Here is a 57,671-nt window from a genome sequence, read left to right on the forward strand (position 1 = left end):
GAGCCGATCGTGCAGCCGCCCGCACCGGCGGAACTCGATGTCGAGGGCATCATCAAGGGCATCTACCTGCTGGCGCCGGCCAAGATTGACGGCCCGCGCACGCAGATCCTTGCCTCGGGTGTGTCGGTTCCCTGGGCCCTCGAAGCCCAACGGGTCCTCGCCGAGGACTGGGGCGTCTCCGCCGATGTCTGGTCCGTGACCTCCTGGACCGAACTGCGCCGCGACGCCATGGCCGCCGAGGAAGACTCCTTCCTCAACCCCGGCCAGCCCGCCCGCGTCCCGTTCGTGGCCCAGCAGCTCGCCGGCGCCACCGGCCCCATCGTGGCGGTCACTGACTACATGAAGGCCGTGCCGGACCAGATCCGGCAGTTCCTGCCGCACCAGTTCGCCTCGCTCGGCGCGGACGGTTTCGGCTTCTCCGACACCCGCGCCGCGGCCCGCCGCTTCTTCAAGAACGACATCCACTCGATTGTAGTGAAGACCCTCCAGCTGCTGGCCTCGCGCGGAGAGGTCGACAGCGGGGTGCCCGCCTACGCGATCGACCGCTACAAGCTCCTGGACGTCACCGCCGGGACCACCGGAGGAGCGGGTGGCGACGCCTGAGAAGCGAGTTATGGTGGGCAGATGAGCGACAGCAGAGCGCACGGCACCGGATCCGGCGGCACGACGGCGGTGCTGCTGGCCGCCGGAGCCGGGACCCGGCTGGGGCTCGGGCCCAAGGCGTTGCTCCCCTTCCATGGCCGCACGCTGGTCGAAGTGGTCGCCGACGTGCTGCTCGCGGGCGGCTGCCGGGAAGTGGTGACGGTGCTCGGCGCGGACGCGGCAAAGGTCCGCGCCGCCACCGACCTCAGCCGGCACCGGGTCATCGAGAACCCGGATTGGGGCACCGGGATGGGCAGTTCGTTCCGGGCCGGTGTTGCCGCGGCGGCCCTGGAGGACCACGTGCTCATCGCGTTGGTGGACCAGCCCGGGCTGAGCGCGGAGAACGTGGCCCGGCTGCTGGCAGCCCACCGGCCCGGCCGGGTGACGGCGGCCGGCTACCGCGACGCGGAGGGGACGCTGCAGCGCGGACACCCGCTGCTGCTCGATGCCGGACTTCGCGCGGAAGCCGCGCAAACAGCAACGGGCGACGCCGGAGCGCGCGTCTTCCTGCGGGCGCACCCGGACCTGATTGATCTGGTGGACTGCAGCGACCTCTCCGGCGGCGAGGACCTCGACTCCCCCGAACAGCTGCACCTCCTCGACTAAAGACAACGCGGGGTCAGATACGGCCCATTAAGACCCCATCGATGGGCCGTATCTGACCCCGCACTGGTTTTAGCGCGAGTGAGCCAAAAACTCCTGCAGGCCACGCTTGAAACCGGACCGGCCGCCGTGGGCCGGGTGCCTGATTTTCGGCGCGTCCAGGCCGCTGCGCTGCAGGCTGCGGTGCGCCACATTGCCCACGGCCACCACAGTTTCGATGGAAAACGCCTCGATCAGCGCCTGCCAGAACGGAGTTCCAAGGTCAGCCTCGGACGCCCTCGGCGTGCGGTTGGACAGCGGCCGCCCGGGCACGTGGGTGTGCCACGGGCAGGCGCTCCACAGCAGGGGCAGGAACTCCAGCTCGGCCAGGACCTGCCACATCACCGTGGCCGTCGGCTCGGCGGCTATGCCTTCGGCGTCTGCCGGAAGCACGTACCCCTTCCCGGGCCCAAACAGCCCAAACCCGTTGGCAGGGCCTTCGAACATGGACCGGTTCGTGAAGGGAATCCCGGTGATCCTCATGCCCCTGTACCCGGGGGCTTCGCCCAGCAGCAGGACCTTTGGGGCGCGGTCCTGCATCTCCCGCAGATAGAGCTCCAGGTTCCGCCGGCGCTGCGCATTTCCAGCCACGGTGTGATCAAAGAAGTTGTTGCACCCCGGCCCCGTTTCGACGGCCGCGAGCCGGCCAACAAAGCCGTCGATGGAGGAAACAGTCATTCGTCGGCCCTTGGGGACACCCGGCAGAATCAAGCGCCCTACCAGCGGGGGTGGATGGTTTCACGGAAGTAGCGGTCATAGATTTCGCGGACGCCGACGTCGAACGTTGCGTCAATGCCGCTGACACCCGCCGCGGCGGCATTGGAGCGCGCCTGGTCCACGTTCCGCGCGCCCGGGATCACCGTGCTGACGCCGTCCTGCGCCGCGATCCAGGCGATGGCCGCCTGGGCGGTGCTGACGCCGTCGGGCACCAGTTCCTCGAACTCGGCCACCGCTTTGAGGCCCTGGCCGAAGTCCACGCCGGAGAAGGTTTCTCCGACGTCGAACGCTGAGCCGGTGCGGTTGTAGTTGCGGTGGTCGTCCTCCGCGAACGACGTCTCCGCGGTGTATTTGCCGGAGAGCAGCCCGGAGGCGAGTGGGACGCGGGCGATGATGCCCACCCCGGCGGCCTCGGCGGCGGGCAACACTTCATCCAGCGGCTTGAGCCGGAAGGCGTTGAGGATGATCTGCACGGTGGCGGTGCCGTCGTGGCGCATTGCTTCGAGGGCTTCCTCGGTCCGCTCCACGCTGACGCCGTAGTTGCGGATGGCCCCCTCGGCCACGAGCATGTCCAGAGCATCGTAGACCTCGTTGTTGCTGTACACCGCGGTGGGCGGGCAGTGCAGCTGGACCAGATCCAGCTGCTCGACGCCCAGGTTGCGCCGCGACCGGTCCGTCCATTCGCGGAAGTTGGCGAGGTTGTAGCTCTCCGGCCGCTGCTCCACCCGCCGGCCCATCTTGGTGGCCACCGTGATGTCCAGGCCGGGGTTGTCTGCCAGGAACGCGCCGATGGCCTGCTCACTGCGGCCGTCGCCATAGACGTCCGCGGTGTCGAAGAACGTGACGCCCGCTTCGACGGAGGCCGCCAGGATGGCCTGCGCCTGCGCGGGGTCCACGTTGCCCCAGTCCGCGCCAAGCTGCCAGGTCCCCAACCCGACCGTGGAGACGTTTCGTCCGGTTTTGCCCAAGATTCGTTGTTCCATCGTCCGACTATAGGCCGTCAGCGGCCTCAAAGCGGAGGAACCAGCCCTGCCTCCTTCAGGCCCAGGTAGATCTTGTCCCGGGAGGTGGGCAGCTGGGAAAACCTCACGCCGGTGGCGTTCCGGATGGCGTTCGCGAGCGCCGGCGCCACCGGATTGAACGGGCTCTCGCTCATCGACTTCGCGCCCAGCGGGCCCAGCTTGTCGCTGGTGTCGGCGAAGTACACCTCGCTGCGCGGCACGTCGGCGAAGGAGGGGACGTGGTACTGCCGCAGGACGTCGGTGGTGACGCGGCCGGCGTCGTCCACTGTGACCTCCTCGTAGAGCGCAGAGCCGAGGGCCTGCGCGATCCCGCCTTCGATCTGGCCGCGGCACTGGCGCGGGTTGACCACCACGCCGGCATCGGCCGCCTGCACGCTCTGCAGGATCCGCAGCTCCCCCGTCCCGGTATTCACCGCCACCCGGAAGCCCTGGACATTGAACGCCACCGAGCGCGGCGTCCCGCCCCAACGCCCCTCGGCGGCGAGCTCGACGCCGGCCTGCTCCGCGGCGTCGTAAATGTCCGTCAGGGGCACCCGGGTTCCCTCGCAGACCACAGCGTCCCCGTCCAGGACGCAGCCGGAGCGCGGCACGCGGCGGAGGCCGGCGGCGAAGGCGCGGATGCGGAGGGCAAGGTCCTCAGCGGCGGCCAGCGTCGCCTTGCCGGCCACCACGGTGCCGGCAGATCCGAACGCGCCGGAATCGTGGTCCACCAGGTCGGTGTCGGACTGCCGGAGGGTGATGCGGGCGGCGGAGGTGGACAGCGCGGTGGCCGCGAGCTGCGCGTGGACGGTGGTGGTGCCGTTGCCGAATTCTGCCGTCCCGACGTCGGCGGCGTACGTCCCGTCGGGCAGGAGCCGGAGCCTGGAGTGGGCGAAGTGGCCGCGTGGCGGGACGGTGTCGATCATGGACAGGGCAGTCCCCTCCCCGACCACCCAATCCGGGCCCAGGCTGTCGAGGCCAGCCGCGCGGCAGCGTTCCCGCCCACGGGCCAGCGCGTCCTCGACCAGCTTCGTGCACTGGTCCAGGCCGTAGCTGCCGTAGCGGACGTCCTCCTGGGGCTCGTCGCGGATGGACAGCATGTCGTCGCCTTCCCGGACCATGTTCCGGCGGCGGAACTCCAGGGGGTCCATGCCGATCCCTGCCGCGAGCTCGTCGATGCCGGATTCGATCGCGAAGATCATCTGGCTGAGCCCGTAGCCTCGGAAGGCACCGGACGGCACCGTGTTGGTGTACACGGCGTGGGCGTCCACTTTCTTGTTGGCGCATTTGTACACCGCCAACGACTCACCGCAGCCGTGGAACATGACCCCGGTCGCGTGGTTGCCATAGGCGCCCGTGTTGGTGAGCACCTCCAGCTTCAGTGCGGTCAGCCGCCCGTCGCGGCTGGCGCCGGCCTTGAGATGGATGGTGAAGGGATGCTCGGTGGTGGCGGCGGTGAACTGTTCGGTCCGGGTGAATTCAAGCTGCACGGGGCGGTTGAGCTTCAGGGCGGCCAGCGCCACGACGTCCTCGGTGAGCACCTCTTGTTTGCCGCCGAAACCGCCGCCCACCCGTCCGGCCACCACCCGGATCTGCTCTTCCGGCAGGCCGAACACCCGGCCCAGGGTGCGCCGCACCAGGAACGGGACCTGGCTGGAGGTGCGGATCAGCAGCCGCCCGTCACCGCCGATCGAGGCGATGGAGGCATGGGTTTCGAGCGCCATGTGCTGCACCCGTTGAGTCCGGTACGTGTGTTCGTGGATGAAGTCCGCCGCGGCGAACCCGGCCGCCATGTCGCCGAGCTCGGAATGCAGTTCCGCGACGACGTTCCGCTCCGGCCGGCTGATGCGGGCCGTGGTTGCGTCCTTGTCCCCGTGGAGGGCGGGGGCGCCGGCGAGCATGGCGTGCTCCGGGGTAAAGACCGCGTCCAGCACCTCGTAGACGACCTTCAGGGCCCGCACGCCAGCCTCCGCCGCCGCCACCGTCCCGGCGACGACGGCGGCGACGCGCTGGCCGGTGAACCGCACGACGTCGTCAAACACGCGGGTGTCGTCCGGGTCGTCGGTGTAGAGCTCGTGCTGCGCGGTCGAAAACAGCTGCGCCGGGGAGTCCTCGTGGGTGAAGACGGCCGCGACGCCAGGAATCGCCAGCGCGGCTGCTGCGTCGATGGAGCGGATCCGGGCGTGGGCATGCGGGGAGCGCAGCAGTTTCGCGTGCAGCAGCCCGGGCAGTTCATCGGCCGGGACGTCCAGGGTGTAGCGGGCCTGCCCCGTGACGATGGCGAGGCCGGCGGGGGCGGGAGCGTCGTCGCCCAGTTGTCCGGGGCGCGGCTCCGGCCGGCCGGGCCCCTCAGAAGGGGTGACCGGGCGGCTCCCCCTCCCGCAGACGGCGTCCTCGATGGCCGTGTACCCGGTGCACCGGCACAGGTTGCCCTTCAGGTTCCGCGGCAGGTCCGCCCTCTGCTCCTCATCGAACGTCGCTGCCGTCATCACCATGCCGGCCGTGCAAAAGCCGCATTGGAAGCCCTGCCGGTCCAGGAACTGCTGCTGCATCGGATGAAGCGCGGTGCTGTTGGGGTCACCGGGTCCGCCGGAGGCGCTGGCGGCGGCCAGTCCTTCCACCGTGGTGACCGCCCGGCCTTCCGCGCGGACCGCGGGATAAATGCAGCTGTGCACCGGGACCCCGTCCACGTGCACCGTGCAGGCGCCGCAGTCGCCGGCGTCGCAGCCCTTCTTGACGCCCAGGTTCCCCCGTTCGCGAAGGAACGTCCGCAGGCACTGGCCGGGACGGGGTTCGGCCTGCGCCGGGACACCGTTGATCTCGATTCTCATGCTCAGGCACCTTCCGTCCGGGGTCCACCGTTCAGGGTCCCGCCCCGCGGCGGCCAGAAGTCACCGGATATGCGTAACGGGTCGCGGCCTGCCGGGGCGGTGAGTTCGGCCTGGATTTCATGGGCCAGCCGGTACGTCATGTCCTTGCGCCAGGCGGGCAGGCCGTGGACGTCGTCGTGGTACAGCTCATCGGGGATGGCGGCATCCAAGGCCTCGGAGAGAGCATCAGTGAGGGCGCCGGCGAGCGCCGCCGCGGAGGACTCCAGGCGCAGCTGCACGGGGCGCTTGGTGGCTGCGGTGACGGTCAGGACCAGGGTGCCGCCGGCGTCGAGCCTTCCAATCAGCAGCACCGCTGACCTGCCCAGGTTGCTCAGCGACAGCCGGCGGAAGGCCACCCGGGAGGACAGTGCCGCCGCCGGCAGGCTCACGCTGCGCAGGAGCTCGCCGGGAGCGAGGCAGTTCGTCCCGTCGCCCGTAACGAAGTCCAGCACCGGGAGCGTGCGGCGGGCGCCGCCGGGGCCCAGAATGGTGGCCGTGGCGTCGAGCGCCGCGCAAAGCGAGATCATGGGCCCGGCCGGCAGGGAAGTGCACAGGTTGCCGCCCACCGTGGACATGTACCAGACCTTGAAGGAGGCCACAAAAGACTCGCAGCAGGGGCGGACGAGTTCCACGCCGGGCCAGTTCCCGGCCAGCCCCCGGCCGGCGGCCGAGCCGGCATCCGCATCCGCATCCGCATCCGCATCCGGGAATGCATACAGTTGCGCGATGGTGCAGGTCGCCGCCAGCTCGATGCCGGCCGCCGACACCGCTATGGGTGTCCAGTCCGTGGAGCCGAGGTCCAGGAGGCGCCGGAGCGGTTCCTGTCCGGCGGCGGGGCTCCCAGAGGAGAAAAGCACGGTACCCCCCGCGAGCCAGGCGTCCCCTTCGCGCCACTGCGCCGGATCCGCGGTGCGGACCACGGCCTCGATGGTGTTCATGTCCACTGGGCCTCCTCAGGTTCCGGCATGCCGGCGCTGCTGTCGTGATGGTTGCGGCCGTGATGACTGCTGTCCTGATGATTTCGGGAGTAGTGGTGAATGGGGCCGCTGGCATCCTTCAGGGACACGCTGCCCTGGGCCAGCCCGGCGGCCTTGCTCCGGTTGGCCACGAGTTCTGCCGTGATGGAGACCGCGACCTCTTCCGGCGTGACGGCCCCGAGGTCCAGGCCGATGGGTGAGTGCAGCCGGGCCAGGTCGCCGTCGGCCACGCCGGCCTGCCGCAGAGCATCGATCCGCCCGCGGTGGCTTCGTCTGGACCCCATGGCGCCGACATAGTCCACGTCCAGGCCGAGCGCGGCCTGCAGGAGCGGAACATCGAATTTCGGATCGTGTGTGAGCACGCAGATGGCCGTCCGGGCGTCGGTGCGGCCGGCCAGCACTTGGTCCGCCAAGTACCGGTGCGGCCAGGCCGTGGCCACCTCGTCCGCGGCGCCGAACCTGTCCTGCTGTGCGAACGCCGGGCGCGCATCGCACACCGTGACATGGAAGCCCAGGAGTTTCGCGGCCGGCACGAGTGCCGCACCGAAGTCATTGGCGCCGAAGATCAGCAGGCGCGGTGCCGGTAGCCGGCTCTCCACCAGCAGGCTCACGGGTTCCTGCTGGCGCTCCCCCGCGGACGCGATCCGGACCAGCCCTGTACGGCCTCCCCGCAGCAGCGGTTCCAACTGGGCTGCTGCCGCCCGCATCGCGAGCCCGGCACCACCGGAACCGCCCGCACCGAGCATCGCGGCGAGTTCGGCCGACTGCAGTACCTGGAAGGCCGCCGGGTCTGGAACCACGACGGCGCCGCGTCCGCCGGCGTCCATCCTGCGGATCAGCGCGGCCCCGGCCGGATGCCTCCCGGCCAGGGCCTGCAGGCTGTCCAGCCGCAGCCGGCCGGGCCCTGCGCCCAGGGGTTCGATGTGGATTTCCAGCCTGCCGCCGCAGGTCAGCCCGGCGGCAAACGCGTCCTCGGCGCTGTAGCCGAAGAACTCCCGGCGCGTCCCGCCGTCGCGCATTGCCTCCAGGGCCGCTTCCACAACGGCCCCTTCAACGCATCCACCGGACAGGCTGCCCAGCACCTCGCCGGTCTCCGAGACCAGCATGGAGGTGCCCACGGGCCTCGGCACTGATCCGGCAGTGCCCACGACGGTGGCCACCGCGCAGAGCTGCCCGGACGCGGCCGGCCGCCATGTGCCCAGGTGCGGGAGCAGATCCAACATGGCCGCAGTCCCCGGCGCTAGTAGTCGGTCCGGGACTCAAGCGAGTTCCAGGCCTTGAAGGGATCCAATGCCGCGGGCGCTTGCGGGTCTGTCAGTTGCAGCCTGCCCACCGGCATGAGCGCGTCGCGCTGATCGTTTTCGAAGTATTCGTAGAAGACGGCGTCATCGAACCCCGCGGACGCGGCATCGTGCCGGTCCGCGGCGAACACCACGCGTGACACCCGCGCCCACAGTGCGGACGCCAGGCACATGGGGCACGGCTCGCAGCTGCAGTAGAGCGTGGCACCGCTGAGATCGAAGGTGCCCAGTTCGCTACAGGCCCGCCGGATGGCCGTCACCTCGGCGTGCGCCGTGGGATCGTTGGTGGCGGTGACGCGGTTGACGCCTTCGAACGCAAGCCCGTCCGCAGTGACCACCACTGCGCCGAACGGGCCGCCGCTGTTCAGGACGTTGGCCTTGGCCAACTCGATGGATCTCGCCAGGAACTTCTGAGCCGTACCGGTTGTAGTCATGCCGCCACTCCCTACCTGCGGAAGCCTGTACACCGTGACGGGTACGCAAGGGCCGTATGCGACGGTGACCAGTCTTCAGCATGTGCCTTGAAGGTTGCGCCTGGTAGATAGCTTCCCGCGTCCCGGGCTGCCCGCCGTTGGCAAGATCGACAGTAGCACCGGGATGTCCGCGCGGCGCGCCCAATTTGGTGGAAGCCTGTTTTCGTTATGTGAAATCTCTATTTCCGGGTCTTCACGCCAAGGCCCTGCCGCCGCCCAACCGCCCTACCGCCCAAAAAAACGCCTACCGGCCAAAGAGCGGCAGCGCACGGAGCCATCGGGAAAAGCCGCGGTCCCTCCGTTCGCAGTCGGCCGGAATGTAGAAGTCCGGGTCTGTGGCAACGAAGTCCGCGGCGCTGAACGGCAGGTACAGCTCCTGGCCGGGCGCCGGAAATTCAACGGCACTGCCCTTCTCCTGCGAGTTCATGGATTCCTCCTCATGCATTGTGTGGCTGCTTCCTCGCACCGAACCGAATTATGCGGCAGAATTCCACATTTTGGAAATAATTTATTGCTATATGGAAAAGACTAGGGCGACGGAAGCCGGCGGTCAAGAGCCCTGACCGCCGCGGTCACAAACCGTTTTTTCGGAAAGTGATGTACACCACGCCCGGACCGGGCTACGCTTAATCCCAATTCGTGGCGCAGGTCACGTAACCTGGGAGCAGCAGGCAGGGTCGTAATGAGCTGGCATCAACTGATGTCGGCTCTTTTTTGTGGGCCGACGGAATAAGAAACGCGCGGGAAACAAGCGCTTAATTTCTATGTGGGACTTTGGTGCCACATACCTGAAGTTGGGAATCAGACCATGAGCAACAAGATCGTCCTGGGCCACAACCAGTACGGAAAAGCCGAAGTCCGGGTCGTCAAGATCACCCGGGACACCGATCGCCATGAAATCGAAGACCTGAACGTCACCTCCCAGCTGCGGGGTGACTTCGCGGCTGCCCACCTCGAAGGCGACAACAGCCATGTGGTGGCCACGGACACTCAGAAGAACACCATCTATGCCTTCGCCCGGGACGGCATCGGCTCCCCGGAAGCGTTCCTGCTGCGGCTGGGCAAGCACTTCACCTCGAACTTCGACTGGGTCACCGGCGGCCGTTGGGCGGCCGAGTCCTTCAGGTGGGACCGGATCCAGGCCCACGGGGCCGGGCACGACCACTCCTTCGTCCGCAGCGGCCAGGAAGTCCGCACCGCTGTCCTTGTCCGCGACGGCGGTACCGATCACCTCATCGCCGGGCTCAAGGATCTCACCGTGCTGAAGTCCACCCAGTCTGGATTCAGCGGCTTCCCGCGGGACAAGTACACCACCCTCCCGGAAACGTCCGACCGCATCCTCGCCACGGACGTATCGGCCCGCTGGCGCTTCAGGACCGGCACCGACTTCGGCACCTTCGACTTCAACAAGAGCTACGAGGACGTCAAGAGCCTGCTGCTGGAGGGCTTCAGCGAAAAGTACTCGCACGCCCTGCAGCAGACCCTCTTTGACATGGGCGCCAAGGTCCTCGAAGCTCACACCGAGATCGACGAGATCAAGTTCTCCATGCCCAACAAGCACCACTTCCTCGTTGACCTCTCGCCCTTTGGCCTCGACAACCCCAACGAGGTCTTCTTCGCCGCCGACCGCCCCTACGGCCTGATCGAGGCCACCGTCCAGCGTGAAGACGCCAGCCCCGCGGAAATCGCCTGGTCCGGGATCGCCGGCTTCTGCTAGGACTCCCGAGCGGGCCGGCCCGGAGCTCCGGCGCCGGCATTCCAGCACCCGTTAGCCAGACATTGTTAGCCGGACGAAGAAGTCCGCCATGAACCAAGAAGGTCTGCCATGAACGCACGCAAGAAATTAACCGCCCGGCTGCCACGCACCGGCGGCTCCGGCGGCACTCCCCGCCCCGAGGACCAACGGCTCTCCATCGGAAGCAGTTTCGCCTACGGCTTCCAGCACGTCCTGACCATGTACGGCGGCATCATCGCCGTCCCCCTGATCGTCGGCCAGGCCGCCGGCCTGGCTCCGGCCGACGTCGGGGTTCTGATCGCCGCGGCCCTCTTCATGGGCGGCCTGGCCACGCTGCTCCAGACCCTGGGCTTGCCGTTCTTCGGCTCCCAGCTCCCCCTGGTTCAGGGCGTCTCGTTCGCCAGCGTGGCGACGATGGTCGCCATCGTCACCGGCGGAGGCGGCCTCCCTGCCGTCTTCGGCGCTGTCATTGCCTCTGCAGCCATCGGGCTGCTGATCGCCCCGGTGTTCTCCAAGATTGTCCGGTTCTTCCCGCCGGTGGTCACCGGCACAGTCATCACCATCATCGGCCTCACACTGATGCCCGTGGCGGCCAACTGGGCCATGGGCGGAAACAGGAAGGCCGAGGACTACGGGAGCGTGGCCAACATCGGGCTGGCGGCTATTACCCTGGCCCTCGTGCTCCTGCTGAGCAAGGTCGGCAGCGCCACTATTTCCCGCCTGTCCATCCTGCTGGCCATGCTGGCCGGAACGGGGGTCGCCGTCGTCACCGGCATGGCGGACTTCTCGAACGTCGGCGACGGCCCGATCGTTGCCTTCCCCGCACCGTTCCACCTCGGCGCACCCACCTTCGAGGCTGCCGCCATCATCTCCATGCTGATCGTGGTCCTGGTCATCCTGACCGAGACCATGGCCGACATCCTGGCCGTCGGCGAAATCGTGGGCACCCGGGTTGATTCGAAGCGGATCGCAGCGGGCCTGCGGGCAGATATGGTTTCCAGCCTCGTGGCGCCGTTCTTCGGCTCCTTCACGCAAAGCGCGTTCGCCCAGAACGTTGGCCTGGTCGCCGTCACCAAGATCAAGAGCCGCTATGTGGTGGCGGCCGGCGGCGTCATCCTGGTGCTGCTGGGCCTGCTGCCGGTGCTCGGCCGGGTGGTCGCGGCGGTCCCGACGGCGGTCTTGGGAGGTGCCGGGATTGTGCTCTTCGGCACGGTGGCCGCGAGCGGCATCCGCACGCTGGCCAAGGTGGAGTACCGGAACAACATGAACCTGATCATCGTCGCCGCCTCCATCGGCTTCGGGATGATCCCGATCGCCGCCCCCACGTTCTACGACAAGTTCCCCAGCTGGTTCGCAACGATTTTCCATTCCGGCATCAGCTCCGCAGCGGTCATGGCCATCGCGCTGAACCTGCTCTTCAACCACCTGAAGAAGGGCAACTCGGAGAACCAGTCGGTCTTCGTGGCCGGAACGGGCCGCGTCATCCGCGAGGAAGACCTTCAATGCCTGGCCGAGGGCGACCGTTACGAGAACGGCAAACTGATCGACTGCGACGGCAAGGAAGTCCCGGTGGAGTCCGCCGCGACATCCGAACACTAGCCCCCCTAAGACACCACCGGCATGAGCGTTGCGGCCCCTCCCTGTGAAGGTAAAGGGGCCGCAACGTGGCCTGGCAGACGGCGGCACAGCCGCTGGAGGTCAGCTCTTGTTGAGGTCCTGGGAGATCGCCAGGGCTGCCTCGCGCAGCAATGGCACAGCCCGGTCCGCGAAAGTCTCGTCCACCCGGGAAACAGGCCCGGAGACGGAAATCGCCGCGGGGGTCGGAGCATTGGGGATGGCAATCGCGAAGCAGCGGACGCCGATCTCCTGCTCTTCCTCATCGATCGAATAGCCGCGGCCGCGGATCAGCTTCAAGTCGGCGAACAGGGACTCGACGTCGCCGATGCTCTTCGGAGTGGGGGTGGGCATGCCCTTCCGGGTCACGATGCCACGCACCATCTCATCGTCCAGCTGGGCCAGGATCGCTTTGCCCATGCCGGTGGCATGCATGTAACCGCGGCGGCCCACTTCGGTGATCATCCGCATGGAATGCAGGGACGGGACCTGGGCCACGTACATCACCATGTCAGAGTCCAGCACGGCCATGTTGGCGGTTTCCCCGAGCCGTTCCACGAGGGACTGGAGCTGCGGCCGGGCAAGCGCGCCGAGCTGCTTGTTCGCCGCCTCGCCCAGACGGATCAGGCGCGGGCCCAGGGCATAGCGCCGGTTCGGCAGCTGCCGGATGTAGCCCAGGGTGACGAGGGTGCGCAGCAGCCGGTGGATGGTGGGAAGCGGCAGGTCGGTGGAGGACGAGAGTTCGCTGAGTGTGACGTCGCCGCCGGCGTCAGTGATCAGTTCCAGAAGTTCGAAAACGCGTTCAACGGACTGCACGCCTCCGGGGGCTTTTTCCGCCATAACTTTGCTCTCCTGAGAGGTTGCTTCCGACAAATTTTATCCACATCGTGAAAAAAGTGCTTAGTAGACCCAAGATACAGTACCGCCGGCCCGCCGTCGACGGACCCTCGGGGCTTGTAATTCCACAAAGTAGATAATAATATCCATCATACGAAATAAGTAAGTGCAGCAAGAGCCCGTCCGCGGGCCGACTAGGAGGAAATTCAATGGCGAATCCGAGCCCCGGAAATTCGATCACCCTGCGTGTGGAGGCGCCGTCCAGCTTCAGTGCCACCAGCGAACTGGCCGCCGCCGTCGGTGCGGCCGGCGCCGCGATCACGGCCCTGGACGTCACCGAGTCCCACCACGAGACCCTGGTAGTCGACGTCACCTGCAACACCACGGACGACGACCACGCCGCACGCGTCAAGGACGCGCTCAACGCGCTCGACGGCGTCACGGTCCGGAACGTCTCGGACCGAACCTTCCTGATGCACCTCGGCGGCAAGCTGGAGGTTGTGCCGAAGGTCGCCCTGCGCAACCGGGACGACCTCTCCCGCGCCTACACCCCCGGCGTCGCCCGCGTCTGCCTGGCGATCGCGGAAAACCCTGAGGCCGCCCGGAACCTGACCATCAAACGCAACACCATCGCCGTCGTGACCGACGGCTCCGCCGTCCTGGGCCTCGGCAACATCGGCCCGGCCGCCGCACTGCCGGTCATGGAAGGCAAGGCCGCGCTCTTCAAGCAGTTCGCCAACGTCGACGCCTGGCCGGTCTGCCTGGACACCCAGGACACGGAGGAAATCATCCGGATCGTCAAGGCGCTCGCCCCGGTCTATGGCGGGGTCAACCTTGAGGACATCGCCGCTCCGCGCTGCTTCGAGATCGAAACCCGGCTCCGCGAGGAACTCGACATCCCGGTCTTCCACGACGACCAGCACGGAACCGCAATCGTCACGCTGGCAGCCCTGACCAACGCCCTGCGCGTCGTGGACAAGAAACTCTCCGAGGTCCGGATTGTCGTTTCGGGCGTCGGCGCCGCCGGCTCCGCCATCATCGCGCTGCTCAAGGCACAGGGGGCCCGCAACATCATCGCCGCCGGCCGCTCGGGAGCGATCCACTTCGGCGAACAGTACAACGACGAGCACCGCACGTGGATTGCCGAGAACACCAATGAACGGGGCTTCTCGGGCACGCTGCACGAAGCGCTCAAGGGAGCCGACGTCTTCATCGGCGTCAGCGCGCCGCACGTGATCGGCGAAGAACAGGTGGCATCCATGGCCAACGACGCTATTGTGTTCGCCATGGCCAACCCCACGCCGGAAATCGACCCGGTGGTCGCATCACGGCACGCCGCTGTGGTGGCGACCGGCCGCAGCGACTTCCCCAACCAGATCAACAACGTCCTGGCCTTCCCAGGGTTCTTCCGCGGGCTGCTGGACGCGGGGGCGGCGGACATCACCCCCGAGATGCTGGTGGCCGCCGCCGCGGCGATCGCCAACCGGGTCGCCGACGACGAGCTCAATGCCAGCTACATCATTCCCAGCGTCTTCGACCCCCACGTTGCCGCCGACGTCGCCGCGGCGGTTGTCGCGGCTGCCCACGCGACGGTCCCGGCCGCCGCGCTGACCCACGCCTGATTCGCCGCCTGCTTCACCGACCAGGAAGGACCACAATGGCCCTCACCATTTCAGCCCGCCGTCCCGTTGACCGCGCGGAGGAGATCCTCACACCCGAGGCGCTGGCCTTCATTGAGCAATTGCACCAGCGTTTCGCCGCCACCCGCGCGGATTTGCTCAAGGCCCGCGCGGTCAAACGCGACGAGGTGGCCCGCACCGGCCGGCTCGATTTCCTGCCGGAAACCCGTGATATCCGTGAAGGCGACTGGACGGTGGCCCCGGCCCCGACAGCCCTGCAGGACCGCCGGGTGGAAATGACGGGTCCGGCCGCACCGGCCAAGATGGCCATTAATGCCCTGAACTCCGGGGCCAAGGTCTGGCTCGCGGACCTCGAGGACGCCAGCACTCCCACCTGGTCCAACGTGGTCGAATCAATCCTGAACCTCCGCGACGCCGCGGCGGGAACCCTGGCCTACACGTCCCCCGAGGGCAAGGAATATACGCTCCGGACCGATGCCCCGCTGGCCGTCGTTGTCGCCCGCCCGCGCGGCTGGCACATGGCAGAGCGCCACCTGCTGATCGACGGCGAACACACCGTGGGCGCCCTGGTGGACTTCGGCCTGCACTTCTTCCACACCGCCAGGCAGCTGCTGAAGAATGGCCATGGCCCGTATTACTACCTGCCCAAGATGGAAAGCCACCTCGAGGCCCGGCTGTGGAACGAGGTTTTCGTCTTCGCCCAGGACTACCTCGGCATTCCGCAAGGCACCATCCGCGCGACCGTCCTGATCGAGACCATCCCCGCAGCATTCGAAATGGACGAGATCCTCTACGAACTCCGCGACCACGCCTCCGGCCTGAACGCCGGCCGCTGGGACTACCTGTTCAGCATCATCAAGTACTTCCGTGACGCCGGCTCGCGCTTTGTGCTGCCGGACCGCGCCACCGTGGCTATGACTGCGCCGTTTATGCGCGCCTACACCGAACTGCTGGTCAAGACCTGCCACCACCGCGGCGCCTTCGCCATGGGCGGCATGGCGGCCGTCATTCCCAACCGCCGCGAACCCGAGGTGACAGCCCAGGCGTTCGAGAAAGTGCGCGCGGACAAGACCCGTGAGGCGAACGACGGCTTTGACGGTTCCTGGGTGGCCCACCCGGACCTGGTGCCGGTCTGCCGGGACGTCTTCGACGCCGTCCTGGGCGGGCGGCCGAACCAGCTGGACAGGCAGCGCCCGGAAGTCTCGGTCACCGCGGACCAGCTCCTGGACGTCGCCTCCGCCCGTGGCACGGTCACCGAGGCAGGCATGCGCCTGAACCTCTACGTTGCCGTCGCCTACACAGCGGTGTGGATTTCGGGCAACGGCGCGGTCGCCATCCACAACCTGATGGAGGACGCGGCGACGGCGGAAATCTCGCGGTCCCAGGTCTGGCAGCAGATCCGCAACCACTCTGTGCTCGCCGACACTGGCCGGACCGTCACCCGCGAGCTGGTATCCGGGATCCTGGCCGAGGAAACCGAGAAGCTCCGGGGCGAGGTGGGCGAGGACGCTTTCGTGAAGCACTACCTGCCCGCCAGCAAGCTCATCGGCGACATCTGCCTGTCCGAGGACTACACGGACTTCCTCACCACGCCGGCGTACGAGCTGGTGGGCTGAGGCATGGCAGCCACCTCCGCCAGCGCCAGGCCGCAACCACGCAGCCATTTGCAGCGTCAGGGTCCGGTGACGCCGGCCCTCTCCGGGGCCGACCTCGCCCGGATCGATGCGCAGCTCGCCGACACCGACCGGCTGCTGGAGCGCAGCTACCCGGGCGACGACGGCTCCCGCCAGCCGGTGCACACCGTCTACGTTCCGGCCGACCGCTTCAGCCCGGAGTTCGCCGCGGACTGGGGCGCCCAGGCCCTCGCCGCGGTGGACGCCCGCGGCGGCGTCGAAAGCCTGTGCGCGCTGCAGGGCCAGGAAACCGAACTGGCCGCCGCCGTCGCGCCGCGGGTCCGGGCCAAGCTCTCACGCGAGCCGATCGAGGACCTCCGTCTGGACTTTGAGGACGGGTTCGGGGACCGGGGCGACGACGCCGAGGACGCCGCCGCTGTCGCCGCGGCATCTGCCGTGGCCGCCGCCGTCGCCGCCGGTACCGCGCCGCCGTTCATCGGGATCCGCTTCAAGTGCTTCGAGGCTGGCACCCGCGCCCGGGGTCTGCGGACCCTGGATCTCTTCGTCTCGCAGCTGGCCACCGCCGGCGAACTGCCGGACGGGCTCGTCCTCACCCTGCCCAAGGTCACCACGGTGGCGCAGGTGGAGGCCATGGCCTTCGCCGTGTCCCGGCTCGAGGAAGTCCACTCGCTCCCCGCGGGCCGGCTCCGCTTTGAGGTTCAGGTGGAAACGCCGCAGCTCATCCTGGGCCCGGACGGAACCTCGCCGGTGGCGCGCCTGCCGCACGCGGTGCCCGGCCGGATCAGCGGGCTGCACTACGGCACCTACGACTACTCGGCATCGCTGCAGATCTCCGCCGAATACCAGTCCATGGAACATCCCGTGGCGGACTTTGCCAAGGAAGTCATGCAGCTTGCCGCGGCCGGCACCGGGATCCGGCTCTCCGACGGCTCCACCAACATCATCCCGGTGGGCGGGAACGTGGAGCAGGCCTGGCAGCTCCACGGCCGGCTGGTCCGCCGCTCGCTGGAACGCGGCTACTACCAGGGCTGGGACCTACACCCCGCCCAGCTGCCCAGCCGGTTCGCCGCGACCTACGCCTTCTACCGGCAAGGGCTCCCGGCCGCCGCTGCCCGGCTCCGCAATTACGTGGACCAAACCGCCGGCGGCGTTCTGGACGAACCCGCCACCGCACGGGCTCTGGCAGCCTTCGTGCTGCGCGGCGTCCAGTGCGGCGCCGTCGGCACCGAAGAAGTCCTGGCGCTGACCGGCGTCGGGCTCCCCGAACTCACCGCGCTGGCCCACCCCCGGCTGGCCAACACCTCCACTCCCTCCGCAAAAGGAACGCACCCATGAGCAACTATTTCTACCCCGAAGGCGGGCTTCCGCCGCAGACCCAGATCCTCTCGGACCGGGCCGTGGTCAAGGAGGCCTACACCGTCATTCCGAAGGGCGTGCTCCGGGACATCGTCACGAGCAAACTGCCCGGCTGGACCAACACCCGCTCCTGGATCCTGGCCCGGCCCATCGCCGGTTTTGCCACGACGTTCTCGCAGCTGATCGTCGAGGTGGGACCGGGCGGAGGCTCGGAAAAGCCCGAGCCGGAGGCCGGCGTCGAAGGCGTCATCTTCCTGACCAAGGGCGCCCTGGCACTGACCCTCGAAGGGGAAATCCACAGGCTGGGCGAGGGCGGCTACGCCTACCTCGCCGCGGGGGCCCAATGGTCCGTGGCGAACGAGTCCGGGGAGATCGCCAGTTTCCAGTGGATCCGGAAGGCCTACGAGCCGCTGGACGGCTACACGGCGAAATCCTTTGTAACCCGCGACCAGGACGTCGCACCGCGGGCGATGCCGGACACCGACGGGGCCTGGGCCACCACGCGTTTCGTGGACCCGGAGGACCTCGCCCACGACATGCACGTCAACATCGTCACCCTCAAGCCCGGCGCCTCCATCCCCTTCGCGGAAACCCACGTCATGGAGCACGGCCTCTTCGTGCTGGAAGGCAAAGCCGTCTACCGGCTCAATGACGACTGGGTGGAGGTGGAGGCCGGCGACTTCATGTGGCTGCGTGCCTTCTGCCCCCAGGCGTGCTACGCCGGAGGTCCGGGCAACTTCCGGTACCTGCTGTACAAGGACGTCAACCGCCAGATCCGCCTGACCTAATACCGATCCACCAATACCGATCCACCAATACCGATCCACCAATACCGATCCACGTAGTGGAGTCCGCCCCGTCTGACGGGGCGGACTCCTCCGTGGTTCCGCTGGCCGCGCCTCGCCACCAAATCTGGTCACCCAGCCCGGAGCCCTTGCGGCCCGGGCGATGCTTGCTAGCCTGAGGCTGTGAAGTACGAATCCCTGTGGATCGGAATGCTCCTTGGCGCGGCCCTCGGCTTCGCCATCGGAGTCACCACCGTCGACAAGCCATTCACTGGCCTGCTGATCGGCCTCGGGGTCGGCGCACTCGTGGGCCTGGGCATCCGCAAGGACCCAACGAAGCGGTAGGGAATTTCGCCGCATCTGCTGCCCGCGCGCCCTGAACTGCCGGAACCTGAAATACCGTAGGCTCCCGCGCTCCGAGGTGCCGGGGCAAGAATATCGGGGTCCCTCGCGCCTCACCCCGCAGCCACACCCCCATTCGCTCACCCCTTGACTCCCCGACCCAACCTTCCCTACACTTTTCATAAAGCAGAATCTTAATTCCACAAAGCGGAAAACAAGCAAGGATCTGCAAGGCAAAGGTGCCCGGGATCCAGCTCCCGCCCACACCGGAAGGAACCCACAATGACGTACACCGTGAACTGCTCCATCCTCCTGACGGAGCTCCCCCCCTGGGAACGCCCGGCCGCCGCGAAGGCCGCCGGTTTTGACGCCGTAGAATTCTGGTGGCCCTTCGAGACCTCCGTCCCCACCGACGTCGAGGTTGCCCGGTTTGAGAACGCCATTACCGACGCCGGCGTTCAGCTGACGGGCCTGAACTTCAACGCGGGCGACATGCCCGGCGGCGACCGCGGCCTGGTCTCCTGGCCCGCGCGCTCCACCGAATTCCAGGACAACATCGACGTCGTCGCCGGCATCGGTGAGCGCCTCGGCTGCAAGGCCTTCAACGCCCTCTACGGCAACCGCATTGACGGCGAATCCGCTGAGCAGCAGGACGCCATTGGCGCCGAAAATCTCGCGACGGCGGCTGCCGGCGTGGCCCGCATCGGCGGTACGGTCCTCCTGGAACCCGTCAGCGGCGCCCCCCGGTACCCCCTGCTCAAGGCGCAGGATGCCCTCGATGTGATCGCCCGGGTCAAGCAGGAATCCGGCGCCGGGAACGTCAAGCTCCTCGCGGACTTCTACCACCTGGCCGTGAACGGTGACGACGTCGCCGCCGTCATCGAAAAGCACGCCAAGGACTTCGGCCACATCCAGATCGCCGACAACCCCGGCCGCGGGGCTCCCGGAACCGGGCAGCTTCCCCTCGGCGAATGGATCGCCCGCAGCCGCGCACTCGGCTACGAGGGCTACATCGGCCTCGAATACAAGGAACCCGCGGAGACCGCATTCAGCTGGGCCATCCGCCAGCGCGTCCCGCAGTAATCCCCACCCGCTCCCTAACCTCGCAAGCTCGGCCAGGGAACCCGGCGGGCGTGGGCCCACCGCCCGCCGTGGCAAAGAAGCACACCCGCGCTACATCGAACACAAAGACTTCAGAAAGAGAACCACAATGAGCAACATCGCAGTCATCGGCCTCGGTATCATGGGACTGCCCATGGCCATCAACCTCGTCAAGGCCGGCCACGCGGTCACGGGCTTCAACCGCAGCCAGGACAAGACCGACAAGCTCGTCTCCGAAGGCGGCAAGGGTGCCGCGAGCATCGCGGAGGCCGTCAGGGACGCCGACGTGGTCATCACCATGGTGCCGGACTCCCCCGACGTCGAAGGCGTGGTCAGCGGTCCCGACGGCGTGTTCGACAACGCCAAGCCGGGCGCCCTGTGGGTTGATGCCAGCAGCATCCGCCCCGACGTCGCCAAACGCCTCGCCGACGACGCCCGGGCCGCCGGGATCCGTCCCCTCGACGCCCCGGTCTCCGGCGGCGAACAAGGCGCCATCGACGCCGCGCTCTCCATCATGGTGGGCGGTGACGCCGCCGACTTCGAGGCGGCACGGGATGTCCTGGCCGCCGTCGGCAAGACCATCGTCCACGTGGGGCCCTCCGGCGCCGGCCAGACCGTCAAGGCAGCCAACCAGCTGATCGTGGCCGTCAACATTGAAGTCCTTGGCGAGGCGATCGCCTTCCTCGAGGCTTACGGCGTGGACACGGACGCCGCCCTCAAGGTCCTCGGCGGCGGCCTGGCCGGCTCCAAGGTCCTGGAGCAGAAGGGCCAGAAAATGCTGGACCGCAACTTCGACCCCGGTTTCCGCCTGGCCCTGCACCACAAGGACCTCGGCATCGTCACCTCCGCGGCCCGCGAGGCCAATGTCGCCGTCCCCCTCGGCGCCATCGTCGCGCAGCTCGTCGCCGCCACCGTCAACCAGGGCGACGGCGGACTGGACCACTCGGGCCTTTTCAAGCAGGTCCTGAAGCTCAGCGGCCGCAACTAAGCGGCGCTGCCGCCCCGTCAAGGGGCACTTCGACACGAACGCACCGGCCGGCGTCGAGATTTACGACGGCGGCCCGCCCTCCCCCCAACAAGAGGTGCCCGCGACGATTCGCCGGGCTTCCCTTCAGCACACCCAAAAACAGACCTTCAAGGAGCACACCATGACGAAGATGCGCACTGTAGACGCAGCCGTCGCCATCCTGGAAAAGGAGGGCGCCACCGAGGCGTTCGGCCTGCCAGGCGCGGCGATCAACCCGTTCTATTCGGCCATGAGGGCCCACGGCGGCATCCGCCACACCCTGGCCCGCCACGTTGAAGGCGCCAGCCACATGGCCGACGGCTACAGCCGGGCCAAGGACGGCAACATCGGCATCTGCATCGGCACCTCGGGCCCCGCGGGCACGGACATGATCACCGGCCTGTACGCGGCGTGGGCCGATTCCATCCCGATGCTCTGCATCACCGGCCAGGCACCCGTGGCCAAGCTGCACAAGGAGGACTTCCAGGCCGTGGACATCGAGTCCATCGCCAAGCCGGTCACCAAGTTGGCCATGACCATCCTTGAACCCGGCCAGGTTCCCGGAGCCTTCCAGAAAGCTTTCCAGCTCATGCGCTCAGGCCGGCCGGGCCCGGTCCTGCTGGACCTGCCGATCGACGTGCAGATGGCCGAGATCGAATTCGATATCGACACCTATGAGCCCCTGCCCGTGGAGAAGCCCAGGGCCAGCCGGAAGCAACTGGAAAAGGCACTCGACATGCTCACCGCAGGCGAGCGCCCGCTGATCGTGGCCGGCGGCGGCATCATCAATGCCGGAGCCTCGGCCCAGCTCGTGGAACTGGCCGAGCTGCTGGGCGTCCCCGTGATCCCCACCCTGATGGGCTGGGGCGCGATCCCGGATGACCACGAACTCATGGCCGGCATGGTGGGCCTGCAGACCAGCCACCGGTACGGCAACGAGAACTTCCTGCGCAGCGACTCCGTGATCGGCATCGGCAACCGCTGGGCCAACCGCCACACCGGCGGCCTGGACACCTACACCGCCGGCCGCACGTTCGTGCACATCGACATCGAGCCGACCCAGATCGGCCGCGTGTTCTCCCCGGACTTCGGCATCGCCTCCGACGCCGGCGCCGCCCTGGATGGGCTGCTGGAGCTGGCCCGGGAACGCCGGGACGCCGGGTCCCTGCCGGACTACACCGCCTGGGTTGACGAATGTTCCGGGCGCAAAGCCACACTGCACCGCAAGACCCACTTCGACAACGTGCCGATCAAGCCGCAGCGCGTGTACGAGGAAATGAACAAAGCATTCGGCAAGGACACCACGTACGTGTCCACCATCGGACTGTCGCAGATCGCCGGCGCCCAGATGCTGCACGTGTTCGGCCCGCGCAAATGGATCAACGCCGGACAGGCAGGCCCGCTGGGCTGGACCGCCCCCGCCGCGCTGGGCGTGGTCCGGGGCAAGCCGGACCAGACCGTGGTTGCCCTCTCCGGCGACTACGACTTCCAGTTCATGATCGAGGAACTGGCCGTGGGCGCGCAATTCAACCTGCCGTACATCCACGTTGTGGTCAACAACTCCTACCTCGGCCTGATCCGGCAGTCCCAGCGCGGCTTCAACATGGAACAGAACGTGTCCCTGGCGTTCGAGAACATCAACTCCACGGATCTCTCTGCAACCGCAAGCGGCTACGGCGTGGACCACATTAAGGTGGCCGAGGGCCTGGGCTGCAAGGCGATCCGGGTGGAAAACCCGGAGGACCTGCCTGCCGCGTTCGACAAGGCCAAGGCGCTCCTGGGCGAGTTCAGGGTTCCGGTGGTGGTGGAAGTCATCCTGGAGAAGATCACGAACATCTCCATGGGCACCGAAATCAACGCCGTCAACGAGTTCGAGGCCCTGGCCGAGACCGCCGAGGACGCCCCCACCGCCATTCTGGCCCTGCAGGCCTGAGATGCGCGTCGTCATAGCGCCGGACAAGTTCAAGGGATCGCTCTCGGCCCCGGACGTCGCCCGGCACCTCGAAGCAGGGCTGCAGAGGGCTTGCGGTGGCAATCTGGAGGTACTGCGGATTCCCGTGGCCGACGGCGGCGAGGGCACCCTCGATGCCGCCGTCGGCTCCGGCTTCGCCCGCCGCAGCGCCGTCGTCAGCGGCCCCACCGGCGCGCCGATCCGGGCGGAGTTCGCGGTCCGCGGACGCGAGGCGGTCATTGAGATGGCCGCCGCGTCCGGCCTCGCCGTCCTGCCCGGCGGCAGGGGCGGCCGCCCTGATTCCGCCTCCGCCAATGGCGCCAGCAGCAAGGGAACCGGCGAACTGATCCGGGCCGCGCTCGACGCCGGGTGCCAGCAGATCATCCTGGGCGTCGGCGGCAGCGCCAACACCGACGGCGGCGCCGGGGTCCTGCAGGGACTCGGTGCCAAGCTCCTCGACGCCGACGGCAACGAACTTCCGCCCGGCGGTGCGGCCCTGGCCCGGCTGGACTGGATCGACTTCTCCGGCTTCGATTCCCGCCTGGACGGCGCACGCTTCGTACTCGCCAGCGACGTCGACAACCCGTTGCTTGGTGCCCAAGGCGCCGCTGCGATCTTCGGTCCGCAGAAGGGCGCCACCCCCGAGGACGTAGCAGCCCTCGACGCCGCCCTGGCCCGCTTTGTGGACGTGCTCTGCGCCGAAATCGGGCCCCGGGCGCGGAAGGCTGCGGACGCTCCGGGTGCCGGGGCTGCCGGCGGCGTGGGCTACGCAGCCATCGCGGTACTGGCCGCGACCCGCCGGCCCGGCATCGACGTCGTCCTCGAATTCACCGGGCTGGCCGAGCGGCTGGCCGGCGCGGATCTGGTGATCACCGGCGAAGGCAGCCTCGACGAACAGACCCTGCTGGGCAAGACTCCGGTGGGCGTTGCCCGGGCGGCGCGCCGCGCCAAGGTTCCGGTGGTCGCGGTGTGCGGCCGGTCCGTCCTGACCCCGGAGCAGATCAGCAGTTCCGGGTTCCTCGCAGTCCACGCTTTGACGGAGCTGGAAAGCAATGTAGACACATGTATAGCCGACGCCGCGGCGCTGCTGGAGCGCCTCGGACGGCAACTCGGCGAGCAATTGGCCAACGTGGCGCACTCCGCGCAGGGCGCCCGCGCCCTGGACAGTGCTCCGGGAAAGGAGACCCTCAGTGTCTGAAGAAACCTACGACGTCGTCTTCCGCGGGCAGCGGGTGCTGACCACCGCCGGCATCGCCGCCCGGGAAGTCGGCATCCGCGGCGGCGTGATTGTCGCGATCGAGCCGCTGGGCAACGGCCTCTCCGGCCGTGAAGTCATTGAACTCGCCGACGACGAGACCCTCCTGCCGGGCCTCGTGGACACCCACGTGCACGTCAATGAGCCCGGCCGGACCGAGTGGGAGGGATTCGCGTCCGCCACCCGGGCGGCAGCGGCCGGCGGCGTCACCACCATCATTGACATGCCGTTGAACAGCATCCCGCCCACCACTACCGTGGAGGCCCTGAAACTCAAGCGGGAGGTGGCCGGGGACCAGGTGTTCGTGGACGTCGGCTTCTGGGGCGGAGCCGTCCCGGGCAACAAGAACGAACTGCGGCCGCTGCACGACGAGGGCGTTTTCGGCTTCAAATGCTTCCTGCTGCACTCCGGCGTGGACGAGTTCCCGCACTTGGAAGCGGACGAAATGGAACAGGACATGGCCGAGCTCAAGTCCTTCGACTCGCTCATGATCGTCCACGCCGAGGACTCCCACGCGATCGACCACGCGCCCCACCCCGGCGGCGACCACTACTCCACGTTCCTGGCCTCCCGCCCGCGCGGGGCCGAGAACAAGGCCGTCGCCGAGGTCATCGAACGGGCCCGCTGGACCGGAGCCCGCGCCCACATCCTGCACCTTTCCTCCTCCGACGCGCTCCCCATGATCGCCACCGCCAAGCGCGACGGCGTTCGCCTCACCGTGGAAACGTGCCCGCACTACCTGACGCTGACGGCCGAGGAAATCCCGAACGGCGCCACAGCCTACAAGTGCTGCCCGCCGATCCGCGAAGCCTCCAACCGCGAACTGCTGTGGGCCGGCCTGCAGGACGGCACCATCGACTGCATCGTCTCGGACCACTCCCCGTCCACCCTGGACCTGAAGGACTTGGAAAACGGTGACTTCGCCGTGGCCTGGGGCGGCGTCTCCTCGCTGCAGTTGGGCCTGTCGCTGATCTGGACCGAGGCCCGGCACCGCGGTATCCCGCTCGAGCAGGTTCTCTCGTGGATGGCGGCAAAGCCGGCCCAACTCGCCGGCCTGGGCAATAAAGGCCAACTGGCGCCGGGATACGACGCCGACCTCGCCGTATTTGCCCCGGACGAGGTTTTCGTTGTGGATGTCTCCAAGCTCAAGCACAAGAACCCCATCACCCCGTATGACGGCAAGGCGCTTTCCGGCGTCGTCCGGCAGACCTACCTCCGCGGCACCCTGATCGACGGCCGGACCCCGGCCGGCAAGCTGATCCGCCGCGGCGGCGTGTGAGCCAGGCGGCCGTGGCCGGCACCCCGCCCGCCGTTCACGGACCGGCCCGGCATAACGGGCAGGCACGGCAGGCCGGCCTCACCGCGAAGGGACTGGCGGTCTGGGTCACGGTGCCGGACGACTCCGACATTGACCCGGTGTGCCTGGCCCGCGCGGCCGAACTCGTGCTCGGCCGCGCCCTCAGATGTGCCCCGGAGGCGGAAGTCCACTTTAGGCCCGCCGCCGGAGCCGCAACATCCGCCGTCGTCCGGTCCCCCGGAGACGACGGCACCCCGGCGGGAACAGCAGATCCCGCCGGGGACACCGGCGGGGCGGGCCTGGAGCCCGTCCCCGGCAGCATCAGCCGGCTCGCCGTCGACCTCGCGGCCGGAGACGCCAGGCTGGATGGAGAGCGGGTGCCCCTGACGGATCTGGAGTTCACGCTTCTGAGATGTCTCGTGCAGAACTGCTCCCGCACGGTAAGCCGGCAGGAGCTGCAGCTTTGCCTCGACGCGTTCGACACCCCGGGCGCGGCAACCCGGTCCATCGACGTGTACGTCGGCCGGTTGCGCCGGAAACTCAAGGGCTGCCGGCACGCCGTCGTCACCGTCCGCAGCGGCGGCTACCGCTTCGTCCCCGGTCCGCGGGCGACGGTCCGCGGACCAGCGGAATACAGCATCTGAGCTCCGCTGCCACAACCATCCCGACCCTCGATCGAAGGAACTGCATGCAATCCACCGTCACCACCAAGCTGCACGCCATCACTAAGCTGCACAGCGAAGATCCAGCACCCGGGTTCACGCTGCCAGATGCTGCGGGCCGCCGGATCTCCCTGGCCGATTATCGCGGCAAAAGCGTCATCATCTACTTCTACCCCCGCGCAGCCACTCCCGGGTGCACCACCGAGGCTTGCGACTTCCGAGACAGCCTCGCTGCCCTCCACTGCGCAGGCTTCGAGGTCCTTGGCATCTCACCCGACGCCCGGGAGGCCCTGTCCGCCTTTGCCGCGGAGCATGCGCTCACGTTCCCCCTGCTCGCGGACGAAGACCACGCTGTGGCCCTCGCGTACGGCGCCTGGGGCGAGAAGCTGATGGACGGCGAGGTCCGCGAAGGCACGGTCCGGTCCACCGTGGTTGTCGGTCCCGATGGCAACGTGGTCTTGGCGCAATACCACGTCAGTCCGCAGGGCCACGTGCGGGCGCTGCGGGAGGAGCTTGGCATCTAGGGGCTCGGACGCCATGCGGGCGGACCCGGACATGCGCGGGCTGGAAACGGCCTAGAAGAGGGCGCCCGCCACCGCCTGCGTCAGCTGATGGATCACTTCAGTGCGTTCCGGGACGTCGCTCAGGTCCTGGCCCTTGGTGTAGATGACCAGCGCGTATGCGGTGCCGTCCCGGGCGAGGATGCCGGCGTCGTGCAGCTCACCGCCCAGGAGCCCGTACTTGTGGAAGACCGTGATCCCTTCCGGAACGGCGGCGGGAATGAGCGTTTCGTAGTTGGTGTCCTGCATATAGGACAACAGCTCGGCGGTGTCCCCGGCGTTCAGGAGCGTCCCGGAGTAGACCCCCGCCAGGATCGTCGCCATTTCCGCCGGTGTCAGCGTGTTGATTTCCGGGTCATAGCTCACGCCCAGCGATGCCGCGTACTCCGTCAGCTCCTCGTGGCCCACGGCATCCATGATCAGCGACCACGAGTCGTTGTCGCTCTGCTGGATCATCTCCCGGAGCTGGAAGCCGGCGGTGTAGCTCCCTAAAGGGTCATCGAGGCTGGCCGCCCCGGTTTCGACCAGGTGGTAGTAAGCCGCCGCGGCCAGCACTTTGGCGGTGCTCGCCGCCACGAACTCCTCCCGGACCCCGTATTCGTGGACGTCCGCGGCGCCGGGGTCCTGGGCGAGGTCGACCAGCGCCACGCCGATCTGGAACTGGCTGTTGGCATCGAGAATGGCCTTGATGCGCGCATCCAGGGCCTCCTCCACCGTTCCCGGCGCCGGTCCGGATGCCTGGGCCGCCGCATCGGGGCTGGCCGACGGCGACGCGCTGGCCTCCGCCGTCGGCGCGGCAGACGGCGTGGCAGACGCCGTCGTGGGATTCACCGCCGTCGAACGGGCTTCCGCGGAGGAATAGATGCCCGCGGCCAGCACGACCGCCAGCGCTGCGGCACCGGCCGCCAGGGCCATGGCCCGGACCCGGCCAGGCGTCGGCTGCCGTCCCGTGGCCGTGCGCCGGGATCCGAATCGTCGCTGCCGTGGAGTCTGCTGTTCCATAATGGCTCCAAGCTAGCCACGGCAGCTATGCCCGAGCTATGAAATAGCTGTCAGGCCGGCGGGTCCCCCAGGCCTGACCGGACGGGTCCCGGGCAGGCCCAGGCGGCGGAATACAGCCTCGATCCACGATGTTGTGCATCACAGACCCGTTGTCCACCCCCGAAGGATCATCATGAGCGCAAACATGACCGTCAAGCTTCAGCCGGGCACCCCGGCCCCGGATTTCACCCTGCCTGACGCCGAAGGCAAGCCGGTTGCCCTGGCCGACTACCGCGGCAAGAACGTCATTGTGTACTTCTACCCGCAGGCGGCAACCCCCGGCTGCACCACCGAGGCGTGCGATTTCCGCGACAACCTCGCGTCCCTGCAGGGCTCCGGCTACGAGGTCCTGGGCATCTCCCCCGATGCCCCCGATGCCCTGGCCCATTTCACCGGCGACTTCGCCCTGACCTTCCCGCTCCTGGCCGACGAGGACCACGCCGTGGCCCTCGCCTACGGCGCGTGGGGCGAGAAGCTGGTCCACGGCGAGGTCACGGAGGGCATCGTCCGCTCCACCGTGGTGCTGGACCCCGAGGGCAAGGTCAAACTGGCGCAGTACCAGGTCAAGGCCCAGGGCCACGTGGCGTCGCTGAAGGAAGCACTGGGCGTCTAACGCTGCACCGCTCCCGCGGCGTTCCCGCGGCGTTCTCGCGGCGGATTCGGACCACCGCGGCGGAATCGGACAGATGCAGCACGGATCCGCGGCGCGCGGTTCCCATAGCTGCGCGCCGGTCCGAAGCCGCAGCGGAGTAGTTTTCCACATCCGCCCCGCAGGTGGTTGTCCGGCCCCGCAGCGCGGGCCACCATCGGGGCATGGACCTACCCCGACTGATTCTCAGCAGCGACCTCGCGCGCCTCGGCCAGGACGCGCGGGGCCTTGCACGGCAGGCGAAAGCCGGGCAGCTCCGGCGCATCAGGCAGGGAGTGTACGTCCGGGAACAGGAGTGGGAGGCGCTGCCGCCGTGGGACAGGAATCGGGTCCTCATCCGGGCGGCTGCTTCCACATTGCGGAGCCGGACCGTCTTCTGCCGCCAGTCCTCCGCTGTGCTGTGGGACATGCCGGTTCTGGGCCACAGCCATCTGGTGCATGCCTGCACGTCCGACGGCGGCGGCGGGCGCTCGCGCGCCGGGGTCCGCCGGCATCTGGTCGATTTGGGCTCGGTGCAGATCGAGAAACGTCACGGGCTCCTGGTCACAGACCGTGTCCGGACAGCACTGGACCTGGCCGCCTTCGAATCGTTTGAGCAGGGCGTCGCCGTATTCGACCATGTCCTGGGGCCGCGGCCTGGCAACCTGGCACCGCTCAGCCGCGGGGAACTCGACGCCGGCATCGGCGGCAACTACACGGCAGCAGCGGCCCGGCGGATCCGGACCGCCCTGCAGTTTGCTGATCCTGCGTCCGGCTCCCCTGGAGAATCGGTGAGCCGCGCCCTGATGCATCGGCTCGGCTTCCGGGTCCCCCTTCTTCAGGTCGAAATTCGTGATGCCCGGGGGCTAGTGACGTTCACTGACTTTGACTGGCCCGATGATCAGCTTTGCGGAGAGTTCGACGGCCTCGTGAAGTACCGCAAGGCGGAGTATCTCCAGGGCCGGACGCCAGCAGAGGCCCTCACCGACGAGAAACGCCGGGAGGACCGGATTCGTGCCACCGGCCGCCGGGTGATCCGTTGGACATGGTCGGAGCTGGCCAATCCCGGATCATTCTCCGCATTCCTTGCGGACGCCGGCGTTCCCCGGCAGCCGCTCCCAGCCTGTGGGCGCTGATCCCGCCACGTTCCCGGGAATTCGCTACGAAATCGGACCCGTGCAGCGCGGATCCCCGGCGCGCCCGTCCGAAACCGCAGCCCCTGTCCGAAAACGCCGCGAAAACGGGCCCGGGACGCCAGCCGGCTACACCTTGGTCCCCGCCACCACGGTGGCGGTGGACCGGAGCCGGATCGCGCCGTCGTGCTCGTAGCGGCCCAGCAGAGCGAACACATCCGAGCGGATCAGGGCCCGCGACTCCGCGTCCGCCTTGGCCAGGCCCATCGCCACGGTGGTCGCGATGTCGGTCATGAACTCCCAGTAGCTCTCCGGGGATTCGTGCACCAGGTCGGTGCTGACCTGGTGCTCGGCCACCTCGGCCAGCCCGGCCTCCTTGAACATGCGGGTCATGAAACCGGCTGGTGCGCAGCGGAACAGCCCGGGAGTCTCGGCGGGCGGAATGGGCAGTTCCCGGTGCCGGGCAATTGTGCCCAGGATCAGGCTGGCCCAGGGGTTTGCGGCCGCGCGTCCCCAGACGACGGCGCCCACCCGGGCGCCCGGCCTCGCGGTGCGCGCCATCTCTGCCATGGCCGCGGACATCACCGGGAAGAACATCAAACCGAAGTGGCTGTACACGGCGTCGAACGTGTTGTTGCGGAACGGCAGGGCGGCCGAATCGCACACTTGAAAGTCCAGGTTGTTCAGGCGCCGGGCCAATGCCTTCTCTTCGGCCACCCGAAGCATTCCGGCCGAAATGTCAGTCAGGACCACACGGCCTTCCGGCACCTGGGCGGCCACGTTAAGGCCGGGCTCCCCCGTGCCTGCCGCGACGTCCAGCACCACTGAGTCGGGGCGGAGCCGGAGCTCCTGGCGGAGGGCGTCGCCAAACGGGGCCTGCCAGCCGAGCAGTTCCGCGTCCCATTTCTTCCAGCCCGCCGAGAACTCATCCCAGAGCAAGCGCTGCTCCTCACGAACACTGTCGGCTGAGGCTAACATGGCGGATCCTTAGCTCGTCTGTACCTAGCCCTAGTCTGCTCTGGGATGCGGTCCGCGGCAATGTGTCGAAGGGCAGTAGGCTTAACGGCATGTCTCCCCACGAAACCCCCGGCACAGCAGGCAACGACCCCCAGCGGGAACCGGCACAGGGCAACGTTCAGGGCGGCGTTCCGGAGCGCCGCGAGGTCACCGTCCGCCGGGCCCCGAAATATGTGCCCTTCCTGATCCTGGGCGGGCTCCTGGGCGTGGCCGTCGCGGCCATCATCGCCTTCGCCCTGCCCGGTGACCCGAGCTTCGACCGTTCCTCGGTCTTCGGCTTCTTCATGGTCCTCTGCGCGGCCGGCGGCGTCATCGTGGGTGCCGCGATCGCCCTGGTCCTGGACCGGCGGAGCGTCCGCCGCGCCGAGCACGCCGTCGTCGAATCCGCACCGGACGCCGACGACGACGAGGGCCGCGACGGGAACCTCCGCTGAAGGGCGTCAGGTCATAAACCGGCCGCCGGAAAAGTCTTAGCGCACATCGTGAGATAATCGACCAGTGGCACGCGGCGATGGAAAACTTTCTCATGATCTTCTCCCAGGCGAAAAAGGCCCTCAGGACGCATGCGGCGTCTTTGGGGTCTGGGCACCCGGTGAAGAAGTAGCAAAACTCACCTACTACGGGCTGTATGCACTGCAGCACCGCGGTCAGGAGTCGGCTGGCATAGCAACCAGCGACGGCAAGCGGATCAACGTCTACAAGGACATGGGCCTCGTTTCCCAGGTCTTCGACGAGACCACGCTGAACACCCTGACCGGGCACCTGGCCGTCGGCCACTGCCGCTATTCCACTACCGGTGCGAGCCACTGGGCCAACGCCCAGCCCACCCTGGGCGCGACGTCCACGGGCACCGTGGCCCTGGCCCACAACGGCAACCTGACCAACACGGCCGAGCTCAAGGCGATGATCGAGGACCGCAACGGCGGAAACCTCAGCGGCGAGATGAAGCAGGGCAACACGTCCGACACCGCGCTGGTGACCGCGCTCCTGGAGGGCGAAGAGGGCAAGTCCCTGGAGCAGACGGCCATGGAGCTGCTTCCCAAGATCAAGGGCGGCTTCTGCTTCGTCTTCATGGATGAGGGCACCCTCTACGCGGCCCGCGACACCTACGGGATCCGCCCGCTGTGCCTGGGCCGGCTTGAACGCGGCTGGGTGGTTGCCTCCGAGCAGTCCGCCCTCGCCACCGTCGGCGCCAGTTTCATCCGCGAAATCGAACCCGGCGAATTCATCGCGATCGACGAGGACGGCGTCCGCTCGCAGCGCTTCGCCGAGGCGACGCCGGCCGGCTGCGTTTTCGAATACGTCTACCTCGCCCGCCCGGACGCCTCCATTGCGGGCCGCTCGGTGTACGAATCCCGCGTCGAAATGGGCCGCCAGCTGGCCCGCGAAAACACCCAGGAAGCGGACATCGTCATTCCCGTGCCCGAATCCGGCACCCCCGCGGCGGTGGGCTACGCCGAAGAATCCGGCATCCCCTTCGCGCACGGCTTCGTCAAGAACTCCTACGTGGGCCGCACGTTCATCCAGCCCTCGCAGACGCTGCGCCAGCTCGGCATCCGGCTCAAGCTCAACGCCCTCGAATCCGTGATCCGCGGCAAGCGTGTCGTCGTGGTGGACGACTCGATCGTCCGCGGCAACACCCAGCGCGCCATCGTGCGGATGCTCCGGGAGGCGGGCGCCGCAAGCGTCCACATCAAGATTTCCTCCCCGCCGGTCAAGTGGCCCTGCTTCTACGGCATCGACTTCGCCTCCCGGGCGGAACTGATCGCCAACGGCGCCACCATCGACGAGATCACCCAGGCCATCGGCGCCGACTCGCTCGCCTACATTTCCGAAGACGGCATGATCGACGCCACCCGCCAGCCGCGCGAGCGTCTCTGCACCGCCTGCTTCACCGGCAAGTACCCGATTGAGCTGCCCGGCGCTGACAAGCTCGGCAAGAACCTGCTCGAGCGCACCGACCTCGGCGGCCTCCCAACCGCCGCCGGCGCGGCTGATTCCGCCGCGGCGCCCTCCGGTGCCGCCTCCGACGCCGAACCCGGCACCTCCATCGCCGACGATCCGGCCGAGAAGGCCGGCGCCACCGGCTGCGATCCGGGGCCGGACTCCGAATTCGAAGAACTGCTCACCGATGCCGACCGCGTCACCACAGCCGACAAGAAAGAGCCAGTATGACTTCCGCCTCCCCGGCCGCTGACATGAACGCCGCCCAGAACGCCGGCATCACCTACGCCTCCGCCGGCGTCGACGTCGAAGCGGGAGACCGCGCCGTCGAACTCATGAAGGACGCCGTCAAGGCCACCCACAACGCCTCGGTGATAGGCGGCGTCGGCGGGTTCGCTGGCCTCTACGACGTCTCCCGGCTGCTTACCTACAGGCGCCCGCTGCTGGCCACCTCCACCGACGGCGTCGGCACCAAAGTGGCAATCGCTCAGGCCATGGACATCCACGACACCATCGGCTACGACCTCGTCGGCATGGTGGTGGACGACATCGTCGTCGTGGGCGCCGAGCCGCTGTACATGACCGACTACATCGCCTGCGGCAAGGTGGTCCCGGAGCGCATCGCCGACATCGTCCGCGGCATCGCGGCCGCCTGCTCGGTCGCCGGCACCGCCCTGGTGGGCGGCGAAACCGCCGAACACCCCGGCCTGCTCGGGGAACACGAGTACGACGTCGCCGGTGCCGCCACCGGCGTTGTCGAGGCCGACCAGCTGCTCGGCCCGGACCGCGTCCGCGCCGGCGACGTGGTGATCGGCATGGCCTCCTCCGGCCTGCACTCCAACGGCTACTCACTGGTCCGCCGCGTCATCAACCACGCCGGCTGGGCCCTGGACCGCCAGGTCTCCGAGCTAGGCCGCACCCTGGGCGAGGAGCTCCTCGAGCCCACCCGCGTCTACGCCGCGGACTGCCTGGACCTCGCCCGCACCTTCCCGGTGAACGGCTCCGCGGGCGGCAAGGCCGTCCACGGCTTCAGCCACGTGACCGGCGGCGGCCTCGCAGCCAACCTCGCCCGCGTCCTCCCGCAGGGCCTGCTGGCCACCGTCGACCGCTCCACCTGGGAGCTCCCGGCCATCTTCAAGCTGGTTTCCGAGCTCGGCAACGTCCCGCTGGCCGACCTCGAGCGCACCCTGAACCTGGGCGTGGGCATGGTCGCCATTGTTTCGCCGGAAGCGGCCGACGCCGCCGTGAACCGGCTCAACGACCGCGGCCTGCCGTCCTGGATCATGGGCACCGTCGAGCAGAACTCGGATGCGGCCCTCAAGACCGGCCCGGATTACGTCCAGGGCGCCAAGGGCGTCGACGGCGGCGCCGTCCGGCTGGTCAACGCCTACGCCTAAACGGGCCCGACCCACGTCGAGTGCTCCCCAGCCGTTTTGAGGTCTCAAAACGGCAGCCGGTCCCACGCCGGCAGGGTTCCCTGGCCGAGCTTGCGAGGCGAGGGAGCCGGTGGGAAGCACTCGATCCGATCAAGCCGCGGTCCTAAACCTCCAGCAGGCTGAAGACGCCGCCCTGCGGATCCTTGAGGGTGGCGATGGTGCCGGCTTCCTCGATCTCATCCGGTTCGATCAGCACGACGCCGCCCGCGGCCACCGCAGCCTGCACCGCCACTGCGACGTTGGAGACGCCGAAGTAGACCTGCCACCCCGGCTCGAGGGTGTCCTGCGCGTCGCCGGGAACCCGGGCGATGCCGGCCACCTCGGCACCGCCCACCATGAGCGTGGTGTAGGTGCCGCCGTCGTCCTGGGGGTATTCGGTGACGTCGTGCCCGAAGAGCTGCTGGAAGAAGCCGACGGCGGCCTGCGGTTCCGGCGTGAGCAGTTCAGCCCAGGCCAAGGTGCCCGCCTCCTGGCTCCGGCCAGCTCCGATGTGGCTGCCGGCCTGCCAGGCCCCGGTGGTTCCGCCGCCGGGCGGGGCGAAGAAGACCATGACGCCGGTGTCACCGATCTCCTCGGGGCCGAATTCAAGGTGCCCGGGGGAATGCGCCAGTTCGGCGGCCAGGTCCCGGGCGTCGTCGACCGCGAAATACACGTTCCACCGGCCCGGTTCGGCCGCGGCTTCCTGCCGGGCGTTCTGCGGAGCGAGCACGGTAACCAGGTCGTCGCCCAGGAAGGCTTTCGCGTAGCTGCGTCCGTCGGGAGTGGGCAGGTCTTCGTACCGCCAGCCGAAAACCTCCGTGTAAAAGACCTTCGCTGTCTCCACGTCGGGGGTCTGGAGGTCTGTCCAGCAGAGCTCGCCCTCGGCGAATCCTTTGCGCATGGTCATGGCAGTCCTTCCGGGGCATCGGTGTGGCGTCCGGGAAAATCCGGCACGAACAACGTAGCCCGGTGCCCCGCTGGTGACAACAGCGCCGGCTCATCCGCGGCGCAGCGCGGGCCAGCCGGCCGGCCCGGATACGGAAGGCTGCGGGCACAAGAAAGGCCGCCGGCCACGCCTGTTACAGGTGTGGCCGGCGGCCCGAAAATCTTTGGCTGGCACCGCGGTGCCAGATGGATCCCCCGGAGAGAACTGCCGGAAGGAAACGTCGACTAACCTATGCGACGGGAATCAACCTCGTCGTCGTCGTCTTCCACATCGTCCGCGTACTTATCCACATACGCTGAATAATCCGGTTCAACCGGGTCATCCGCGAAGTGGCTCGTGGCACGACTTCCCGGGCCCGTGAGCTCGCGCTGGAGGGCCGAATAGTCAGTGTTCGGGGAGTAGTACTTGATGTCCCGAGCCTGCTTGGTAGCTTTTGCCTTTTGACGGCCGCGCCCCATGGCGTGACCCCCTTTTGTACTTGGACCGGAGGTGGTCACCTTTTGGCGATAGGTGAGGCCCCGGAATGTTTGGTCAATTTGTCGTACACCTAGATTACATGCTTTCGGCGCCAACTGCTCGCCGGCCCGCCCCCTGTGGACAGTGTGGCGCCTCCCGCAACGGTGGCCGGAGCCACCGGCGCATGCGCGGTGCCGCGCATCTTCGATAGAGTTTCGTGATGTGCGCCCAGAAAAGGGCCGCTACGCCGGGCTTCCAGCCCCGGCAAAGACGCACGGAAGTGGTGAATTTCTCAGTGACCGAAGAGAATCCAAGGAACGACGCCGGGGCCATCCCGCCGCCGCCCTCGAGGCCGCCGACGTCCGCCCTGCCCGTCATTACAGCCGACCGTGCGCGGCCCACGAATCCTGCGGCGGCACCCGCAGCGGCGAAACCCGCGCGCCCGGCCCTTGCCGGCACCGCGTTCGCCGGCGCCAGGAAAGCGCTCTCACGCACCAAGAAGGCTCTCTCACGGCGGGCACGCCCCCTGGTCCGCCGGATCCGCCGGCAGGGGCCAAAGCGGCTCGGCGCGGCCGCGGCCGTCCTGGTGGTGCTTGCGCTTCTGGTCTGGTGGGCTGTGGCCGCATTTGCCGGCAGCGGCCAGGCCTCCGCGGAAAACGACAGCCCGGCCCCCGCCGCTTCGTCGGCGTCCGCCCCCGCCAGCCGCGGGGCGTTGCCGCTGGAGGGCGTCAGCCCCCTGGACTTCCAGCTGCGGGACTGCTTCAAGGACTTCGACCCGGATGCGCAACAGTCCACCGTCGTGGATTGCGCCACCGGCCACTCGGCGCAGCTGGTCGCCGTGGAAAAATACGGGCCAGATGACTCGTACCCCGGCCGGGACCAGCTCAAGCAGAAGGCACGCGATGCCTGCAAGGCGGCTCCGCTCACGGCAAAGGCCGGCGACTACGACCTGAGCTACAAGCTGGCCTACCCGAGCCCGCGCAGCTGGGAGATGGGCGACCGGCGGGTCGACTGCTACGCCGCGACGAACGGCGGAAACGTCATCAAGGAGTCCCTGCTGCCCTAGGCTTGCCCGGCGGCGCCTACTCCTTGCGCCGGACCGAGAGCCCGGTGCCCGTGGCCGCGCCGCCGCTGGTCAGCTCCCCGTCCCCCAGCCCGCCCATGGTGAGTTCCATCAGGTCCGGCGCGGTGTCCACCAGGACGGTGTCGCCGTCGGCGATTTCGCCGGCCAGGATGGCCTTTGCCAGCCGGTCGCCGATCTCGCGCTGCACCAGGCGGCGCAGCGGCCGCGCGCCGTACGCGGGATCGAAGCCGGATACGGCCAGCCAGGCGCGGGCACCCTCGGTAACTTCGAGGTTCAGCCGGCGGCCCTTGAGCCGCTCGCCCAGCTCCTTGACCTGCAGTTCCACGATCCGGGAGAGCTCCTCCACGCTCAGCGGATCGAACAGCACCACTTCATCGAGCCGGTTGAGGAACTCCGGCTTGAAAGAAGCGTTCACCGTGGCCATGACGGCGTTCTTCTTGGCCGCCGCGTCGAGGTTGGGGTCCACGAGGAACTGGCTGCCCAGGTTCGAGGTGAGCACCAAGATCACGTTGCGGAAGTCCACGGTGCGGCCCTGCCCGTCGGTGAGCCGGCCGTCGTCGAGCACCTGCAGGAGGATGTCGAAGACCTCCGGGTGGGCCTTTTCCACTTCGTCGAGCAGCAGCACGGAGTACGGGCGCCGCCGCACGGCCTCGGTAAGCTGGCCGCCCTCCTCGTAGCCGACGTACCCGGGGGGCGCCCCGACGAGCCGGGCCACGGAGTGCTTCTCCGAATATTCGGACATGTCGATCCGCACCATCGCGCGCTCGTCGTCGAAGAGGAAGTCCGCGAGGGACTTGGCGAGTTCGGTCTTGCCGACGCCGGTGGGGCCGAGGAACAGGAACGAGCCGGTGGGCCGGTTGGGGTCGCTGATCCCGGCGCGGGCGCGGCGCACGGCGTCGGAGACCGCGGCGACGGCCTGCTTCTGGCCGATCAGCCGCTCGCCCAGCACGTGCTCCATGTTCAGCAGCTTCTGGCTCTCGCCCTGGAGCATGCGCCCCGCGGGGATGCCGGTCCAGGCCGAAATCACCTCGGCGATGTCGTCGGCGGTAACCTGGTCGGCCACCATCTGCCCGGACTTGTCCGGCACGGCCGCCTCGGCCTCGGCGGCGGCGTTCAGTTCCCGTTCCAGGGCGGGGATCTCGCCGTAGAGGATCCTGGACGCGGTCTCCAGGTCCCCCTCGCGCTGGGCCTTGTCCGCGGCGGAGCGGAGCTCGTCAAGCTTGGCCCGCAGGTCGCCCACCCGGTTCAGGCCCGCCTTCTCGGCTTCCCACCGGGCGTTCAGGCCCGCGAGTTCCTCCTTCTTGTCCGCCATGTCCGCCCGCAGGGCCGCGAGCCGTTCCACCGAGGCGGGATCGGTCTCGCCGGCCAGGGCCAGTTCCTCCATGGTCAGGCGGTCTACCTGGCGGCGCAGCTGGTCGATCTCCTCCGGGGCCGAATCGATTTCCATGCGCAGCCGGGACGCGGCCTCGTCCACGAGGTCGATCGCCTTGTCCGGCAGCTGCCGGCCGGAGATGTACCGGTTGGAGAGCGTCGCGGCCGCTACGAGGGCGGAGTCGGAGATGGAGACCTTGTGGTGGGCCTCGTAGCGTTCCTTGAGGCCGCGCAGAATGCCGATGGTGTCCTCCACACTGGGCTCGCCCACGTAGACCTGCTGGAACCGGCGCTCCAGGGCGGGGTCCTTTTCGATGTTCTCGCGGTACTCGTCCAGCGTGGTCGCACCGATGAGGCGCAACTCGCCGCGGGCCAGCATGGGCTTGAGCATGTTGCCGGCATCCATCGAGCTGTCCCCGGTGGCGCCGGCACCCACCACCGTGTGGAGCTCGTCAATGAACGTGACGATCTGCCCCTCAGAGTTCTTGATTTCCTCCAGGACAGCCTTGAGCCGCTCCTCGAATTCGCCGCGGTATTTCGCCCCGGCCACCATCGAGGCGAGGTCCAGGGCGATCAGCGTCTTGCCGCGCAGGCTTTCGGGCACGTCGCCTTCCACGATCCGCTGGGCGAGCCCCTCGACGACGGCGGTCTTGCCGACGCCGGGCTCGCCGATGATGACGGGGTTGTTCTTGGTGCGGCGGCTCAGGACCTGGATGATCCGCCGGATCTCGGCATCGCGGCCAATCACAGGGTCCAGCTTGCCCGAGCGGGCGACCGCAGTGAGGTCCGTGCCGTACTTCTCCAGCGCCTGGAACGAGTTCTCTGGGTCCGCGTTGTCCACTTTGCGGTCGCCGCGGACGCCCGGGAGGGCGGCCAGCAGTGCCTCGTGGGAGGCGCCGGCCTCGCGCAGGAGCTTCCCGACGCCGTCGCTCCCGGCGGCAAGGCCCAGCAGCAGGTGTTCGGTGGAAACAAAGGCGTCCCCGAGCCGCTCGGCCTCGTTCTGGGCATTCTTGATTGCCTGCAGCCCTGCCCGGGACAACTGCGCCTGCTGCACGCTGCTCCCGGAGGTCGACGGAAGGGCCTTGATGGCGGTGCTCGCCTGGACACTGACGGCGTCCGGGTCGGCGCCGGTGGCGCGGAGCAGCGCTACGGCGACGCCCTCCCGCTGGTCCATGAGGGCCTTGAGCAAGTGAGCGGGCTCGAGCTGCGGGTTGCCCGCGGTCGAGGCGTTCATGGCGGCCGCAGCGAGGGCCTCCTGGCTCTTGGTGGTGAATTTGGCGTCCAACGAGGGCTCCTTCCGGAATGGTTCTGATATCAAAGTTGAGTCTACATCGCTCAACTTTGATAAGAGGGGGGCTGGCTCCATGTTTGCCGACAGCGAAACGCCTGTCTAGGGCCGACCGCCCGCGGCCACCGTGCGCCCCGCGGCCGCGCACCCCTGCCGCGCACCCCCGCCGCGCACCACTGCCGCGGGACATGCCCTCCCCTGGGCACCCCCGCCGCTGGACATGCCCTCCCCTGGGCACCCCGCCCGCCGTGGGACATGCCCTCCCCCGCGCCCGAAGAGTGGACATAGTGCCACCATGCCCAGCACCCGGGCCCACGGCTGGACATGTCCCCCGGCCCGGGCACAAACAATGGACATGTCCCCCCGGCCCGGGCACAAACAATGGACATGTCCCCCCGGCCCGGGCACGAACAATGGGCATGTCCCCTCGGCCCGGGCGCGAACAATGAGCATGTCCGGCAGCAGTCGGTCTGCACGGCCCGCGTGAATGACTTAACGTTGCTTAACGATCGGCGGGCTCCTTACTGTAACTGGGGTCACAGCAAAACGAACCGACGCGAAGGAGGGCCGGACATGCACGAACACGCCGTAAGCGCCACCGTCGACGGCCCCGTACCGCCGGTTTCGGCCGCTGCCGTGGCCCGCGCCGCAGGGGTTTCCTCGGCTGCGGTTTCCTACGTCCTCAACGGCAAGGGCGGCGTCTCGCCCGAGACCCGGCGCCACATCATCCACGTGGCGAACGAGCTCGGCTTCAGGCCCCGTAAGCCGTCGCAGTCAACCGACCCGCAGCGGACCCGGGTAATCGGGCTGATCCTGCCGAACATCATCAATCCGATGTTTCCGCGCTGGGCGCAGGGCGTCATTACGGCCGCGGCGGAGTCCGGCTACGAAGTGTTCGTCGCCACCACCCAGGACGATCCGGAGGTGCTCGCCCAGGTCACCTCGACGCTCGCGCACCGCAACGTCGATGGCATCATCCTGGCCGCCTCGCTCCGGGACGACGCCACCGCGCTCCGCACCCTGAGGGCGGCCCGCATCCCCTACGTGTGCCTGTCCCGCCGGGCGGACTTCCTCGACTCGGATTTCGTCGGGATCGACGACGACGCCGCAGCCACCACGCTGATGCAGCACATGCTCAGCCACGGCTTCACCGAAATCGCCACCGTGATCGGCCCCCGGTTCTCAACGGCCTCCCTGGCCCGCGAACAGGCGTTTGTCCGCACAGCCGCCGCGGCGGGCATCACGATCAGCGGCGACCGGAAGATCAGCACCAGGGTGAACAACGAGGGCGGCCGGCTGGCGGCGGAGCGGCTCTTCTCGGCCGGAACGCCGCCGCAGGCCGTGGTCTGCGGCAGCGACGAGCTTGCCATCGGCGTCATGGAATACGCGTTGTCGCGCGGCCTGCGCATCCCGGACGACGTCGCCGTCGCCGGCTGTGACGGGCTGCCGCACAGCCGCTCCGGGCTGATCAACCTGACCAGCATTGTCCAACCGCAGCAGGAAATGGCCAACGAGGCGTTCGCCATGCTGCTCAAACGCATCGATTCCCCGTCCGCCACCTATACCTCGAAAGTGTGCCGGCACCGCCTGCACGTCGGGCGGACGTGCGGCTGCACGCCTCCTGACAGCTGAGGCCGCGCTACACGCGGGCCGGCCCGTCCGCGGCCAGCCCTACCCATTCCCGCGACCCTGACGAACCACGCGCCGCGCGCACTGCCGCGGCCGTCTGCCTCCCGTTTGCCCTTTCCGCATGCCCGCTCTGACCACCTATCCCGCCCACGAGCCAAGGACCCCGACCCATGTCAGTTGTATCCGCAACAAAGAAGATGCGCACGCCACAGGAAATCAACGGCGTGATCTTACGCCGCGTCATGCCGCTGCTGATCGGCGCCTACATCATGGCCTTCCTGGACCGCACCAACATCGGTATGGCCAAGGACCGGCTGGAGATCGACCTCGGCATCTCGGCCACCGCGTACGGCATCGGCGCCGGGCTGTTCTTCCTGACCTACGCCTTGTCCGAAATCCCGTCCAACCTGATCATGCACAAGGTCGGCGCCCGGTTCTGGATCATGCGGATCATGATCACCTGGGGCATCATCTCCGCCGGCATGGCCTTCGTCCAGGGCGAATGGTCCTTCTACATCATGCGGATGCTGCTCGGCGTGGCCGAGGCCGGACTCTTCCCGGGCGTCATGTACTTCCTGACGCAGTGGTTCGTGGTCAAGGACCGCGCCAAGGCCAACGGAATGTTCCTGCTCGGCGTCTCCATCGCCAACATTGTCGGGGCCCCGCTGGGCGGGCTGCTGCTGACCTTTGATGGGCTCGGCGGCCTGCACGGCTGGCAGTGGATGTTCCTCGTCGAAGGACTCCCGGCCTGCGTCCTCGCCTACGTCGTCTGGAAGAAGCTCCCGGACCGCCCCAGCATGGCGACGTTCCTCACCGCCGAGGAAGCCGCCGATCTCGAGGCCCGCATCGCCGCCGAGGAGACCGCCGGCGCCGCGGCCTCCGGCAACCACCTGCTCCGCGATGTCCTGAAGGACAAGCAGATCCTCCTCGTTGTCGGCGTCTACTTCACCCACCAGATCGCCGTCTACGCCCTGTCCTACTTCCTGCCCTCCATCATCGGCACGTACGGCAAGCTCAGCCCGCTGCAGATCGGCCTGCTGACGGCCATCCCGTGGATCTTCTCCGCGGCGGGCGCCCTGCTGGTCCCCCGCTTCGCCACCGACGGCCGCCGCTCCCGGATGCTGGTCACCGGCACCATGACCGGCATCGTCGCCGGCTTCGCCCTCGGCGCCGTCGGCGGGCCGCTGCTGGGCATGATCGGCTTCTGCCTCGCCGCCTTCAATTTCTTCGCCCTGCAGCCGATTCTCTTCACCTACCCGGCCACCCGGCTCAGCGGCGCCGCCCTCGCCGGCGGCATCGCCTTCGTCAACACCATCGGCCTCTGCGGCGGCTTCCTTGGCCCCTACGTCATGGGCTTCATGCAGGACGCCACCGGCTCCAAGCTCTCCGGCCTGTGGTTCATCGTGGGCATGTGCGTCATCGGCGCGCTGCTGTCCCTGCTGCTCAAGCGCGGCACGGAGAAGCCCGCGATTGTTCCGGCCGCCCACTGACGCACTGCTCCCACCGCCCGTTCCGGATGCGCCCCGCCGCGCGTTCGGAGCGGGTCCGCAAGCCATCTCACTGCAAGGACTACTCATGGATTTCACCGCCAAGCGCATTCTCGTCACCGCCGGAGCGAACGGCATCGGCCTGGCCATCGCCAGCAAGTTCCGGGAACTCGGCGCCACCGTCTTCGTCACCGACATCGACCCCGACGCCGTCGACAAGGCCCGCGTCAACGGGCTCCTCGCCGCGGTCAGCGACGTCTCGGACGAGGGCCAGGTCCGCGAACTCATGGACACCGTCCGGGACGAAATGGGCGGCCTCGACGTCCTCGTCAACAACGCCGGCATCGCCGGTCCCACCGGGCCCCTGGAATCCCTCGACGCCGCGGCGTGGAAGGCAACCTTCGACGTCAACATCCATGGCCAGTTCTTCTGCATCAAGCATGCCCTGCCCCTGCTGCGCGAGGGCAGCGGCGCCTCTATCGTGAACCTGTCCTCGGCCGCCGGGCGGCTGGGCATGGCCGGCCGCAGCGCCTATTCGGCGTCGAAGTGGGCCGTCGTCGGGCTGACCAAAACCCTCGCGATCGAACTTGGCCCGGACGGCATCCGCGTCAACGCCATCTGCCCCGGCGCCGTCAACGGCCCACGCATCGACTCCGTGATCGCCGCCAAAGCCCGGATGCTCGAGCTGCCGGCGGACGAGGTGTCCGCGCTGTACCACAACCAGTCCTCGCTGGGCCGGCTGATCGAGGCCGAGGACATCGCCAACATGGCCGCCTTCGTGGCCAGCGACATGGCCCGCAACGTCAACGGCCAGGCACTCGCCGTGGACGGCAACACCGAAAAGCTCTACTGACCTGAACTGAACTGCCTGGGGAGCCGGTCCGCCCCAGGCCGCCGCCCGCCCCGCACCCACGCTGCCCCGCCCCACCAAGGAGACATTCCCATGGCTGCTGCCCGCAAGGTCATCATCACCAGCGCCGTCACCGGCGCCATCCACACCCCGTCCATGTCCCCGCACCTGCCCGTCTCCCCCGACGAGATCGCCGACGCCGCGATCGGCGCCGCCGAGGCAGGCGCCGCTATTGTGCACATGCACGCCCGCGACCCCAGGGACGGCCGCCCCTCCCAGGACCCCGAGCACTTCGCCCCGATCCTGGACAAGCTCAAGCGCAACACCGACGCCGTCATCAACATCACCACGGGCGGCTCGCCGCACATGAGCGTCGAGGAGCGGATGCAGCCGGCGGCGCTGTTCAAGCCGGAGCTTGCCTCACTCAACATGGGCTCGATGAACTTCGGGCTGTACCCGATGCTGGACCGCTTCACCGAGTTCGGCCACGACTGGGAGCGCGAGGGGCTCGAAAAGAGCCGCGACCTCGTCTTCAAGAACACCTTCCAGGACATCGAGACCATCCTGGGCATCGGCAACCAGAACGGCACCCGCTTCGAGTTCGAGTGCTACGACATCTCGCACCTGAACAACCTCGCGCACTTCCACGGCCGCGGGCTGGCCAGGGGACCGCTGTTCGTCCAGTCGGTCTTCGGCCTGCTCGGCGGCATCGGCGCGCACCCCGAGGACCTCATGCACATGCGCCGCACGGCGGACCGCCTGCTCGGCGAGGACTACGAGTGGTCCATCCTGGGCGCCGGCAGGAACCAGATGCCGCTCGCCACGATCGGCGCCGCCATGGGCTCCCACGTCCGGGTGGGCCTGGAGGATTCCCTGTGGATCGGTCCCGGCCAGCTCGCCGCGTCCAACGCCGAACAGGTCACCCGGATCCGCACCATCCTGGAAGCCCTCAACTTTGAGGTCGCCACCCCCGACGAGGCGCGGCAGATGCTACAGCTCAAGGGCCGGGAAAACGTAGGGTTCTGAGCCGATGAGCATCCTGGTGGCCCCGGACAGTTTCAAGGGCACCTTCACCGCTTCCGAGGTGGCCGGGCACATCGCGGCCGGCATCCGCACGGCCGGCGCGGCGGCCCGCGAGCTGCCCGTGGCCGACGGCGGCGAGGGCACCACCGAGGCCCTCGCCCGCGGTCTGGACGCCCGGCCCGTCCTTGTCACCACGGTCGGGCCGTGGGGCGAACCCGTCGAGGCGGCGGTCGGGCTCACCGCCGACGGGACCGCCGTCGTCGAACTGGCCGTCGCGAGCGGCCTCAACCTGCCTTCCGCCGGCGGCCGGGACCCGCTGACGGCGAGCACGTACGGCACCGGCGTCCTGATCGCGGAGGCCGCCCGGCACGGCGCACGCCGCATCGTGGTGGCGGCAGGGGGCTCGGCCACCACCGACGGCGGGGCCGGCGCCATCGCCGCGATCGAGGAACGCGGCGGGCTCCGCGGTGCCGAGCTGGTGATCCTGAGTGATGTCACGACGCGTTTTTCCGACGCCGCACGCGTTTTCGGGCCGCAGAAGGGAGCCGGGCCGGCCGCGGTTGAGCTGCTGACGCACAGACTCGAACTGCTCGCGGCGGAGATCGCCCGGGACTACGGCCGCGATCCCCGTCTGGTGGACCGGACCGGCGCGGCGGGTGGCTTCTCCGGCGGAATGTGGGCCCGTTACGGCGCCCGCCTGGTCTCAGGGGCGGACTATGTCCTGGATCTGCTGGGCTTCGACGCGCAACTGGCCGCCAGCAGCGCGGTGGTGGTCGGCGAGGGCCGGCTGGATTCCCAGACCGGCCAGGGGAAGATCATCGGTGCCATCCTGGCCCGTGCCGGCACCACGCCGGTGTACGCGGTGGTGGGATCGGTGGATCCGGACCTTGGCGACTACGCAGACAGCTTTGCCCGCATCATCGTGGCCGGAGATCCGGCAGCCATGCAGGCGGCGGGGGCGGAACTGGCCCGCGCGGCTTCGGCGGCTTCCCCTGCTGCTGGCGCTGCTCCTGCTCCTGCTTACCCGTGAGTCCGCGGGACATGTCCTCCTTGGCCCGCGCCAGTGGACATACTCCCTTTGTGCCCATCCCCGGACCTGAAGGCTGGACATGTCCTCCGCTGCCGGATGTGACCAAGGGACATGTCCTCCCCCGCTCCGCAAAATAGCCCAAAAACTGGACATGCCCATCGCTGCCACGTGTGACCACCGGGCATGCCCTCCGCTGCCCCGTGCCAGTGGACATACTCCCTTTGTGCCCATCCCCGGACCTGAAGAGTGGACATGTGCCCCGCTGCCGGACGTGGCCACTGGACATGTCCTCCCGCGGCCGCACGATTGGCTGAAAACTGGACATGTCCCCCAGCGGGATCCGGCGAAAATCAACTCGTGAAGCCCGGCCTGGCGGAGCTCGGCGGCGCGAAGCCTGGCCCGGCTCGGAAGGCACGGCTAGGAAGGACCGGCTCAGAAGGCACGGCTAGGAAGGAGCGGCTCAGAAGGAGTCGCCGGGTTAATGTGGCCCGGTTAATGCGGCCCGGCTCGTGAAGCCCGGCCTAGCGGAGCTCGGCGGTGCGAAGTCTGGCCCGGCTCGAAAGTAGCTGCCCGGGGAGGCCCGGCTCAGAAGGAGCGGTCCGGCGGCCGGGTCCCCCAAGGAGCCGGCCGCCGAACCAAACACTCCCACCCCCAAAGCTTGTCACAGGTTTGACAAAATTGTCACACGCCGCTCCGGGCCGTGCCGAGGCCCGTCGGTATTGTGGAATCCATGAATGACACGACGGCACCGCAGGATTCCGGGCACCGGAGCATATTCCTTGACAAGGCGCACCCCGCTGCCTGGCGCGCACTCAACGGGCTGGGCCTGAAAGCCAAGGACGCCGCCACCGAGGCCGGGCTGGACGACACCCTCATCGAGTTGCTCAATGTCCGCATTTCGCAGATCAACGGCTGCGCCTTTTGCCTGGACATGCACGTGGGCGACGCCGTCAAGAACGGCGAGTCGGCCCAGCGCCTGGCCGTCCTCCCCGCATGGCGCGACACCACCCTGTTCTCCGAAAAGGAACGTGCAGCCCTGACGCTGGCCGAGGCCATCACCACCATCTCTGACGCCCATACCCGCGACCATGAAGGCGCACAGGCCAGGCGGCACCTGACTGCCGAAGAATTTTCCGCCGTCAGCTGGCTGGCGATTACGATGAACGCGTTCAACCGGGTTTCCATCGTCAGCCAGCACCCGGTCCGCGACGCCCGCGGCTAAACCACCGTCCACTCCCGCCAGCCGCCCGCACAAGAACACCCGGTCGGCGGACAGGTGTCGGCGACTATGGCGCCGGCAGTGCGCGGCTGGCTAAGCAATGAGCCGTAGCCACAACTGGCGTGCAGTCGTAAGCTCGAAAAGTGGGGCGGAGCCGCGGTCACCGAGGGAGCACTGCCATGAGGTGGGTCAGGCCGGGTCACCCGGAGTACGACGAAACACGAAGACTCTTCAACGCGATGATCGACCGCCATCCGGCCGTCATAGCCCCGTGCGCCGACCCGGTAGGGGTGGCCGAGGCGCTGGCGTACGCGCGGACACACGGCTTCGAAGTCGCCGTCCGGGCCGGCGGCCACTCCGTGGCCGGCATGTCCATGAACGACGGCGGCCTCGTGATCGACGTTCGTCCGATGAAGTCCGTGCGGGTGGACCCGGAGGCCCGCACTGCCACGGTGGGCGCGGGCCTCACCTGCGGCGAGTTTGACCGCGCCACCCAGGAATACGGCCTCGCCATCACAGGCGGGCGGGTCTCCACGACCGGGCTCGCGGGTTTCACGCTCGGGGGCGGGTCCGGCTGGCTCGAGCGCGCCTTCGGCTTCGCCTGCGACGACCTCGTCTCCGTGGATCTGGTCACCGCCACCGGCGAGCAGGTGAGGGCCAGCGCCCAGGAGAATCCCGAACTCTTCTGGGCCCTGCACGGCGGCGGCGGAAACTTCGGCGTCGCCACCTCGTTTACGTTCGGCCTGCATCAGCTGGGGCCACGCGTGCATGCCGGGGTACTGATGTGGCCGGGGGACGCAGCCCCGGAACTCAGCCGCGGATACCGGGACCTGGCCTCCGCGGCTCCCAACGAAGAGTCCGCCACCCTCATCTACGGGATTGCACCGGCGGAACCCTTCGTGCCCGCGGCCATGGTGGGCAAGATGGCGGTGTACGTCGTGTATGTCTTCGCCGGGGATGCCGAGGAAGGCAAAGATCATGCCAGGGCATACCGGGAACTGGGCCCTGTTGTGGACCTGGTGGAAGACACCGGCTACGCAGACTTCCAGTGCTCCCTGGACGACCCGCCGGGCAAGTACAACTACTGGAGTGCCGACTACCACGATGAACTCTCCGACGACGCCCTGGACGTCATCATCGACTCGGCCCGGAACCTCCCGGGACCAAGCTCCCAGCAATTGATCGCCCATTGGGGCGGGGCGGTGAGCGGGCCGGCCGCCGCGGCCACCCCGCTGCTGAACCGGACCGCCAACTGGGTGAGCCACCCGTTCGGCCTGGGTGACACCCCGCAGGGCGGGCAGGACGCGAAGGCATGGGTCAAACGCTTCCGCCAGGACATCTCCCCCTACGCGACCGGGGGCGTCTGGCTGAACTTCATTGGCGACGAAGGCCAGGCCCGGATCCGCGCGGCCTACGGCGAAGAAAACTACAACCGGCTGGCGGAAGTGAAACGCGAGTTTGATCCCGGGAACGTGTTCCGCGGGAACCAGAACATCCGACCCGCCGTCGCGGTGTGACCACAACGGCGGTGGCCCCGCCGTCGCGGCATGACCCCGACGGCGGCGCCCTCCCGGTGCCCGCACCGGTGCGCGCAGTCCGGGCCGCGCGTGTCCGCGGTCGGGGCTAGACTGCCACCATGGCCGTCTACGTCGATCCGCCGCTCTGGCCTGCCCACGGAACCCACTTTTCCCATCTGGTCTCGGACACGTCGATCGCGGAACTGCACGCCTTCGCCGCAGCCGCCGGCATCCCCGGGCGAGCGTTCGACGGCGACCACTACGACGTCGCCGAGGCCCGGTACGAGGCCCTGGTGGCGGCCGGCGCCATTCCTGTGGAGGGCCGGGTCCTCGTCCGAAAGTTGATCGCCAGCGGGTTGCGGATCCCGGCCCGACGGCGCGGCAAGGCCCTCCGGGTCCCGCTCCTGAACCGCTGGAACGAGGCGTTGCCGGGCCACGACGCCCTCTTCCTGGACCTGCTGGACCGCTGGGGCGAGGAACACCGGAAGTACCACGGCCGCACCCACCTGCTGGCGGTGCTGGAAGCCCTGGACCTGCTGTTCGATCCGGCCGTTCCGCCCCGGACCGTGCTGCTGGCCGCCTGGTTCCACGACGCCGTCTACCGCGGCGTGGCAGGCCAGGACGAGGAAGAGTCGGCGCGGCTGGCCGACGACCGGCTCCGGCATGCCGGACTCCCGGCCGCCGAGGTGGACGAAGTGGTGCGCCTGGTGCTGCTGACGGCCGACCACTGTCCGGAGCCCGGAGACGACGACGGCGCTCTGCTCAGCGACGCCGACCTCTCCGTCCTCGGCGGGGAACCGGAGGCCTACGCCCGCTACCTCGCCGCCGTCAGGGAAGATTTCGCCCACATCGGCGACGCCGACTTCGCCGCCGGCCGCGCCGCCGTCGTCCGCCAGCTGCTCCAGCTCGATCCGCTCTTCCACACCGACCGCGGCCGGACACTGTGGCTGGACGCGGCCCGCCGGAACCTGCAGGGCGAACTCGCGTGAGCCGTGTGCCGGCCTCCCACCGGCGGCCGGCGGCTCAGGCAGCCACGCTGAGGTGATTCGCCAGCCGGTCGAACGACTCGCGCCACCCTTCGCCATGGCGGTCGCGGCTTTCCGCGGAGTCGAACGGCCCCTGGGCGAAGGTCATCTGCGTGCCGCCGTCGATCTCCTCCAACCGGATCGTCACCTCGGTCTCGAAGCCGCGGGTTCCGTCCGGCTTGTCCCAGGCATGGGTGAACACGAACAGGTGCGGCGGCTCGACATCGGTATGCACCCCGCTCCACCAGAATTGCTGCCCGGTACTGTCCTGGATCATGCAGGCGCGGTACAGGCCGCCGACTTCGAGGTCCGCGTCGACGCTCTCACGCGGGACGTGGAAGCCGCGCGGACCCCACCACTGCGGAGCCTGGTCCGGGTCCGTCAAAGCCGACCACACACCCTGGATCGGCGCCCTGAACTCGCGGACAATGACCAGCATGAGGTCCGTGTCGCCATTTGCCGTTTGGCTCATGGTCCTCTCCCTCGGATTGCTTGAACTGACAGGCGAAGTGCCCCCGGCCTGCTGGCTGCGCTGCCGCCGCCTAGCGCCGGCCGGGGCTGTAGGCGGTCACATACGGGGTGTTGCTCGGGATGATTTGTTTGCCGAGCGGCATCAGCGAGATGGGTATGAGCTTGAGATTGGCGATCGCCAGCGGAATGCCGATAATCGTGATGGCCATGGCGAAGGCCGTAACGACGTGCGCGATCGCGATCCAGATCCCGGCCACAAGCAGCCAGATGACATTTCCCACCAGGGTGAATATGCCGTTGCCGCCGGGCTTGTCCACCACCATGCGGCCGAACGGCCACAAGGCATAGGATGCGATGCGGAACGAGGCCAGGCCCCACGGAATGGTGACGATCAGCAGGCAGCAGACGACGCCGGCCAGGAAATATCCCAGGGCAAGCCACAGGCCGCCGAAGAGCAGCCAGATGATGTTCAGGAGTGTCTTCATGGATTAATTCTCGCCCGTAGGAGTGACATTCGGATCAGTTGTTTACCCGGAAAGATCCCCGACTTTCGCGCCCAACCCCGGACAGGTTTCCACGAGCCCGGTCCACGGGTGCCCGTCCGGGTTCGGCCCGCCTCATCGGTGCTTAGGTATCGGCCTGTTTGACCATGGCGGCCTCAACGTTGATCTTGACCTTGTCGCTGACCAGCAGGCCGCCCGCTTCAAGGGCGGCGTTCCACGTCAGGCCAAATTCCTTCCGGCTGATGTCCGCCTCGGCACTGAATCCGGCACGGGTGGCGCCGAAGGGGTCCACCGCCACACCGGTGTACTCGACTTCGAGCTCCACCGGCTTGGTGACGCCACGGATTGTGAGCTCGCCGGTCAGCACATAGTCTTCCCCCTCGCCCCGGATCCCGGTGGCCCGAAAAGTCATGTCGGGGAACTGCTCAACGTCGAAGAAGTCCGGGCCGCGGACGTGGCCGTCGCGGTTGGCGTCGCCCGAATCGAAGCTGGCCGTCTTGACCGTGGCGTGCAGGCTTGCGTCCGCCAGCGACTCGCGCACCCTTGCCTCGGCGGTGGCCTCGTTGAACCGGCCGCGGACCTTGCTGATGCCCGCGTGGCGGACGCTGAAACCGATTTCGCTGTGGGACATGTCCAATGTCCACACTCCGGGGGTCAAACCTTCGGGCAGAGTCACAACGGTCTCCTTCGAGCGGTGGCGGGCCTGTCCCGCCGGGGCGGTCGGGGTATTCCCCACTCTGCATGCTAACGAGGAAGCCCGTCCCGGGCTAGGTCCCACCGGCCCTGACGCGGGACACGCGGCGCGCGACACGCCAGCGGCCACCCCGGGCGACGGCGTCGCGCGTCGGCGTCGCGCGTCGGCGGCGGGATTTCCGACGGCGGGTCCAGCGATCCGGGGCCGGACGCGTTCTCTGGCCTTCGCTCCACGGCCGGGTTACTCTGGCCTATAAATGCCGGCCAATCACCGAATTTCGCAGAACTATTTACACAGTCCTGATCAACCAAATGATGTGAGGAATCGTGGCCAGGTCCCTGGGGAAACATGGCAAGGCGGGTATCGGCGCTTGCTTGCTGAGCCTGGGTCTGTTGCTTTCCGCCTGCCAGCCCGGGCCGCCGGAACCCGCACCGCGCCCGAGCCCCGGCACGCCGTCGTCCCCCGCGCCGTCGCCCCCATCGCCGTCCACCGCACCGCCGTCGTCGTCTGCCGCGCCGTCGGCCGGCGAGCCCGTGCATTTCACCGCCCAGGGTGACATCGGCGTAGGCTCGGGCGCCAAGAAGGTGCTCGACGCCGTTGCCGGCCTCAAGCCGCACCTGAACCTGGCTCTGGGCGACTTCGCATACAAGGCCGGGCTCGAACAGGAGTTCTGCGACATGGTCACCGCCCGTCTCGGCGAGAACTTCCCGTACCAGTTGGTGACCGGAAACCACGAGAGTGACGGCCGGGATGGCGACATCGAGAAGTATGTCCAGTGCCTGCCCAACAGGATGCCCGGCCTCCAGGGCGAATACGGCGTCCAATGGCGCCTCGATGTCCCCGAGCAGAATCCGGTTGTCCGCTTCATCATGGTTTCCCCCGGCATCGATTTCCGGGGCGGGGAGCCGCTGGACTACTCAAGGGACAGCGAACGCTGGCGCTGGACCGCGGACGCCATCGACGAGGCCAAATCGCAGAACATCCCCTGGACGGTGGTGGGCATGCATACCCCGTGCCTGAGCGTCGGCAACTACGACTGCCAGGCCGGGCAGGACTTCACGAACATGCTGATCGAAAAGCAGGTGGACCTGGTCCTGTCCGGCCACGACCACGTCTATCAGCGGACGCATCAACTGGCCACGGGCGGAGGCTGCGCGGAACTCGTTCCCGCGACCTTCGCCTCCGCATGCCTGGCCGATACCGATGACGCCATGGCCCAGGGCTCGGGGACCGTGTTCGCCACCGTCGGCGTTGGCGGCGTCGGACTCTACAACGTCCGATCCGAGGACCCGGAGATGCGCTACTTCGCCAGCACATCCGGAAAGAACCAGGACCCGGCCTTTGGGACCCTGGACGTCATGGCGACGGCGGATGAACTTGCCGCCCGGTTCATTCCCGCCGACGGCTACAGCTTCTCGGATTCCTTCACCCTCCGCCGGTAATCTGCTGCGGCATTAGGGCTCGGGTGTGCGGCGGCGGGTGGGCCGCCGGTAAGCCGCCGGACGCGCCCCGAGAGGGCTCAGGCCGGCACCCAGATGCTGACCCAGTCCAGGTAGACGTGGCCCTGGGTTTCCGGAGCCGGACACAGAGGCAGGCAGGATTCGGTCTGCAGGATGAAATGCATGGGCGTCGAGGGCACGTCCGTTGTGCTCGCGCCGATGGATCGTCCGTCAATGAAGAACTCAACGCGACCGGGGGTCCACTCTGTCGTGGCCACATGCCAGTCTGTGGAAACTTTATTGGAAAAGAACTGTTCAAAACGCTTTGGATCCAAGGACATGAAATGGGCAGCTGCCGTCAGGATTGCTCCGAGGTCGCCTTCGGGGAAATCTATCTCCCCGTCCCGCGGCCAGATGCCACTATCCGGCCACAGGAGCCACGCCGTCTTGAAGCCAGGCATGGCATCCCCCCTGTACCGGACTGAGTAGCGGCCGTACAGCATGCTGTTGGCCCTCGGGGGATTTTTGCTGGCATTCGGAAATTTGGGCGTGGGCGCGGCACCCATGAAGACACCGTTTTCCGAATGCATGAACCAGTCCAGAACGCCGTTTTTGACGCTCAGGACTTTCGAGGGATAGTAGCCCGATTTTCCGCCGCTGACCTGTCCGTCCGTGTCCGGTGTTCCGTCTTTGTATCCGGCACTCCACCGGTCCCGGTAAAGCGGCCCGGGAAAGGAGCCCAGGGGGACGTCACCGCCGGAGAAGTCCTCCACAAAGACGTTCCTCCATCCGGGCAGATCCCCCGACATGGCCGTGTCAGTGGTCCGGTCCGGAGGCGGTGCCGATGTCCGGGCAGGCCGGGACGCCGGCGCGCTCCCCGTCGCAGGGGCGGCAGGGGCGGTGCCACCTGCCGGCGGCTCAGTCGGCGCCACCGACTGGAGCCCGGGCTGGGCCCCTGTTCCGGCGTCGGTCGGCGGAGCCGCCGGCGACGCCGAAATGGACGTGAACAGCGGCCGCTCGCCCTGTGGAGCTGCATCCGTGCCGCACGCCGCCAGGGCCAGGACCATGACCATGGCGGGAACCGCCATGGTCCTGCAGGTCAGGAGACGCCGGCGTCCTGCCGGCACGCGCCCCCAATGAACGGGTGTCCGCATCGAGCCAGTGTCGCATGGAGGCAACCGCCCATCAACAGTTGTGCCTCAAATTTGGTTGAAGGTTCCAGTTAATCCAAGGTTAATGCAAGGTGGCGAAACCAAACTTTAACCCTGGGGTATATCACTAAGTTGTCGACAACCGAACAGCGTAAGCATTGGGTCTATTTTCCGGTCGGAGGAGTCGGAAAGCGCTGTAGTTGCGACGAGCAGAATACGTCATTGAGTGGTGAGGCCAGTGTCCATCCCGAATCTCAAGCCGAACGTGCGCCCCCAAACGACGCCCCCGCCGGCAAACCCCTCGGTCAGCGTGGTGATCCCCACTTTGAACGAGGCAATGAACCTGCCGTGGGTGCTGCGGCGAATGCCGTCCTATGTGGATGAGGTGGTAATTGTTGACGGCCGTTCCCTGGACGGCACAGTGGAGGTGGCCCGGGCCTTGCGCCTGGACGTCGTGGTGGTGGCAGAGCCCCGCCCCGGCAAAGGAAACGCCGTGCGGGCCGGATTCGCCGCAGCCTCCGGCGACATCATCGTCATGCTCGACGGGGACGGCAGTATGGACCCCCAGGAGATCGGCTGGCTGGTGACTCCGCTCCAGCACGAATACGACTTCGTCAAAGGCTCCCGCTATGTGACGGGCGGCGGCTCAGACGATCTCACATGGTTGCGCAGCGGCGGAAACAAGATGCTCACCCGGCTCGCCAACACGGTCCTCCACAGCGACTACTCGGACCTTTGCTACGGCTACATCGCCCTGCGCAGGGAATGCGTTGACATTCTGGAGCTGGAGTCGGACGGGTTCGAGATCGAAACTGAACTGATTGTGCGGGCCTCGAGGGCCGGCCTGCGCATTGCCGAGGTGCCCAGCCACGAACTGTCCCGCATCTCCGGGCAGTCAAACCTGCATACCTTCCGGGACGGCTGGCGGGTCCTCCGCACCCTGGCCCGCGAGCGCGTGAGCTGGGAAGCCCCGACCGCCGGCGCCCGCCCCGAGGCCCTGCGTCGGGTCAAGTACAAGTACCCCAACGAGGTCTTCCCGCACGTTCCCACCGATCCCAGCAGCGTCCTGGGCGTACGGGCAGGCGAATAGGATGTCCGAGAACTCCAGCCTTCCGGAAGTATCCGTGGTCATTTGCTCCTACTCGGAGGACCGGTGGGACCAGCTGATCGGCGCCCTGGACTCCGTCCGCACCCAGACCTTCCCACCCAAGCAGACGATCGTCGTCGTGGACTACAACGTGGACTTGTACAAGCGCCTGATCTTTACCGTCCCGGATGCCGTAATTATCGAGAACGCCGGACCCAAGGGTCTCTCGGGCGCCCGCAACACCGGAGCAGGCATCGCCAAGGCCGAGATCGTGGCCTTCCTCGATGACGACGCCGAAGCCGAGCCGGACTGGCTCGAACGGCTCGCGGCGATGTACGACGATCCCGACGTTCTGGCGGTCGGCGGCCGGGTGGAACCGCTCTGGGAAGCCGGACGGCCGGGCTACTTCGCCAACGAGCTCGACTGGATTGTCGGCTGCACGTACCGGGGAATGCCCAAAGTCGCCGCCGAAGTCCGCAACGTCATTGGCGCGAACATGTCCTTCCGCGCCAGCGTCCTGGAACGGGTCGGCGGTTTCAACACAACCCTGGGCCGTCAGGACGCCGTCCCGCTGGGCTGCGAAGAGACCGAACTGTGCATCCGCGCGGTGATCGGAGCTCCCGGATCCCGGGTGGTCTATGAGCCCGCGGCCCTGGTGCACCACCACGTTCCGGCCGAGCGCGGCACCCTGCGCTACATGCTGGCCCGTTCCTGGGGCGAAGGGATTTCCAAGGCGCAGGTCAGCAGGGTCGTCGGCCACAAACGGGCACTCGGTCCCGAACGGCGCTATGTCCGGCAGGTCCTGCCTCGTGCAGTATTCGCCGGAATCCGCGGCTGGCTCGGCGGCGGGGACCGTGCCGGGCTCGGCCGGGCAGCGGCCATCATCGCCGTGCTCGCGGCCACCGCGACCGGCTATGTGCGCGGCCGCCGGCTGCCTGCGGCGCCGTCGCCGGACAAAGCGGCTGTTGTGACGCCGGAAGAGCCGTGGCGGGAAGTCAAATGAACCGCGCTGCGCCCTTCCCCGTAGACCGCCCGGTGCAGGCCCTGCACCCGGAACCACCTGACCGCAGGAACCCGACCCCAGAAAGCTTGGATCATGAGCCAACCTGAGCGCGACGTGAAACAGCCCATTGGCGCCTCTGCCGGAGCCTCCTTCGATGTCCACGGGATCGTGGGCATCGACGTGGAGGCGGGCACACCAGGGGAACCGCAACTGCGGGATATGCTCGCCCCGTTCCTGGGGAATTCCACCGCGCCGCGGCGGATCACCATCGGCGCCAAGATATCGCCGGTTTCCAGCCAGTCGCACGCGGAGGATGCCTACCGGTTCACCGGGGAGTCCCTCTATATTCCGGCGGACCGCGTCCAGATCATCGAAACAAAGGACGGGTACCGGATCGAAGGCGCCGGTGAGCTCCTGACCTCTGTGATTCCGCTGCTGGACCGGCTGTGTGTCCAGGAGGAGACGGCAATGATCCATGCTGCCGTGGTGGACTTCCGCGGCTCCGGGGTTCTCCTGCCGGCCTGGGGAGGTGTTGGAAAGACCAGTACGGTGGCGAAGCTGGTGGCCATGCCCGATGTGCGGTTCATGGCCGACGACTGGGCCTTCATGGGCGCCGGCGGAATGCTCATGGGCTACGCCAAACCGATGTTCATCAAACCCCACCACCGCGCCATCTACCCGGACATGTTCCGGGGAACCCGCAAGCCCCTGGCCCCCGGATGGCTGACGACTCCTGTCGCCCATCTGGCCACGGCGGTCCATCCGGTCATTGTCCGCTATCCGAAAACAGCCGCATTCACCCGGCGCTGGTCCCCCGAACACCGCATGGTGCAGCCGGAGCATGTTTTCGGGGCGCAACGGATCTCGTCCGCGGCGCCGGCACAGCTGGCCATCTTCCTCGAGCGCTTCGACGGCGCGGACGCGCGGCTGGAAGCACGCAGCGCCGAGTGGATGACCTCCCGGGTCGTCGGCAACTTCCATTCGGAACTGCCCATGGTCTCGCGGCGCCTCGTCGAGGCCCTCGGCGCCACCAGCCTGGTCCCGCTGGAGGAGCATTTTGGCCAGAAGGCGGCCGTGGTGCGCCGGGCCCTGGAGGACGTTCCCTGCTGGCTGCTCCGGCTTCCCGCCGCTTGGTCAGCGGACCAGGCCTCTGACTTCATCGCGAATCTGGTTCGTTCAAAACTGGATGAGTGAGGCGAGGCCACGTGAGCGATCTGAAGGTGTCGGTTGTTGTTCCGGCGCGCAATGCCGCAGCCTGGCTGGGCGAGTGCCTGGAGTCGATCCGCAGCCAACACCCGTACGAGATGATCGTGGTCGATGGCTGCTCGACGGATGACACTGTCGAAATCGCCCGCGACTGCGGGGCGACTGTCATCTCCGATGAAGGACGCGGCCTGCCTGCCGCACGGATGCTCGGCGCCCGCAGTGCCACCGGCGACGTTGTCGCCCTGATCGACGCCGACGTCGTCCTTCCGCCGAAGAGCCTGTCCCGGCTGCTGACCGAATTCGAGGCCGGCGGCTACGACGGCCTGCAATTCGGGCTGGCCAGCGAAGCCGACGGCCCCGGCTATTGGGGGGCTGCGCTGGCCTGGCACCACAACCACAGCCGGGTGCGCAAGTGGTTTGGCGTCAGCGCCACGCTGATGCGCCGCGACGTGCTGCTCGACGTCGGGTTCGACGACGACTTCCGCTCCGGGGAGGATGTGGAGCTGAGAATCCGGCTGGAGCAGGCCGGGTTCAAGCTCGGCGTCTCCGACTCCGTGGTGGTCAGGCACCGGTTTGACGACACGTTCGACTACGCCCGCGACCAATGGCTCCAGGACGGGGCCGGGATGGCCCGGACCGTCCGCAAGCACACGGGCCGCGCCGGCTGGCTCGTGATGCTGCCACTGCTGGCCACCGTGCGGGGGGTCGGCATGTCCCTGGTCCGGGCACCCCGCTTCCTGCCGTACTGGATGGGCTTCCTGCTCTACAACTACCGCGCCATGGCCGGCGAGCTCCTGCGGCCGGCCCACAAACCGATCTCGGTCGGCGGGAACGCGGCCTGGCTGGCCGCCGCGAGGATTGCCCCCATGGTGACGGGCTTCCTGTTCTGGGCACTCGCGGCCCTCGTGCTCCCGCCGGAGCAAATAGGCCTGGGGTCCGCGGTGGTCGCAGCCGCGCTCCTGACCGTGCAACTGGGGATGCTCGGCGTCGGGCCTGCCACACTGACGCTGCTGCCCGCGGAAACTGACGGCGGCCGGCGCCTCATCGCCACCGGCCTGCTTACCGTGGCAACCTGCTCCCTGCTGGGCGCTGGCCTGCTGGTTGCCGTCACCTCGTGGCTCGGCACAGGCGTGGGCGAGGCCTGGGCCGACCCCCTGGTCACCATTCTTTTCCTGGCCACGGCACTGCTCGCCGCCACCGCCTACCAGCTGGACCACGTGGGCGTAGCCCAGGAACGGGCCGACCGCACGCTGGTCAGAAGCCTCGCACAGTCCCTCGTCCAGCTCCTCTTCCTGGCCGCCGCGCTGGCCGCCGGGCTCCGTGACCTGGCGGTGATTGTGGGCGCCGTCGCCGCCGGCGCCCTGGCCAGTGTCCTCGTAGGGCTGCGCCAGCTCGCCCGTGCCCACGTGTCCCCGGACTGGAAGCACGGCTTCCGGCCTCGGCCGGCCCTCAATCTCCTGAAGCCGGGGCTTCCCAACCACGCCCTCACGCTCGCCGACCGCGCGCCCGGCTACCTGCTCCCGCTCATCGTTGCAGCTACCCTGGGCCCGGCGTCGACTGCCGCCTGGTATGTGGTCTGGATGATGGCCTCGGCAGTGTTCTTCGTGCCGCAGTCC

The 57,671-nt window shown here is 68.1% G+C and carries 52 protein-coding genes (1 of these 52 running past the window's edge); 35 read left to right on the forward strand and 17 right to left on the reverse strand.

Annotated features, from left to right (window positions below):
* The coding region (locus tag AC1DGD_RS12220) for a transketolase-like TK C-terminal-containing protein (RefSeq protein WP_476856952.1) at positions 1-603 on the forward strand (603 nt) is incomplete at its 5' end.
* A gap of 21 nt (positions 604-624) precedes the next feature.
* The gene (nboR, locus tag AC1DGD_RS12225) at positions 625-1,248 is read left to right on the forward strand and encodes a nicotine blue oxidoreductase (RefSeq protein WP_476856953.1); all 624 of its coding nucleotides are present in this window, start codon (positions 625-627) and stop codon (positions 1,246-1,248) included.
* Positions 1,249-1,317: 69 nt separating this feature from the next.
* Here nboR and AC1DGD_RS12230 read toward each other — a convergent pair whose 3' ends face one another.
* The 7 genes from AC1DGD_RS12230 to AC1DGD_RS12260 all read right to left on the reverse strand — a co-directional run bounded on the left by AC1DGD_RS12230 (position 1,318) and on the right by AC1DGD_RS12260 (position 9,050).
* Complete coding sequence (locus AC1DGD_RS12230) at positions 1,318-1,962, reverse strand: uracil-DNA glycosylase (RefSeq protein ID WP_476856954.1); 645 nt, start codon at positions 1,960-1,962, stop codon at positions 1,318-1,320.
* Positions 1,963-2,000: 38 nt separating this feature from the next.
* Complete coding sequence (locus AC1DGD_RS12235; protein WP_476856955.1) at positions 2,001-2,984, reverse strand: aldo/keto reductase; 984 nt, start codon at positions 2,982-2,984, stop codon at positions 2,001-2,003.
* A 26-nt stretch (positions 2,985-3,010) separates the two neighbouring features.
* On the reverse strand, positions 3,011-5,833 hold the full coding sequence (locus AC1DGD_RS12240; RefSeq protein ID WP_476856956.1) for a molybdopterin-dependent oxidoreductase: 2,823 nt from the start codon (positions 5,831-5,833) through the stop codon (positions 3,011-3,013).
* Between the two features lie 2 nt (positions 5,834-5,835).
* Positions 5,836-6,816 (reverse strand): FAD binding domain-containing protein, encoded by a 981-nt coding sequence (locus tag AC1DGD_RS12245; protein ID WP_476856957.1) that lies wholly within the window; start codon positions 6,814-6,816, stop codon positions 5,836-5,838.
* Positions 6,807-8,072 carry an XdhC family protein gene (locus tag AC1DGD_RS12250; protein ID WP_476856958.1) on the reverse strand — a complete coding sequence of 422 codons (1,266 nt, stop codon included), beginning with the start codon at positions 8,070-8,072 and terminating at the stop codon, positions 6,807-6,809. Before AC1DGD_RS12250 ends, AC1DGD_RS12245 begins: the two co-directional genes overlap by 10 nt.
* 17 nt (positions 8,073-8,089) lie before the next feature.
* Positions 8,090-8,584, reverse strand: coding sequence for a nucleoside deaminase (locus tag AC1DGD_RS12255; RefSeq protein WP_476856959.1), 495 nt, complete (start codon positions 8,582-8,584; stop codon positions 8,090-8,092).
* Positions 8,585-8,867: 283 nt separating this feature from the next.
* Entirely contained in the window at positions 8,868-9,050 is a 183-nt protein-coding gene (locus tag AC1DGD_RS12260; RefSeq protein WP_476856960.1) for a hypothetical protein, read from the reverse strand.
* A gap of 381 nt (positions 9,051-9,431) precedes the next feature.
* Here AC1DGD_RS12260 and pucL point away from each other — a divergent pair, with 381 nt between their 5' ends.
* Complete coding sequence (gene pucL, locus AC1DGD_RS12265) at positions 9,432-10,340, forward strand: factor-independent urate hydroxylase (protein WP_476856961.1); 909 nt, start codon at positions 9,432-9,434, stop codon at positions 10,338-10,340.
* A 108-nt stretch (positions 10,341-10,448) separates the two neighbouring features.
* Positions 10,449-11,957 (forward strand): nucleobase:cation symporter-2 family protein, encoded by a 1,509-nt coding sequence (locus tag AC1DGD_RS12270; RefSeq protein ID WP_476856962.1) that lies wholly within the window; start codon positions 10,449-10,451, stop codon positions 11,955-11,957.
* Between the two features lie 99 nt (positions 11,958-12,056).
* Here the strand turns inward: AC1DGD_RS12270 and AC1DGD_RS12275 are convergent, their stop codons facing one another.
* Positions 12,057-12,812: an IclR family transcriptional regulator gene (locus AC1DGD_RS12275; RefSeq protein ID WP_476856963.1), complete on the reverse strand. Its 756-nt coding sequence runs from the start codon at positions 12,810-12,812 to the stop codon at positions 12,057-12,059.
* A gap of 206 nt (positions 12,813-13,018) precedes the next feature.
* Between AC1DGD_RS12275 and AC1DGD_RS12280 the strand changes: the two genes are divergently transcribed.
* The 12 genes from AC1DGD_RS12280 to AC1DGD_RS12335 all read left to right on the forward strand — a co-directional run bounded on the left by AC1DGD_RS12280 (position 13,019) and on the right by AC1DGD_RS12335 (position 26,362).
* Entirely contained in the window at positions 13,019-14,431 is a 1,413-nt protein-coding gene (locus AC1DGD_RS12280) for an NAD-dependent malic enzyme (RefSeq protein ID WP_476856964.1), read from the forward strand.
* 35 nt (positions 14,432-14,466) lie between these two features.
* Entirely contained in the window at positions 14,467-16,065 is a 1,599-nt protein-coding gene (gene aceB, locus AC1DGD_RS12285) for a malate synthase A (protein ID WP_476856965.1), read from the forward strand.
* Between the two features lie 66 nt (positions 16,066-16,131).
* The gene (locus AC1DGD_RS12290; protein WP_476857033.1) at positions 16,132-17,418 is read left to right on the forward strand and encodes a DUF6986 family protein; all 1,287 of its coding nucleotides are present in this window, start codon (positions 16,132-16,134) and stop codon (positions 17,416-17,418) included.
* Complete coding sequence (locus tag AC1DGD_RS12295; RefSeq protein WP_028275486.1) at positions 17,415-18,227, forward strand: bifunctional allantoicase/(S)-ureidoglycine aminohydrolase; 813 nt, start codon at positions 17,415-17,417, stop codon at positions 18,225-18,227. The genes AC1DGD_RS12290 and AC1DGD_RS12295 overlap by 4 nt, the downstream gene beginning before the upstream one ends.
* Positions 18,228-18,407: 180 nt before the next feature.
* Positions 18,408-18,569: a glycine zipper domain-containing protein gene (locus tag AC1DGD_RS12300; RefSeq protein WP_162159054.1), complete on the forward strand. Its 162-nt coding sequence runs from the start codon at positions 18,408-18,410 to the stop codon at positions 18,567-18,569.
* 279 nt (positions 18,570-18,848) lie between these two features.
* Positions 18,849-19,649 (forward strand): hydroxypyruvate isomerase family protein, encoded by an 801-nt coding sequence (locus tag AC1DGD_RS12305; RefSeq protein ID WP_476856966.1) that lies wholly within the window; start codon positions 18,849-18,851, stop codon positions 19,647-19,649.
* A 94-nt stretch (positions 19,650-19,743) separates the two neighbouring features.
* On the forward strand, positions 19,744-20,655 hold the full coding sequence (locus AC1DGD_RS12310) for a 2-hydroxy-3-oxopropionate reductase (RefSeq protein ID WP_290370298.1): 912 nt from the start codon (positions 19,744-19,746) through the stop codon (positions 20,653-20,655).
* 160 nt (positions 20,656-20,815) lie between these two features.
* Entirely contained in the window at positions 20,816-22,606 is a 1,791-nt protein-coding gene (gene gcl, locus AC1DGD_RS12315) for a glyoxylate carboligase (protein ID WP_476856967.1), read from the forward strand.
* 1 nt (position 22,607) lies between these two features.
* Entirely contained in the window at positions 22,608-23,822 is a 1,215-nt protein-coding gene (locus AC1DGD_RS12320; protein WP_476856968.1) for a glycerate kinase, read from the forward strand.
* Positions 23,815-25,158 carry an allantoinase AllB gene (gene allB / locus AC1DGD_RS12325; protein WP_476856969.1) on the forward strand — a complete coding sequence of 448 codons (1,344 nt, stop codon included), beginning with the start codon at positions 23,815-23,817 and terminating at the stop codon, positions 25,156-25,158. The genes AC1DGD_RS12320 and allB overlap by 8 nt, the downstream gene beginning before the upstream one ends.
* A gap of 11 nt (positions 25,159-25,169) precedes the next feature.
* A complete protein-coding gene (locus AC1DGD_RS12330) occupies positions 25,170-25,820 on the forward strand; it encodes a winged helix-turn-helix domain-containing protein (protein WP_476856970.1) in 651 nt (216 codons plus the stop codon).
* 44 nt (positions 25,821-25,864) lie between these two features.
* On the forward strand, positions 25,865-26,362 hold the full coding sequence (locus tag AC1DGD_RS12335) for a peroxiredoxin (RefSeq protein WP_230007850.1): 498 nt from the start codon (positions 25,865-25,867) through the stop codon (positions 26,360-26,362).
* A gap of 51 nt (positions 26,363-26,413) precedes the next feature.
* Here the strand turns inward: AC1DGD_RS12335 and AC1DGD_RS12340 are convergent, their stop codons facing one another.
* Positions 26,414-27,400, reverse strand: a complete 987-nt coding sequence (locus AC1DGD_RS12340; protein WP_476856971.1) for a serine hydrolase — start codon at positions 27,398-27,400, stop codon at positions 26,414-26,416.
* Between the two features lie 172 nt (positions 27,401-27,572).
* Here AC1DGD_RS12340 and bcp point away from each other — a divergent pair, with 172 nt between their 5' ends.
* A complete protein-coding gene (gene bcp, locus AC1DGD_RS12345) occupies positions 27,573-28,052 on the forward strand; it encodes a thioredoxin-dependent thiol peroxidase (protein WP_223913421.1) in 480 nt (159 codons plus the stop codon).
* 200 nt (positions 28,053-28,252) lie between these two features.
* Positions 28,253-29,203 (forward strand): hypothetical protein, encoded by a 951-nt coding sequence (locus tag AC1DGD_RS12350; RefSeq protein WP_476856972.1) that lies wholly within the window; start codon positions 28,253-28,255, stop codon positions 29,201-29,203.
* Positions 29,204-29,329: 126 nt separating this feature from the next.
* On the opposite strand, the gene AC1DGD_RS12355 is transcribed toward AC1DGD_RS12350, so the two are convergent.
* Positions 29,330-30,178 carry a class I SAM-dependent methyltransferase gene (locus tag AC1DGD_RS12355; RefSeq protein WP_476856973.1) on the reverse strand — a complete coding sequence of 283 codons (849 nt, stop codon included), beginning with the start codon at positions 30,176-30,178 and terminating at the stop codon, positions 29,330-29,332.
* Between the two features lie 89 nt (positions 30,179-30,267).
* Here AC1DGD_RS12355 and AC1DGD_RS12360 point away from each other — a divergent pair, with 89 nt between their 5' ends.
* The 3 genes from AC1DGD_RS12360 (at position 30,268) to purM (ending at position 33,558) form a co-directional block, all read left to right on the forward strand.
* Complete coding sequence (locus AC1DGD_RS12360; protein ID WP_476856974.1) at positions 30,268-30,651, forward strand: hypothetical protein; 384 nt, start codon at positions 30,268-30,270, stop codon at positions 30,649-30,651.
* Positions 30,652-30,715: 64 nt separating this feature from the next.
* Positions 30,716-32,392: an amidophosphoribosyltransferase gene (purF, locus tag AC1DGD_RS12365; protein WP_476856975.1), complete on the forward strand. Its 1,677-nt coding sequence runs from the start codon at positions 30,716-30,718 to the stop codon at positions 32,390-32,392.
* Positions 32,389-33,558 (forward strand): phosphoribosylformylglycinamidine cyclo-ligase, encoded by a 1,170-nt coding sequence (gene purM, locus AC1DGD_RS12370; RefSeq protein WP_476856976.1) that lies wholly within the window; start codon positions 32,389-32,391, stop codon positions 33,556-33,558. Before purF ends, purM begins: the two co-directional genes overlap by 4 nt.
* A gap of 142 nt (positions 33,559-33,700) precedes the next feature.
* Here the strand turns inward: purM and AC1DGD_RS12375 are convergent, their stop codons facing one another.
* Both AC1DGD_RS12375 and AC1DGD_RS12380 read right to left on the reverse strand, forming a co-directional pair.
* Positions 33,701-34,483, reverse strand: coding sequence for a VOC family protein (locus AC1DGD_RS12375; protein ID WP_476856977.1), 783 nt, complete (start codon positions 34,481-34,483; stop codon positions 33,701-33,703).
* A gap of 263 nt (positions 34,484-34,746) precedes the next feature.
* Positions 34,747-34,980: a DUF3073 domain-containing protein gene (locus AC1DGD_RS12380; RefSeq protein ID WP_018774150.1), complete on the reverse strand. Its 234-nt coding sequence runs from the start codon at positions 34,978-34,980 to the stop codon at positions 34,747-34,749.
* Positions 34,981-35,273: 293 nt separating this feature from the next.
* Here AC1DGD_RS12380 and AC1DGD_RS12385 point away from each other — a divergent pair, with 293 nt between their 5' ends.
* Entirely contained in the window at positions 35,274-36,044 is a 771-nt protein-coding gene (locus tag AC1DGD_RS12385; RefSeq protein WP_476856978.1) for a septum formation family protein, read from the forward strand.
* A 16-nt stretch (positions 36,045-36,060) separates the two neighbouring features.
* Here the strand turns inward: AC1DGD_RS12385 and clpB are convergent, their stop codons facing one another.
* Positions 36,061-38,718 (reverse strand): ATP-dependent chaperone ClpB, encoded by a 2,658-nt coding sequence (clpB, locus tag AC1DGD_RS12390; RefSeq protein ID WP_476856979.1) that lies wholly within the window; start codon positions 38,716-38,718, stop codon positions 36,061-36,063.
* Positions 38,719-39,294: 576 nt separating this feature from the next.
* On the opposite strand from clpB, the gene AC1DGD_RS12395 reads away from it, so the two are divergent.
* The 8 genes from AC1DGD_RS12395 to AC1DGD_RS12430 all read left to right on the forward strand — a co-directional run bounded on the left by AC1DGD_RS12395 (position 39,295) and on the right by AC1DGD_RS12430 (position 48,465).
* Positions 39,295-40,353 carry a LacI family DNA-binding transcriptional regulator gene (locus AC1DGD_RS12395; RefSeq protein WP_230008957.1) on the forward strand — a complete coding sequence of 353 codons (1,059 nt, stop codon included), beginning with the start codon at positions 39,295-39,297 and terminating at the stop codon, positions 40,351-40,353.
* Between the two features lie 167 nt (positions 40,354-40,520).
* Positions 40,521-41,840 carry an MFS transporter gene (locus AC1DGD_RS12400; RefSeq protein WP_476849780.1) on the forward strand — a complete coding sequence of 440 codons (1,320 nt, stop codon included), beginning with the start codon at positions 40,521-40,523 and terminating at the stop codon, positions 41,838-41,840.
* An 85-nt stretch (positions 41,841-41,925) separates the two neighbouring features.
* Positions 41,926-42,690: an SDR family oxidoreductase gene (locus AC1DGD_RS12405; RefSeq protein WP_476856980.1), complete on the forward strand. Its 765-nt coding sequence runs from the start codon at positions 41,926-41,928 to the stop codon at positions 42,688-42,690.
* Positions 42,691-42,780: 90 nt separating this feature from the next.
* Positions 42,781-43,713 (forward strand): 3,5-dioxohexanoate:acetyl-CoA acetone transferase, encoded by a 933-nt coding sequence (gene kce, locus AC1DGD_RS12410; protein ID WP_028275471.1) that lies wholly within the window; start codon positions 42,781-42,783, stop codon positions 43,711-43,713.
* Between the two features lie 4 nt (positions 43,714-43,717).
* Entirely contained in the window at positions 43,718-44,740 is a 1,023-nt protein-coding gene (locus AC1DGD_RS12415; RefSeq protein ID WP_476856981.1) for a glycerate kinase, read from the forward strand.
* 730 nt (positions 44,741-45,470) lie between these two features.
* Positions 45,471-45,962, forward strand: coding sequence for a carboxymuconolactone decarboxylase family protein (locus AC1DGD_RS12420; protein WP_476856982.1), 492 nt, complete (start codon positions 45,471-45,473; stop codon positions 45,960-45,962).
* 176 nt (positions 45,963-46,138) lie between these two features.
* Complete coding sequence (locus tag AC1DGD_RS12425) at positions 46,139-47,476, forward strand: FAD-binding oxidoreductase (RefSeq protein ID WP_476856983.1); 1,338 nt, start codon at positions 46,139-46,141, stop codon at positions 47,474-47,476.
* Between the two features lie 119 nt (positions 47,477-47,595).
* Positions 47,596-48,465, forward strand: coding sequence for a DUF4031 domain-containing protein (locus AC1DGD_RS12430; protein WP_476856984.1), 870 nt, complete (start codon positions 47,596-47,598; stop codon positions 48,463-48,465).
* Between the two features lie 34 nt (positions 48,466-48,499).
* Here the strand turns inward: AC1DGD_RS12430 and AC1DGD_RS12435 are convergent, their stop codons facing one another.
* The 3 genes from AC1DGD_RS12435 to AC1DGD_RS12445 all read right to left on the reverse strand — a co-directional run bounded on the left by AC1DGD_RS12435 (position 48,500) and on the right by AC1DGD_RS12445 (position 50,151).
* A complete protein-coding gene (locus AC1DGD_RS12435; protein ID WP_476856985.1) occupies positions 48,500-48,973 on the reverse strand; it encodes an SRPBCC family protein in 474 nt (157 codons plus the stop codon).
* 70 nt (positions 48,974-49,043) lie between these two features.
* Positions 49,044-49,457, reverse strand: coding sequence for a YccF domain-containing protein (locus tag AC1DGD_RS12440; RefSeq protein ID WP_476856986.1), 414 nt, complete (start codon positions 49,455-49,457; stop codon positions 49,044-49,046).
* 142 nt (positions 49,458-49,599) lie between these two features.
* Positions 49,600-50,151, reverse strand: a complete 552-nt coding sequence (locus AC1DGD_RS12445) for a YceI family protein (protein WP_476856987.1) — start codon at positions 50,149-50,151, stop codon at positions 49,600-49,602.
* A gap of 410 nt (positions 50,152-50,561) precedes the next feature.
* On the opposite strand from AC1DGD_RS12445, the gene AC1DGD_RS12450 reads away from it, so the two are divergent.
* Complete coding sequence (locus AC1DGD_RS12450; RefSeq protein WP_476856988.1) at positions 50,562-51,611, forward strand: metallophosphoesterase; 1,050 nt, start codon at positions 50,562-50,564, stop codon at positions 51,609-51,611.
* A 77-nt stretch (positions 51,612-51,688) separates the two neighbouring features.
* Here the strand turns inward: AC1DGD_RS12450 and AC1DGD_RS12455 are convergent, their stop codons facing one another.
* A complete protein-coding gene (locus AC1DGD_RS12455; RefSeq protein WP_476856989.1) occupies positions 51,689-52,696 on the reverse strand; it encodes a glycoside hydrolase family 16 protein in 1,008 nt (335 codons plus the stop codon).
* A 301-nt stretch (positions 52,697-52,997) separates the two neighbouring features.
* Between AC1DGD_RS12455 and AC1DGD_RS12460 the strand changes: the two genes are divergently transcribed.
* From AC1DGD_RS12460 to AC1DGD_RS12475, 4 genes are all read left to right on the forward strand, one after another.
* Positions 52,998-53,849 (forward strand): glycosyltransferase family 2 protein, encoded by an 852-nt coding sequence (locus AC1DGD_RS12460; protein WP_243180637.1) that lies wholly within the window; start codon positions 52,998-53,000, stop codon positions 53,847-53,849.
* Position 53,850: 1 nt separating this feature from the next.
* Positions 53,851-54,849, forward strand: a complete 999-nt coding sequence (locus AC1DGD_RS12465; protein ID WP_476856990.1) for a glycosyltransferase family 2 protein — start codon at positions 53,851-53,853, stop codon at positions 54,847-54,849.
* 93 nt (positions 54,850-54,942) lie between these two features.
* Positions 54,943-56,043 (forward strand): hypothetical protein, encoded by a 1,101-nt coding sequence (locus tag AC1DGD_RS12470; protein WP_223917141.1) that lies wholly within the window; start codon positions 54,943-54,945, stop codon positions 56,041-56,043.
* Between the two features lie 11 nt (positions 56,044-56,054).
* Positions 56,055-57,671, forward strand: the 5' portion of a protein-coding gene (locus AC1DGD_RS12475) for a glycosyltransferase (protein ID WP_476856991.1). It continues 477 nt past the right edge of the window; 1,617 of the gene's 2,094 nt are visible here — the first part of the coding sequence; it begins with the start codon at positions 56,055-56,057; its stop codon lies beyond the right edge, outside the window.

The organism is Arthrobacter sp. 05T45 (assembly GCF_056395875.1).

Coding starts and splice junctions, on each gene's coding strand:
- AC1DGD_RS12465 (WP_476856990.1), top strand. CDS start 53,851: ATGTCCGAGAACTCCAGCCTTCCGGAAGTATCCGTGGTCATTTGCTCC.
- aceB (WP_476856965.1), top strand. CDS start 14,467: ATGGCCCTCACCATTTCAGCCCGCCGTCCCGTTGACCGCGCGGAGGAG.
- AC1DGD_RS12250 (WP_476856958.1), bottom strand. CDS start 8,072: ATGTTGGATCTGCTCCCGCACCTGGGCACATGGCGGCCGGCCGCGTCC.
- AC1DGD_RS12260 (WP_476856960.1), bottom strand. CDS start 9,050: ATGAACTCGCAGGAGAAGGGCAGTGCCGTTGAATTTCCGGCGCCCGGC.
- AC1DGD_RS12440 (WP_476856986.1), bottom strand. CDS start 49,457: ATGAAGACACTCCTGAACATCATCTGGCTGCTCTTCGGCGGCCTGTGG.
- kce (WP_028275471.1), top strand. CDS start 42,781: ATGGCTGCTGCCCGCAAGGTCATCATCACCAGCGCCGTCACCGGCGCC.
- AC1DGD_RS12295 (WP_028275486.1), top strand. CDS start 17,415: ATGAGCAACTATTTCTACCCCGAAGGCGGGCTTCCGCCGCAGACCCAG.
- gcl (WP_476856967.1), top strand. CDS start 20,816: ATGACGAAGATGCGCACTGTAGACGCAGCCGTCGCCATCCTGGAAAAG.
- AC1DGD_RS12455 (WP_476856989.1), bottom strand. CDS start 52,696: ATGGCGGTTCCCGCCATGGTCATGGTCCTGGCCCTGGCGGCGTGCGGC.
- AC1DGD_RS12355 (WP_476856973.1), bottom strand. CDS start 30,178: ATGTTAGCCTCAGCCGACAGTGTTCGTGAGGAGCAGCGCTTGCTCTGG.
- AC1DGD_RS12360 (WP_476856974.1), top strand. CDS start 30,268: ATGTCTCCCCACGAAACCCCCGGCACAGCAGGCAACGACCCCCAGCGG.
- AC1DGD_RS12280 (WP_476856964.1), top strand. CDS start 13,019: ATGGCGAATCCGAGCCCCGGAAATTCGATCACCCTGCGTGTGGAGGCG.
- AC1DGD_RS12380 (WP_018774150.1), bottom strand. CDS start 34,980: ATGGGGCGCGGCCGTCAAAAGGCAAAAGCTACCAAGCAGGCTCGGGAC.
- AC1DGD_RS12240 (WP_476856956.1), bottom strand. CDS start 5,833: ATGAGAATCGAGATCAACGGTGTCCCGGCGCAGGCCGAACCCCGTCCC.
- AC1DGD_RS12235 (WP_476856955.1), bottom strand. CDS start 2,984: ATGGAACAACGAATCTTGGGCAAAACCGGACGAAACGTCTCCACGGTC.
- AC1DGD_RS12340 (WP_476856971.1), bottom strand. CDS start 27,400: ATGGAACAGCAGACTCCACGGCAGCGACGATTCGGATCCCGGCGCACG.
- AC1DGD_RS12405 (WP_476856980.1), top strand. CDS start 41,926: ATGGATTTCACCGCCAAGCGCATTCTCGTCACCGCCGGAGCGAACGGC.
- AC1DGD_RS12400 (WP_476849780.1), top strand. CDS start 40,521: ATGTCAGTTGTATCCGCAACAAAGAAGATGCGCACGCCACAGGAAATC.
- AC1DGD_RS12430 (WP_476856984.1), top strand. CDS start 47,596: ATGGCCGTCTACGTCGATCCGCCGCTCTGGCCTGCCCACGGAACCCAC.
- AC1DGD_RS12335 (WP_230007850.1), top strand. CDS start 25,865: ATGCAATCCACCGTCACCACCAAGCTGCACGCCATCACTAAGCTGCAC.
- pucL (WP_476856961.1), top strand. CDS start 9,432: ATGAGCAACAAGATCGTCCTGGGCCACAACCAGTACGGAAAAGCCGAA.
- AC1DGD_RS12375 (WP_476856977.1), bottom strand. CDS start 34,483: ATGACCATGCGCAAAGGATTCGCCGAGGGCGAGCTCTGCTGGACAGAC.
- AC1DGD_RS12320 (WP_476856968.1), top strand. CDS start 22,608: ATGCGCGTCGTCATAGCGCCGGACAAGTTCAAGGGATCGCTCTCGGCC.
- AC1DGD_RS12415 (WP_476856981.1), top strand. CDS start 43,718: ATGAGCATCCTGGTGGCCCCGGACAGTTTCAAGGGCACCTTCACCGCT.
- AC1DGD_RS12255 (WP_476856959.1), bottom strand. CDS start 8,584: ATGACTACAACCGGTACGGCTCAGAAGTTCCTGGCGAGATCCATCGAG.
- AC1DGD_RS12275 (WP_476856963.1), bottom strand. CDS start 12,812: ATGGCGGAAAAAGCCCCCGGAGGCGTGCAGTCCGTTGAACGCGTTTTC.
- bcp (WP_223913421.1), top strand. CDS start 27,573: ATGAGCGCAAACATGACCGTCAAGCTTCAGCCGGGCACCCCGGCCCCG.
- purM (WP_476856976.1), top strand. CDS start 32,389: ATGACTTCCGCCTCCCCGGCCGCTGACATGAACGCCGCCCAGAACGCC.
- AC1DGD_RS12420 (WP_476856982.1), top strand. CDS start 45,471: ATGAATGACACGACGGCACCGCAGGATTCCGGGCACCGGAGCATATTC.
- AC1DGD_RS12395 (WP_230008957.1), top strand. CDS start 39,295: ATGCACGAACACGCCGTAAGCGCCACCGTCGACGGCCCCGTACCGCCG.
- AC1DGD_RS12470 (WP_223917141.1), top strand. CDS start 54,943: ATGAGCCAACCTGAGCGCGACGTGAAACAGCCCATTGGCGCCTCTGCC.
- AC1DGD_RS12270 (WP_476856962.1), top strand. CDS start 10,449: ATGAACGCACGCAAGAAATTAACCGCCCGGCTGCCACGCACCGGCGGC.
- AC1DGD_RS12230 (WP_476856954.1), bottom strand. CDS start 1,962: ATGACTGTTTCCTCCATCGACGGCTTTGTTGGCCGGCTCGCGGCCGTC.
- AC1DGD_RS12350 (WP_476856972.1), top strand. CDS start 28,253: ATGGACCTACCCCGACTGATTCTCAGCAGCGACCTCGCGCGCCTCGGC.
- AC1DGD_RS12425 (WP_476856983.1), top strand. CDS start 46,139: ATGAGGTGGGTCAGGCCGGGTCACCCGGAGTACGACGAAACACGAAGA.
- nboR (WP_476856953.1), top strand. CDS start 625: ATGAGCGACAGCAGAGCGCACGGCACCGGATCCGGCGGCACGACGGCG.
- AC1DGD_RS12305 (WP_476856966.1), top strand. CDS start 18,849: ATGACGTACACCGTGAACTGCTCCATCCTCCTGACGGAGCTCCCCCCC.
- AC1DGD_RS12435 (WP_476856985.1), bottom strand. CDS start 48,973: ATGAGCCAAACGGCAAATGGCGACACGGACCTCATGCTGGTCATTGTC.